This is a genomic window from Vibrio sp. HI00D65 (genome assembly GCF_001635455.1).
Lineage (GTDB): Bacteria > Pseudomonadota > Gammaproteobacteria > Enterobacterales > Vibrionaceae > Vibrio.
On the sequence record NZ_LWEH01000077.1, the window covers coordinates 1 to 57,261 of the forward strand.

The 57,261-nt window shown below is 43.3% G+C and carries 54 protein-coding genes and 6 pseudogenes (1 of these 60 only partly in view); 42 read left to right on the forward strand and 18 right to left on the reverse strand.

The genetic code is table 11. From position 1 onward, the window contains the following. Both A3712_RS07660 and torT read right to left on the reverse strand, forming a co-directional pair. Positions 1–91 (reverse strand): annotated as a pseudogene (locus A3712_RS07660) (methylglyoxal synthase); the annotation flags it as partial. Positions 92–152: 61 nt separating this feature from the next. Next, the gene (torT, locus tag A3712_RS07665) at positions 153–1,181 is read right to left on the reverse strand and encodes a TMAO reductase system periplasmic protein TorT (RefSeq protein WP_063522944.1); all 1,029 of its coding nucleotides are present in this window, start codon (positions 1,179–1,181) and stop codon (positions 153–155) included. A gap of 92 nt (positions 1,182–1,273) precedes the next feature. On the opposite strand from torT, the gene torS reads away from it, so the two are divergent. Continuing rightward, positions 1,274–4,288, forward strand: coding sequence for a TMAO reductase system sensor histidine kinase/response regulator TorS (gene torS / locus A3712_RS07670; protein ID WP_063522945.1), 3,015 nt, complete (start codon positions 1,274–1,276; stop codon positions 4,286–4,288). A gap of 126 nt (positions 4,289–4,414) precedes the next feature. Here torS and A3712_RS07675 read toward each other — a convergent pair whose 3' ends face one another. From A3712_RS07675 to A3712_RS07685, 3 genes are all read right to left on the reverse strand, one after another. Next, on the reverse strand, positions 4,415–6,769 hold the full coding sequence (locus A3712_RS07675; RefSeq protein ID WP_063522946.1) for a fatty acid cis/trans isomerase: 2,355 nt from the start codon (positions 6,767–6,769) through the stop codon (positions 4,415–4,417). 134 nt (positions 6,770–6,903) lie between these two features. Then, positions 6,904–8,568: a VRR-NUC domain-containing protein gene (locus A3712_RS07680; RefSeq protein WP_063522947.1), complete on the reverse strand. Its 1,665-nt coding sequence runs from the start codon at positions 8,566–8,568 to the stop codon at positions 6,904–6,906. Between the two features lie 56 nt (positions 8,569–8,624). Next, on the reverse strand, positions 8,625–9,860 hold the full coding sequence (locus tag A3712_RS07685) for an L-lactate MFS transporter (protein WP_063522948.1): 1,236 nt from the start codon (positions 9,858–9,860) through the stop codon (positions 8,625–8,627). Between the two features lie 595 nt (positions 9,861–10,455). On the opposite strand from A3712_RS07685, the gene A3712_RS07690 reads away from it, so the two are divergent. After that, the gene (locus A3712_RS07690) at positions 10,456–10,836 is read left to right on the forward strand and encodes a hypothetical protein (protein WP_063522949.1); all 381 of its coding nucleotides are present in this window, start codon (positions 10,456–10,458) and stop codon (positions 10,834–10,836) included. Between the two features lie 137 nt (positions 10,837–10,973). On the opposite strand, the gene A3712_RS07695 is transcribed toward A3712_RS07690, so the two are convergent. Then, positions 10,974–11,318: a YajD family HNH nuclease gene (locus tag A3712_RS07695; protein ID WP_004740276.1), complete on the reverse strand. Its 345-nt coding sequence runs from the start codon at positions 11,316–11,318 to the stop codon at positions 10,974–10,976. 273 nt (positions 11,319–11,591) lie between these two features. Here A3712_RS07695 and yghU point away from each other — a divergent pair, with 273 nt between their 5' ends. The 7 genes from yghU to A3712_RS07730 all read left to right on the forward strand — a co-directional run bounded on the left by yghU (position 11,592) and on the right by A3712_RS07730 (position 20,902). Then, positions 11,592–12,449: a glutathione-dependent disulfide-bond oxidoreductase gene (yghU, locus tag A3712_RS07700; RefSeq protein ID WP_063522950.1), complete on the forward strand. Its 858-nt coding sequence runs from the start codon at positions 11,592–11,594 to the stop codon at positions 12,447–12,449. A gap of 200 nt (positions 12,450–12,649) precedes the next feature. Continuing rightward, the gene (locus tag A3712_RS07705) at positions 12,650–13,876 is read left to right on the forward strand and encodes an NAD(P)/FAD-dependent oxidoreductase (RefSeq protein WP_063522993.1); all 1,227 of its coding nucleotides are present in this window, start codon (positions 12,650–12,652) and stop codon (positions 13,874–13,876) included. Positions 13,877–14,085: 209 nt separating this feature from the next. Next, positions 14,086–14,409 (forward strand): DOPA 4,5-dioxygenase family protein, encoded by a 324-nt coding sequence (locus A3712_RS07710; protein ID WP_063522951.1) that lies wholly within the window; start codon positions 14,086–14,088, stop codon positions 14,407–14,409. A gap of 278 nt (positions 14,410–14,687) precedes the next feature. Continuing rightward, positions 14,688–15,575, forward strand: coding sequence for an ABC transporter six-transmembrane domain-containing protein (locus A3712_RS07715; protein WP_063522952.1), 888 nt, complete (start codon positions 14,688–14,690; stop codon positions 15,573–15,575). After that, a complete protein-coding gene (locus A3712_RS07720) occupies positions 15,565–16,740 on the forward strand; it encodes an efflux RND transporter periplasmic adaptor subunit (RefSeq protein ID WP_063522953.1) in 1,176 nt (391 codons plus the stop codon). The genes A3712_RS07715 and A3712_RS07720 overlap by 11 nt, the downstream gene beginning before the upstream one ends. Then, on the forward strand, positions 16,737–19,871 hold the full coding sequence (locus A3712_RS07725) for an efflux RND transporter permease subunit (protein ID WP_063522954.1): 3,135 nt from the start codon (positions 16,737–16,739) through the stop codon (positions 19,869–19,871). The genes A3712_RS07720 and A3712_RS07725 overlap by 4 nt, the downstream gene beginning before the upstream one ends. Then, positions 19,868–20,902 (forward strand): helix-turn-helix transcriptional regulator, encoded by a 1,035-nt coding sequence (locus A3712_RS07730; RefSeq protein WP_063522955.1) that lies wholly within the window; start codon positions 19,868–19,870, stop codon positions 20,900–20,902. Before A3712_RS07725 ends, A3712_RS07730 begins: the two co-directional genes overlap by 4 nt. Before the next feature lie 78 nt (positions 20,903–20,980). On the opposite strand, the gene fruA is transcribed toward A3712_RS07730, so the two are convergent. Genes fruA through fruB form a run of 3 tightly spaced genes read right to left on the reverse strand, consistent with a single transcriptional unit; the run spans position 20,981 to position 24,880 of the window. Beyond that, positions 20,981–22,744, reverse strand: coding sequence for a PTS fructose transporter subunit IIBC (gene fruA, locus A3712_RS07735; RefSeq protein WP_063522956.1), 1,764 nt, complete (start codon positions 22,742–22,744; stop codon positions 20,981–20,983). A gap of 15 nt (positions 22,745–22,759) precedes the next feature. Next, on the reverse strand, positions 22,760–23,737 hold the full coding sequence (gene pfkB, locus A3712_RS07740; RefSeq protein ID WP_063522957.1) for a 1-phosphofructokinase: 978 nt from the start codon (positions 23,735–23,737) through the stop codon (positions 22,760–22,762). Between the two features lie 9 nt (positions 23,738–23,746). Further along, positions 23,747–24,880, reverse strand: a complete 1,134-nt coding sequence (fruB, locus tag A3712_RS07745; protein WP_063522958.1) for a fused PTS fructose transporter subunit IIA/HPr protein — start codon at positions 24,878–24,880, stop codon at positions 23,747–23,749. Positions 24,881–25,241: 361 nt separating this feature from the next. Between fruB and cra the strand changes: the two genes are divergently transcribed. The 3 genes from cra to A3712_RS07760 all read left to right on the forward strand — a co-directional run bounded on the left by cra (position 25,242) and on the right by A3712_RS07760 (position 27,739). Next, a complete protein-coding gene (gene cra, locus A3712_RS07750) occupies positions 25,242–26,246 on the forward strand; it encodes a catabolite repressor/activator (protein ID WP_063522994.1) in 1,005 nt (334 codons plus the stop codon). Positions 26,247–26,560: 314 nt separating this feature from the next. Next, positions 26,561–27,256: a winged helix-turn-helix domain-containing protein gene (locus A3712_RS07755; RefSeq protein ID WP_063522959.1), complete on the forward strand. Its 696-nt coding sequence runs from the start codon at positions 26,561–26,563 to the stop codon at positions 27,254–27,256. Positions 27,257–27,271: 15 nt separating this feature from the next. Then, a complete protein-coding gene (locus A3712_RS07760; RefSeq protein ID WP_231891782.1) occupies positions 27,272–27,739 on the forward strand; it encodes a hypothetical protein in 468 nt (155 codons plus the stop codon). Between the two features lie 91 nt (positions 27,740–27,830). Here the strand turns inward: A3712_RS07760 and A3712_RS07765 are convergent, their stop codons facing one another. The 3 genes and pseudogenes from A3712_RS07765 to A3712_RS07775 form a co-directional block, all read right to left on the reverse strand. After that, positions 27,831–28,457, reverse strand: a complete 627-nt coding sequence (locus A3712_RS07765; RefSeq protein WP_063522960.1) for an outer membrane beta-barrel protein — start codon at positions 28,455–28,457, stop codon at positions 27,831–27,833. Between the two features lie 241 nt (positions 28,458–28,698). After that, positions 28,699–29,184: pseudogene (locus A3712_RS26610) on the reverse strand (protein kinase domain-containing protein); the annotation flags it as partial. 69 nt (positions 29,185–29,253) lie between these two features. After that, positions 29,254–30,174, reverse strand: a complete 921-nt coding sequence (locus A3712_RS07775; RefSeq protein WP_063522962.1) for a LysR family transcriptional regulator — start codon at positions 30,172–30,174, stop codon at positions 29,254–29,256. Between the two features lie 158 nt (positions 30,175–30,332). On the opposite strand from A3712_RS07775, the gene A3712_RS07780 reads away from it, so the two are divergent. From A3712_RS07780 to A3712_RS07815, 8 genes are all read left to right on the forward strand, one after another. Further along, positions 30,333–31,343: a D-cysteine desulfhydrase gene (locus tag A3712_RS07780; RefSeq protein ID WP_063522963.1), complete on the forward strand. Its 1,011-nt coding sequence runs from the start codon at positions 30,333–30,335 to the stop codon at positions 31,341–31,343. Between the two features lie 108 nt (positions 31,344–31,451). Further along, positions 31,452–32,441 carry a TRAP transporter substrate-binding protein gene (locus tag A3712_RS07785; RefSeq protein ID WP_063522964.1) on the forward strand — a complete coding sequence of 330 codons (990 nt, stop codon included), beginning with the start codon at positions 31,452–31,454 and terminating at the stop codon, positions 32,439–32,441. A gap of 11 nt (positions 32,442–32,452) precedes the next feature. Further along, complete coding sequence (locus A3712_RS07790) at positions 32,453–32,986, forward strand: TRAP transporter small permease (RefSeq protein ID WP_063522965.1); 534 nt, start codon at positions 32,453–32,455, stop codon at positions 32,984–32,986. 3 nt (positions 32,987–32,989) lie between these two features. Then, on the forward strand, positions 32,990–34,294 hold the full coding sequence (locus A3712_RS07795) for a TRAP transporter large permease (RefSeq protein ID WP_063522966.1): 1,305 nt from the start codon (positions 32,990–32,992) through the stop codon (positions 34,292–34,294). 5 nt (positions 34,295–34,299) lie between these two features. Further along, positions 34,300–35,037, forward strand: coding sequence for an alpha/beta fold hydrolase (locus A3712_RS07800; protein WP_231891783.1), 738 nt, complete (start codon positions 34,300–34,302; stop codon positions 35,035–35,037). Between the two features lie 434 nt (positions 35,038–35,471). Then, positions 35,472–35,960 (forward strand): GNAT family N-acetyltransferase, encoded by a 489-nt coding sequence (locus tag A3712_RS07805; RefSeq protein ID WP_063522968.1) that lies wholly within the window; start codon positions 35,472–35,474, stop codon positions 35,958–35,960. A 105-nt stretch (positions 35,961–36,065) separates the two neighbouring features. Further along, positions 36,066–36,656, forward strand: coding sequence for a GNAT family N-acetyltransferase (locus A3712_RS07810; protein ID WP_004739384.1), 591 nt, complete (start codon positions 36,066–36,068; stop codon positions 36,654–36,656). A gap of 15 nt (positions 36,657–36,671) precedes the next feature. Further along, entirely contained in the window at positions 36,672–37,100 is a 429-nt protein-coding gene (locus tag A3712_RS07815; RefSeq protein WP_063522969.1) for a bleomycin resistance protein, read from the forward strand. A 164-nt stretch (positions 37,101–37,264) separates the two neighbouring features. Here the strand turns inward: A3712_RS07815 and A3712_RS07820 are convergent, their stop codons facing one another. Further along, on the reverse strand, positions 37,265–37,792 hold the full coding sequence (locus A3712_RS07820) for a hypothetical protein (protein WP_063522970.1): 528 nt from the start codon (positions 37,790–37,792) through the stop codon (positions 37,265–37,267). A gap of 560 nt (positions 37,793–38,352) precedes the next feature. On the opposite strand from A3712_RS07820, the gene A3712_RS07825 reads away from it, so the two are divergent. The 10 genes and pseudogenes from A3712_RS07825 to A3712_RS07870 all read left to right on the forward strand — a co-directional run bounded on the left by A3712_RS07825 (position 38,353) and on the right by A3712_RS07870 (position 44,362). After that, entirely contained in the window at positions 38,353–38,694 is a 342-nt protein-coding gene (locus A3712_RS07825) for a hypothetical protein (protein WP_082856197.1), read from the forward strand. Positions 38,695–38,859: 165 nt separating this feature from the next. Continuing rightward, positions 38,860–39,165, forward strand: a pseudogene (locus tag A3712_RS28210) (DUF6404 family protein); the annotation flags it as partial. A 153-nt stretch (positions 39,166–39,318) separates the two neighbouring features. Next, positions 39,319–39,642 (forward strand): hypothetical protein, encoded by a 324-nt coding sequence (locus A3712_RS07835; protein ID WP_004739387.1) that lies wholly within the window; start codon positions 39,319–39,321, stop codon positions 39,640–39,642. Positions 39,643–39,708: 66 nt separating this feature from the next. Beyond that, positions 39,709–40,047: a DUF952 domain-containing protein gene (locus A3712_RS07840; protein WP_063522971.1), complete on the forward strand. Its 339-nt coding sequence runs from the start codon at positions 39,709–39,711 to the stop codon at positions 40,045–40,047. A gap of 107 nt (positions 40,048–40,154) precedes the next feature. Then, on the forward strand, positions 40,155–40,961 hold the full coding sequence (locus A3712_RS07845; RefSeq protein ID WP_063522972.1) for a GNAT family N-acetyltransferase: 807 nt from the start codon (positions 40,155–40,157) through the stop codon (positions 40,959–40,961). Positions 40,962–40,983: 22 nt separating this feature from the next. Next, on the forward strand, positions 40,984–41,754 hold the full coding sequence (locus A3712_RS07850; RefSeq protein WP_063522973.1) for a GNAT family N-acetyltransferase: 771 nt from the start codon (positions 40,984–40,986) through the stop codon (positions 41,752–41,754). A 21-nt stretch (positions 41,755–41,775) separates the two neighbouring features. Then, a complete protein-coding gene (locus A3712_RS07855; RefSeq protein ID WP_063522974.1) occupies positions 41,776–42,189 on the forward strand; it encodes a nucleotide triphosphate diphosphatase NUDT15 in 414 nt (137 codons plus the stop codon). A gap of 93 nt (positions 42,190–42,282) precedes the next feature. Beyond that, positions 42,283–42,786, forward strand: coding sequence for a peptide deformylase (gene def, locus A3712_RS07860; RefSeq protein ID WP_063522975.1), 504 nt, complete (start codon positions 42,283–42,285; stop codon positions 42,784–42,786). 223 nt (positions 42,787–43,009) lie between these two features. After that, positions 43,010–43,432, forward strand: coding sequence for a GNAT family N-acetyltransferase (locus A3712_RS07865; RefSeq protein WP_063522976.1), 423 nt, complete (start codon positions 43,010–43,012; stop codon positions 43,430–43,432). Positions 43,433–43,597: 165 nt separating this feature from the next. Continuing rightward, positions 43,598–44,362 (forward strand): hypothetical protein, encoded by a 765-nt coding sequence (locus A3712_RS07870; RefSeq protein WP_063522977.1) that lies wholly within the window; start codon positions 43,598–43,600, stop codon positions 44,360–44,362. 62 nt (positions 44,363–44,424) lie between these two features. Here A3712_RS07870 and A3712_RS07875 read toward each other — a convergent pair whose 3' ends face one another. Continuing rightward, complete coding sequence (locus A3712_RS07875) at positions 44,425–44,712, reverse strand: hypothetical protein (protein ID WP_063522978.1); 288 nt, start codon at positions 44,710–44,712, stop codon at positions 44,425–44,427. 746 nt (positions 44,713–45,458) lie between these two features. On the opposite strand from A3712_RS07875, the gene A3712_RS07880 reads away from it, so the two are divergent. The 4 genes and pseudogenes from A3712_RS07880 to A3712_RS07895 all read left to right on the forward strand — a co-directional run bounded on the left by A3712_RS07880 (position 45,459) and on the right by A3712_RS07895 (position 48,357). Beyond that, positions 45,459–45,929, forward strand: coding sequence for a protein-tyrosine phosphatase family protein (locus A3712_RS07880; protein WP_063522979.1), 471 nt, complete (start codon positions 45,459–45,461; stop codon positions 45,927–45,929). A 138-nt stretch (positions 45,930–46,067) separates the two neighbouring features. Then, complete coding sequence (locus A3712_RS07885) at positions 46,068–46,712, forward strand: hypothetical protein (RefSeq protein ID WP_063522980.1); 645 nt, start codon at positions 46,068–46,070, stop codon at positions 46,710–46,712. 583 nt (positions 46,713–47,295) lie between these two features. Further along, a pseudogene (locus A3712_RS07890) lies at positions 47,296–47,549 on the forward strand (MerR family transcriptional regulator); the annotation flags it as partial. 136 nt (positions 47,550–47,685) lie between these two features. After that, a complete protein-coding gene (locus A3712_RS07895) occupies positions 47,686–48,357 on the forward strand; it encodes a hypothetical protein (protein WP_063522981.1) in 672 nt (223 codons plus the stop codon). 169 nt (positions 48,358–48,526) lie between these two features. On the opposite strand, the gene cysS is transcribed toward A3712_RS07895, so the two are convergent. Beyond that, positions 48,527–49,900: a cysteine--tRNA ligase gene (gene cysS, locus A3712_RS07900; protein ID WP_063522982.1), complete on the reverse strand. Its 1,374-nt coding sequence runs from the start codon at positions 49,898–49,900 to the stop codon at positions 48,527–48,529. 601 nt (positions 49,901–50,501) lie between these two features. On the opposite strand from cysS, the gene A3712_RS07905 reads away from it, so the two are divergent. Next, on the forward strand, positions 50,502–51,314 hold the full coding sequence (locus A3712_RS07905; RefSeq protein ID WP_063522983.1) for a protein-tyrosine phosphatase family protein: 813 nt from the start codon (positions 50,502–50,504) through the stop codon (positions 51,312–51,314). Positions 51,315–51,388: 74 nt separating this feature from the next. Here A3712_RS07905 and A3712_RS27330 read toward each other — a convergent pair whose 3' ends face one another. Then, positions 51,389–51,529, reverse strand: coding sequence for a hypothetical protein (locus A3712_RS27330; protein ID WP_157618724.1), 141 nt, complete (start codon positions 51,527–51,529; stop codon positions 51,389–51,391). A gap of 348 nt (positions 51,530–51,877) precedes the next feature. On the opposite strand from A3712_RS27330, the gene A3712_RS07910 reads away from it, so the two are divergent. From A3712_RS07910 to A3712_RS07920, 4 genes are all read left to right on the forward strand, one after another. Further along, positions 51,878–52,267, forward strand: a complete 390-nt coding sequence (locus tag A3712_RS07910) for a hypothetical protein (protein ID WP_063522984.1) — start codon at positions 51,878–51,880, stop codon at positions 52,265–52,267. Between the two features lie 414 nt (positions 52,268–52,681). Beyond that, complete coding sequence (locus A3712_RS27335) at positions 52,682–53,002, forward strand: DUF4156 domain-containing protein (RefSeq protein WP_157618725.1); 321 nt, start codon at positions 52,682–52,684, stop codon at positions 53,000–53,002. Between the two features lie 147 nt (positions 53,003–53,149). After that, positions 53,150–53,455, forward strand: a complete 306-nt coding sequence (locus A3712_RS07915; RefSeq protein ID WP_004739420.1) for a DUF6482 family protein — start codon at positions 53,150–53,152, stop codon at positions 53,453–53,455. A gap of 346 nt (positions 53,456–53,801) precedes the next feature. Continuing rightward, complete coding sequence (locus A3712_RS07920) at positions 53,802–54,434, forward strand: LysE family translocator (RefSeq protein WP_063522985.1); 633 nt, start codon at positions 53,802–53,804, stop codon at positions 54,432–54,434. 36 nt (positions 54,435–54,470) lie between these two features. Here A3712_RS07920 and A3712_RS07925 read toward each other — a convergent pair whose 3' ends face one another. Then, positions 54,471–54,662: a hypothetical protein gene (locus tag A3712_RS07925; protein ID WP_063522986.1), complete on the reverse strand. Its 192-nt coding sequence runs from the start codon at positions 54,660–54,662 to the stop codon at positions 54,471–54,473. Positions 54,663–54,841: 179 nt separating this feature from the next. Between A3712_RS07925 and A3712_RS07930 the strand changes: the two genes are divergently transcribed. Next, positions 54,842–55,213 (forward strand): DUF2237 family protein, encoded by a 372-nt coding sequence (locus A3712_RS07930; protein WP_063522987.1) that lies wholly within the window; start codon positions 54,842–54,844, stop codon positions 55,211–55,213. Between the two features lie 62 nt (positions 55,214–55,275). Here A3712_RS07930 and A3712_RS07935 read toward each other — a convergent pair. Continuing rightward, a pseudogene (locus A3712_RS07935) lies at positions 55,276–56,007 on the reverse strand (GTP-binding protein); the annotation flags it as partial. 216 nt (positions 56,008–56,223) lie between these two features. Between A3712_RS07935 and A3712_RS26625 the strand changes: the two are divergent. Both A3712_RS26625 and A3712_RS07945 read left to right on the forward strand, forming a co-directional pair. Beyond that, positions 56,224–56,447, forward strand: a pseudogene (locus A3712_RS26625) (IS5/IS1182 family transposase); the annotation flags it as partial. Positions 56,448–56,548: 101 nt separating this feature from the next. Then, on the forward strand, positions 56,549–57,261 hold the 5' portion of the coding sequence (locus tag A3712_RS07945) for an IS5 family transposase (RefSeq protein WP_063522989.1). 208 nt of this gene lie beyond the right edge of the window; the window shows 713 of its 921 coding nt (coding positions 1–713); the start codon lies at positions 56,549–56,551; its stop codon lies off the right edge, out of view.

The following is a 57,261-nucleotide window of genomic DNA, read 5'->3' on the forward strand; positions in this document are numbered from 1 at the left end:
TTACCCATCTTAGTAGCTCAGGTTTGAAGTGGTCATGAGCGACTAAAGCGATATGTTTATGCGTTGGCATAGTACGCGTTGTTTTTTGCATGAATTTTCCCTAAATTATCGTTCGTATTTTTATTTTTATGAGTGCTTAGCTCAATATAACACTATGGATTCACACTGAATACCGGCCGAAACTCAGAAGGTGACAATGAATCGGCAATAATTTGGTCTTTGAGTGTTGCTGGGGTCAGAGCTTCAATTCTTGGTGCGGTGTGCATCTCGTAAGGCTGCCCTCGTAAATAACTCACCGCTTGTTTCACCGACAAGCGACCTTGTTCCACCATTTTGTCTGTTGGTGCAAAAAGTACCTTGTTTCGCAGTAAGCCACGGTAAGTACCATGACTCAAATAGCTGGAAATAAGACCAATTTCATCGGTTTTACCCGCCGCTCTTAGCTCACTAATAGCAGCCTCGATGGCAACGGCACTACCAACGATGTATTGAACCTTTGCTTGTTCTATCACTTGTTGTACAAGATTGCGTTGCAGCTCTTTGTCGTTGTCAGCCCAATAGCTCACATCGATTTTTACATCACTATCTTTAATTGCGTCATAGAACCCTAAAGCAACAGGCTTAGTGCCACCGCTTGCTTGAGGGCCAAGCAATAATGCAATAGGGGTTTCGCCTGAGCCTGTTGGATGAAGCTTCGCTAAATACTTACCTACTTGAAAGCCCATCTGATACCAATCAACACCAACTGTACCTTTCAATACTTTTTGCTGCTCTTTGCCTAAAGTCAATTCGTTCACTGTTGCAAACACAGGTGTCGAGCCAACCCAGTCAGTAAGGTTATCGTGATAGGCGTCTGGTGATACTGTGCCTAAAATAATGGCATCGGCACCCCATTTAGTACACAGGACGAGTTGTGAGGCTTGTTTGCTGATGTTTGGATAGCCGCCAGCTTCTAGTACTCGTAGTTCTACCTGCAATTTTTCGGCTTCGGAAATCATGCCGTAATTTACAGATAACCAATAGGAATCCTTTAGGTGTGGGTAGATGGCGCAAATCTTCTCTTTTTGTGACGTCGCAGTCGCCGGTTTGATAGGGCTTAATAGCTCATCAGCACTAGCTGAAGATGCAACTAATGCAATTAAAGATAAAAGAAGTTTTGACGCGAAGGATTTAGTGCGCATGAATTGCCGTTTTATTGGTTTTAGATAAGAAACACTGCAAAATATAGCGTATTCTGCAGGGGTAAAGAAGAACGTTTTAAGGTTTAGGTTTTATGTTGTTAGCTTCAGCGAGTATTGGACGCAAGCTGCTGGCCTCATTTTTAGTGATGGCGATGCTCGTTCTTTTGTCTGCATTAATCGGGGTATCTGGATTTAGCTTTGTTGCAAAAACAGAGAGAAACGTTGTTGATTCAGCGCTACCAGCGATGATTGAAGCTCGTCAAGTTTCTGAGTTAAGCAATCGCATTATTTCGTCTGTACAAACTCTCTCTAATGCGAGAAATGAAGCTGAGCGAAAAGGGGCTGGCACACTGTTGTTCGGCCAACTAGAAGCCTTGTTACAACACATCAAAGGTTTGGGTGTCGATAGCTTTGATTCAGAACTGCTGCATAAACTTGAAAACAATGTACAGAGCGTAATTAATACGCTGGCGGAGCTGGGCGTTTCAGTAGAACGTAAACTCTGGTTAACCAAAGAGCTGTCGTCTCGTGTTGAGGAGATGCGTTTGTTGGCTGAAGAGCTAGAACAGCTGACTCGAACTCAAGTGCTGAATACCGCAACCATAGCCGTTGCCAACGTTACCCATATCTATGATCTGCTAGAAACCAAAGAAACCGATAAAGCCTACCAAGCCTTAGATGTGCTGGTGGAAGTCGACCTTGACCTCTCAGAACGTCTACATGAATTGCACCTGCTGGCGTTCAAAATGCTCAACCAAATTGAGGAAACTCAAACGGTAACCAATTTTGAGCGTATCCATCAAATCCAAACTGAGTTTGAGTCCAATCTTAGGATCATGGTTCGCCGCGTCAAAGCGGTAGAAGATCCAACACGTTCAGAGCAGATGTCCCAGCTTCTCCATGAGTTACAAAAGCGCCAAGTGGTGTTTGATATCTCTCTGGAACAGTATGAGAACAACAAAAAATCTGAGCTGTTGATGCAGAATACGTTGAAGTTGTTTTCACAGCTGAATACGACGGTCAACCAACTGATTGATGACTCCAACCTGGGTACGAAAAAAGCGGTAGATGAACTGACTTCTACGTTAAGCCTCGCGCAATGGTCGCTCTCTGTTATCTCAATTATTGGTTTGATGATAGTGGCGTTTATTGTATGGCGCGTGGTGTATGTGTCGGTCGTAAAACGCCTTGCTGAATATTCGGCAGCTCTGATGTCGATTGCACAAGGGCGCCTTAATATTGATATCTCAGTAAAAGGTAATGATGAGCTTGCACATATGGGGGAAGCAATCATCACAGCAAGAAACACTGCGCAGGCATTACAAGTGGTGGCTGTCGGTGAGGCTAAAGCGAAACGAGAGCTAGAAGAACATAAAGAGCACCTTGAAGAGCTGATTACTGAGCGAACCTACCAACTTCAAAAGACCAATGAAAAGTTGAATGTTGAGGTAATCAACCATGCGAAGGCGCGCAGTGCTGCTGAACAGGCGAGCCGTGCTAAATCTGCCTTCTTGGCGACCATGAGTCACGAAATCAGAACACCGATGAATGGGGTATTGGGTACAGCTCGTTTGCTAAAAGATACCGGATTGAACCCTCTACAATCTGGCTATGCTGACATCATCAATCGCAGTGGTAAGAACTTATTAGCCATCCTCAACGATGTATTGGACTACTCTAAAATTGAAGCTGGCCATCTTGAGATAAGGATTGCGTCTTTCGACTTGCATCAAATGGTTCAAGACACCTATCAATTGATGGAAGGGCGCGCAGCCGAGAAGAGGCTTGGTTTTAGCTACCATATTGAAAGCGATGTACAGCGCTACTGGCGCGGAGACGTCACTCGTATTAGCCAAATATTGAATAACCTGGTTGGTAACGCGATTAAGTTCACTGAAAAGGGCGATATCGATATCTTCATCAGCTTAGATCTCGAAGATGAAAACCGCGTCATGTTTGAAGTATCCGATACGGGTGTTGGGATACATGAAAGCGAACAAAAATGTTTGTTTGATGCGTTTAGCCAAACCAACAGTGGTCGAAACACAACGGGTGGCACAGGGTTAGGTCTGGCGATTAGTAAGCGCATTATGTTGGCAATGGACGGTGATATTGGCGTTCATTCAGAAGAAGGGGAAGGCAGTCAGTTCTGGTTCTCTTTACCGCTTAAGGCTGGGGAAAAAATTGAAACTAAAACCGTAGTGGTTGAAACTTGCATTCGAGCTAAAGTGCTGTTGATTGAAGACAACCCAGTTAACTGCATTGTTGCTGAAGGCTTCTTAAACAACCTGGGGCATGAGGTCGTGATTGCCACAACCGGACAAGAAGCTCGTGAGATATACAGTGAACAATTCTTTGATATTGCACTGGTTGATATCAACCTTCCAGACTGCGATGGTGTTGATCTCATCCAACAACTTAAAGAGATTGAGGTTCAAGTGTCCGCTTTATATTGTTTACCAGATAGCTCTGTGCAGTATGAGCCTCCTATGGTGGCAGTATCGGCTCATGTGTTTAATGAAGAAGTAGAAAGTTATTTGGCGAATGGGTTTGATGGCTTCTTGCCAAAACCTTTGGAGAAAGAGGCGCTTGCAAGGCTGATAGTGACTCAGCTAGATGGGAAGACTTTATTATTGCCACAGCCAGATCCTAACGACTCGATCTGCAAGATTAACGAGCATGGGTTCTGTGAAAAACGTATTGAGAGCGACCTTATAGTCGAAAGCGAAGTTGAACAGCCAGACCTAGAGGAAAGTCCTGTGACCATTTCTGACAGCAAATTGATAATTGATAGCAAAGTAATCGAAGGCGACTTGTCTATTCTTGGTTTGGACAAGATGAAGCAGATTGTCGGGCTATTTGAACAAAGCAGCCTTGAAACGTTAAAAGAAATGGCTGACGCTAGTGAAGCGGAGAATGCCCGTGAGGTGAAATCGCTCGCTCATAAGCTCAAAGGGTCAGCGGGCAGCTTAGGACTATTAGCCCTGTTTGATGTATGCAAGAACATTGAGATTAGCAGTGAGCCTTTAACGCAATATAGAGAGAGCTCTGAAGAGTTAACGGTGCTCGCTAAAGACTCTCTAGCGGCACTGCAACAACATGTCTGATATTGAATGTTCTCTGCCACATAATGTGCTTCTCAGGCTAATCTGAGCTCGGTCTAACTGAGCATCTAGAAACAAAAAAATCCTCTACCAAGACAGAGGATTTTTGTTTTTAAGCGATGCTTCGGCCTAACGGTTTTCGAAGCGGTTGTAGTCCAACAGGCCAAATTCTATCGGTTGTTCTTGTTGGTACCAACGATGTACTCGGTCACTGAATGGCCAGAACTCACTAGAGCTGCGTCGGATAGCAAACTTATCGAGTAGCGCTACGTAATCTTCTTCAGTCTGTAAGTTTTGTAGAGACTGCACTAGAGTTGGAATTTCCTTCTCTGTCAGTGATAGGTAAGCGGCTGGATAGCTGCCTACAATGCCTCGGACGAGCGTTAAGTCGTCATTAGCGTAGTCTCTGTTACCTTCTTCGTTAAACAGGCTAGAAATGTTGCTGTGAGCGTTGTTGTGAATCATGGTGAACAGTTGATCTTCACCGTTTTCGCCTTCAATCATGATCATCACGAGTTGAGGCACATGGCGTAGGCCTTCACCTTTCACCAAGCTTACCTGTTTAAGCAGTGCTTCATTTTTACGGCTAAAGCCAGTATCAACAATCTCATAACGGTCATTGAGTATCGGGCTTAGCTTATCTTTCAGCTTATCGAGTAGCTCGCGTTTTGGATCGGCCGTTTTGTACACCACGCTAGTTGGCTGATCAAAAGGTGCGATATTACGTTGCAAGAAGTCGCTCAACTGAACGCTTTGGTTTTGGTACCAGCTTGAGTGCTCGAGGTGTCGTACATCTTTTGGTAACAGTGTTAAGAAGTTACTTTCACCTTCAAGACGTAAGAAGTCCATAAACATACGAGTGATGAGCTGGTGGCCGAAGTTTCCGTAAACATCGAAGCCAGCTACAAGTAAGTAATGAATTCTCTCTAAAAGTGCATAATCCAGAATCCACGCCGTTTTAGGTTGAGGACCCACTAAGCCTTGCACGACCGATGCACTGTCAAAGTGACGGAAAACAGTAAGGGCAGCGTTCGGATTAGTACCATTGCCATCCCAGATAACGTCTGTCGTTAAGTTCTCACCGTCCTTAAACCACTTGTTAGTAAAGTCTGATTTACCTTCTAGGTAGCGTGCTTGCTGTTTTGAATATCTAACCCAGTTCGTTGCAGGAACCGTGTTACTTTCAAGTTCACTTGGAAGCTTAAGGTTGTCACGTTGGCTTGCATAGAAGGCGTTGATCTCTGGAAGATTGGCCTTGTCTGGGTCTATAAAAAATACCCAGAACCGGTCGTTAATCACGTTCAATGCCAACTGACCACGACATACCGGGCCTTTGATGTAAGCCATGATGGTGTTCTGAGCGTTGTCGAGCATAAACTTAAAGCGAGAGTTTACAGGCAAGGCTTCAAACGAGGTCATTGGGTTCGCGGCAACATCAATATCGTAACTTGGCAGCTTATCTACGGTGTAATCTGCATCAACAAACCAAGTGCTCCAGTTTTGCAGGCGCTCTTCATTGAATGCGAAAGGCATGTGTGTCTTGTCGACAATTGTGCCTTGCTCAGGGATAAGACGGTAGTACACGCGTGGGACTTTTGGATCGTCATAAGGACGACGAGTGGTGATGCGCTTGACTGGTTCGCCAGGGGGCGTAGCAGAACGAACGATCGAGAAGAAGCGTGTCGGTTGTCCTAACTCAGAAAAATAAACGTGTGATAAAAACAGGTGCTCATATATGTAACGTGCTGAAAGTTGGCTCTTTCGTGAGCTCTTGTTGAGGAATTTTTCGTAAGTATTAACCAGCTCTTGCTCAGCTTCACTTAGCGGAATATGTTCGTTCATCAAAGCGCCATTTTCTAGCCAGCTCATCAGAGTCGCGTATTCTGTCTTGTTTAAGTTAGGCATACCATAAGGCATCCCCCACGTAGGGTAATCTCTCTCATATTGAGCGTACTCTTCGATAGTCGGACACTGCTGGTCACGATCAATTGAAAAGTCGAAGCCTTCTAACTGTGTTTGCTCTGGAAGTGGGTGATTCTCTTTCTGTATCAACATACGAGAGACAAGCCCGGCATCTAAGTTAGCCGTCGAGTTCTGCATACGTTCGTTGAGTACAGGGTGGAAGTCAGCATCGCGCCACTCTTGTGTAGTTAACGCATCTTCAAACAAGCGCGTGGGAGCCGATGCTGTTAAACGCGTACCTTGATAAACCAGTGCTTTACTTGCACCTCGGTCGATACCTTCCACAGAAGACATTTTAAGTTGGCAAGGGGCATCGTAGCAGGCGTGACAAACCACACATCGGTTATCAATGATCGGTTTAACTTCGTTGAGAAAGTGTTGCGATTGAGCTGAAAGGATAGGAGTTTGGCGATCACGAACTTGTGGTTCGCCAAACAGTTCATCGAAGTTTAGACCCGCGTACACGGCACAACCTGAGAACACGCTGACAAGAGACAAAATGAAGAGTTTTTTCAAATTCATACGTACTTAGATATTTGGCATTTGTTCTAATTATATCGAAAATGCTCATGTTCTGACAATTTTGTAGACAAGAACTCTATAGGGGTGAGTGATTCGCTAGGCTTGGCTGCAGGCATAGAGCTCAGTATTTAGATCTACTGGTTAACATAACAAACAGAAAAGGGGACTGAGAGTCGCTCAAACTCTTTTATCCAACGCCATTGGTTATCTTGTAATTTGTCTCCTGGGCCTTTGACTTCTATCCAGTGAAATTGGTCACCTTTAAAGGCGATCAGGTCAGGCATTCCGGTTCTAAACAGTTTTAGGTCACTCAATATGATTTTGAAGAGCTCGATCAGCAAGGCTCGTGGTACTGAGTGGATGCTACATTCGACGAGTGCTTTAGGGAAGTGATTCCAATGCACAAATGGATTAGCAATGCCAAACTTTTCATCGTAGACATCGAGCAAGTGATCAATGCCTTGGTTCGAGATGGTTTGGAATACGGCATTGATTTGCAATTCACGCTTTTGTTGAAAGTCTGAATAATAGAGATCCAATGGTCGATGTTGGTAGCGGTTGATAAACGCCCCCTCCACATCTGAGAAAATCACATCCCAAAAAGCTAAGCCGAATAACCCACACAGAAAGCTGTTCTCGGAAAAATAGACTTCCCAACCTTGAGCTTCAAAATGTTGCTTAACGGCAAGTTCAACTCTGATTTGGCTTAGGTCTAATTCCAATCTAATTTGTTCGCAAATTGGCTTTGAAGCGCGTGGAACCTTTTGTCCCTGCTTGCGTAGCAACCTCTGCTCAAGCTTAACGGCGACTTCCAGTTCTGATACGTCAGATGGATTTTTTTGCATTTTTGTGACAGTGTCACTCATGCGGTCTAGTTCATCTTGCTTGTCGTAGATGCGAGCAAGCCGCTCTCTGCTCGGTGGAATTGATGATTGTTTAAACCAATGAACCGCTTTTTCGTTCTGATTGAGTCTCTCTAGATCTCGAGCAATGTCATTGATCAGGCGTGAGCGCTTTCTCGCGATGGAGCGATGTTCTGATTCGCACGGCAAGGATTGCAAAAGGTGCTCAAGAACGTCGCAGTCCTTACGGTCGCCTTCATAATATTGGCGCTGAACGTCGCGCATTGAGAGCAGTTGATTGAGCTGCTCTCTGGAGTTGAAGAAGCGACGCTGCTTACTCAATGGGTAGTTTTCAAAAGTGTTGAGGCCAAGATCGCTTAACACGAACTGACTGAGATCTTGGTATGTATTGGCGAAGAAGAGTAGCAGCAATACATCGATAACTTCGGCTTCAACAACATGGATACAGTTAAATGTTAACGCTTCATAGTTATCAAAAGGTTGTTGAGTCAGCAATCCTAATAGCACATCTTTTTTTGCCGACTTACTGCTTTTGAGGGAAGGGAATACGTTGGCTAGCTCGGGCTTGGTGAGCAAGTGTAAGCCTAGCTCATGTTCTGTGATAACAAGGTTGTGCGAAGCTTTAGGATCACTCAGCGCAATAAAACATGATGCACTTAGCTCTTGTAGCGCGTCGGGGAGGTTGGGTATTTCATCGTAGTCGAGTTTATCACTGCGAAACCAGCAGCCCTTACGAGACAGCAAACGAACCATTAAACACTGGCTAGGTGTAGAAAGGCGTTTGTAATTTTGCAGCCAACGAGTTTCATCGGTGCTTAGAAGATCCGGGTAGTACGTTTGAGCGTGTTCAATCAGTCGATTGAAGTTGTCGAGATAGTAAGTTGGGTGTAGCTGAAGAGTGGATTCTAATGTCACTTGATACGTCGCTTGATACAAAAAGAGCCTAACCCTAAGGTTAAGCTCTTTCTTTTCAAATTCAATCTTTTATCAGATTAAGCTTGAGATGCTTTTAGCTCAGCAACTTTCGCTTCAGACATTGGTTTAGTGATGATTGCTAGAACAATACATACTGCCATCATTGCAGCAGAGATAGTGTAAGCAAGACCGTAGCTGTCGCCGTTAGTCATCGAGTAACCAACAACCGCTGTACCGATTGCACCACCGATACCCCATGCCGTGTAAAGCACGCCGTAGTTAGTACCGTAGTTTTTAAGGCCGTAGAACTCAGCTGTAAGCGTTGGGAATACTGCTAGTAGAGTACCGTAACCAACCGCTGCAACCGCTGTACCGATGATTAGCGTGAACTCAGTGTTAAACGTAGCGAATAGAGCCATGTTTGCGCCTTGCAGGATGAATGCAAGTAGAAGAGTACGAACGCCACCGATCTTGTCAGCAAGCATACCAGCAGCAACACGACCGCCTGAGTTAAATACAGCAAGGATAGAAGCAAGGTAAACCGCGTTTGGTAGGTTTGCTTGAGCGCTTGCGATACTTGTGATGTTACCGATGATCATGAGGCCAACAGAAGCTGCGAGTGCGTACATGATCCATAGAGAGTAGAACTGAGGGGTCTTCAGCATTACTTTCCAAGATAGGTCTTCGCTCTTCTTAACAGCTTTTGGACCTTGGCCAGCTTTTACTTTTGGTTCAGCTGGAGCGTAACCCGCTGGTGGGTTGTTGATTGTTGCTGCTAGAGGTACAGCGACGGCTAGTACACCAACACCAAGAATCTTAAAGCTTGTTTGAATGCCCATGCTCTCAATAAGAGCAGCAGTGACTGGAGCAAGGTAAATTGCCGCTAGACCGAAGCCTGCTGCGATAAGACCGTTAACCATACCTTTCTTAGAAGGGTGGAACCACTTCATTGCAGAAGGGGAAAGACATGCGTAACCGAAGCCGATACCAGCACCTGCCATCACACCGAATGTGATGTTTAGCATTAGCGGAGAAGTCGCAAAACCTGATGCGATCATGCCAAGACCAGTAAGAGCTGTACCAAGAATTAGGATCTTACGTGGCCCCATGCGGTCTTGTAGGATACCAGCAACAAGAAGACAGATAGAGAATGTGATTGTTGCTGTCGCGTATGGTGCTGATGCTTCAGCTGCAGACCAGCCTTCACCTTGTAGGGCTTTGTTAAATACACTCCAAGCATACAGGATGCCAAGACAAAGGTTGATACAGAAGCCTGCTAGCAGGATACGTGTAGCTTTATCAATCTTGCTCATTTTTATTCTCAGTTTTGTCTTTGGTCTAGTGAGAGCCACAGGACTAAAGACGGGTTATTGTGATTATTTCTTCAAAATTAGTTTGCGTTTATCAACAGATAGCGCAAAAGAGCGCGGATTATAACCAATAAAAATGTGATTGGAATCTCTTTTTCCATTTTTATCAAAATTAAACTTGAGTTGTTAAAGAACTGTTTTTTATGCGTGTTGCAGTTGTTGTTAACACCTTTCTTTTTTGTACACTCTGCTGGTTTAGGCTCCAGTATTCATGCTTTTCCCAATCTTTTCCTGCTAGTACTCCTACAAAAAGTGCTGTCATCACATCATTGCAATTAATTTTAAATTATTTCTTTGGTTAATTTTGTGTAACAAAATAAATCAAATTAGACATTAATCGCCTTAACCCTAGAGGGGACTTAGTTTGTTGAATTTACAAATGTTAACTGATTGTTAATGTGGGGCTTTGTGTTTCTTGTTGGTTACAATTTGTGCGCTTTTTGGGCTTGTTTTGTCTGTAAAAAGTGGGAAAATAGCACGCAAACTGAGATTTCAAATTTGAAAATATGCGTTTCTAGTCTACTAAGAGGCAAGTGTTATGAAACTATTTTTAATTCTACTGATGTCGATTACTGGTGGTGTAGCAGCCGCTGATCATATTCATTCTTTCTTATTCGGTTTCTACATTGCAGCGCTTGCAGTGGGAAGCTGCTATTGGCTTGCATTCCGCAGCACACGTTTCCCTCAGTTGGCTTTAGTGCTTCTACTATGTGGCTTCTTTGCTAAAATCGCGGTAACAGTGGTAGGCGTGTCTTGGGGTATCTCTAACGATATTATCCAGTCACCTTTCATCTTCTCATTGTCGTACTTATTCTTCTTAGTAGTTGTGTCTTATGTGTGGTTCTCTTACCGGGAGAAGCTGACACTAAAGAAACGTGAGAAACAGATTGAAGAATCTCGTAAGCAAGCTGCAGCATAATTAAAAACAGATTTTCAAAAGCCTTCTTCGGAAGGCTTTTTTGATCCTGTGAGATTTTATTTGGCCGCAGATAGACGTAACCCCAGTATGGCGACATGCTGGGGTTTCTTGTTATCAAGCCTGTAATGAAGAGCGTTTTACTTTTTCATCATCTTCGCTAGGTCAGCAAACGGGTTATGTGTCGCCGTTTGGTGGTCATCTAAACGTGCTGTGGCATCGACGCCATAGCGTTCGTGGTCTGTGTATTTAGAATGTTCATGATCGTGACAGTAAAGGCACAATAGTTCCCAGTTACTGCCGTCTTCAGGGTTATTTGTGTGGTCATGGTCGACGTGGTGAACCGTCAGCTCTCTTAGGTTTGAGTAAACAAATTCACGAGCGCACTTACCACAAACCCAAGGGTAAAGTTTGAGTGCTTTCTCACGGTAACCTTGCTCTTGGCGAGCGTATGCCGCGCTTGAGCCATTGTAATCTGAAGACATTGCCAAATTCCTATTTGTTGTAATGAGTCAATATTATCACACCTTTATTGAAGCTCTAGAGGTGTTGTCACTAAATGATACTTTGCTTTACCAACATCATTTTTGCGCTTGACTGGTTTGTGAACGCTTATACAAAGCGGGTTGTAAGTTGGATATGTCGCTCTGGAATAAGGCATGCTTAACAGTTTGAAAAGAAAAAGCATTGAGGGGTTTTAACCAAGAAGATGTGACCTAATATCTGTTGGTAAGACCCTATACTAATAAGGAAATATCATGTCAGAACAATACACACCACCTAAAGTGTGGGTTAATGATGCTGCCGGTGGTAACAAGTGGGCAAATATTAATAGCCCTGAATCTGGCGCTCGATTCGACAAAGATCTGGCTGTTGGTGAACATGCTCTGCAACTCTACTCTCTTGGCACACCGAATGGCCAAAAAGTGACAATCATGCTCGAAGAGCTACTAGCCGCGGGCGTGAAAGAAGCTGAATATGATGCGTACTTGATCAACATTGGAGAGTCGGATCAATTCTCTTCTGGCTTTGTTGGTGTAAACCCTAACTCGAAAATTCCTGCTTTGGTCGATAAATCTGGCAATGAAGACGTGAACGTTTTTGAATCGGCTTCCATCCTGGTTCATTTAGCTGAAAAGTTTGGTCACTTCTTACCGAAAGACGGCGCAGCTCGCACTCAAACGTTTAACTGGCTATTTTGGGCACAAGGCTCAGCCCCATTCCTAGGTGGCGGTTTTGGTCACTTCTACGCTTACGCAGATGAAAAGCAAGAGTACCCAATTAACCGCTTCGCAATGGAAGCGAAGCGTCAACTAGACGTATTGGATAAGCAGCTAGCAAACAGTACCTTTGTCGCTGGAGAAGAGCTGACTATCGCCGATATGGCGATTTGGCCTTGGTATGGCAACCTTGTACTCGGTAACCTTTATGATGCTGCTGAGTTCTTACAAGTGGAGTCTTACACCAATGTCGTTCGCTGGGCGAAGTTACTAGAAGCGCGTGAAGGCTTCCAACGCGGTCGTATTATTAACCGCTCATGGGGTGAAGAGTGGGAACAAGTACCAGAGCGCCACTCGGCTGAAGACATTGCTAACGTATTGAAACTAAAACCTTAGTTTTTATCTGAGATAGACAAAAGCGCCACATATTCTTAGGGAATGTGGCGCTTTTTTGATCCTGCTATGAATCAATCTTAATTTTATTATTACAAATTAGTAAAGGTGATTTAATTTAAATTTGGATTATCATTAATTTTGTTATAAATATAATGCACTCCATCAGAAAGATTTTGCCTCTAGGTATGGTGGGTAAGCGAATGTTGAAACAGAAAGAAAAGATTGTTGTGGTTGGCGGCGGCGCTGCTGGCCTTGAATTGGTTACGCGTTTAGGTCGTGATAAACGTTATGATGTGACACTTGTAGAGCCATCGTCACACCACTATTGGAAACCGCGCTTACACGAAATTGCAGCGGGAACATTCGACGAAGAACTCGACGCTGTCAGCTACTTCCAGCATGCATCTTGTAATGGCTATACCTATGTTCAAGCTTCAATGAGTGGCTTAGAGCGTGCTAATAAAGTCATCAAGCTGAATCATTTTAGCGGTATGACACAAGAACTAGAATACGACTATCTTGTTATTGCAGTCGGCGCCATCAGCAATGACTTTAAAACAGAAGGCGTGAGTGAACACTGTTTATTCCTTGATTCAGCAGGGCAAGCCCAAAAAGCTTGGCAGAAGATCAACCCTCTACTGAGAGCAAGCAGTCAGCGTAAAATTTCAATTGTTGGCGCAGGTGCAACGGGTGTTGAACTGGCGGCAGAGCTCGCAAAAGTGAGCGCCAAGCTACAGCGCTATCGTCAGGAAGGCAGTCTTGAAATCACTTTGATTGAAGCGGCTGATCGCGTGTTGCCTGCTGGGCCTGAATGCATGTCGAAACGAGTTCATGAAGCTTTGGTAAAGCAAGGCATTAACGTTAGAACTGGGACTCGAATTCAAAGAGCTGAAGAGGCGAAATTAGTCACTTCAGAAGACGAAGTTATTTCATCAGATCTGCAAGTATGGGCTGCTGGTATTAAATGTGCGGATTGGCTAAGTGAATTAGACGGTTTAGAGACAAATCGAATCAATCAATTAGTTGTAGATCAGACACTAAGAACAACCAATGACAACGATATCTTTGTCATTGGCGACAGTGCAGAGTGTCCACAACCTGATGGTTCTTTTGTTCCACCAAGAGCTCAAGCTGCTAATCAAGCCGCGGGTCACTTGGCTCAGCAGTTTAAGCGTTTAGCGAAAGGTAAGGCATTCCAACCCTTTTTGTTCCACGATGGAGGCATGTTAGTAGCGGTTGGGCATGACTATGCGGTCGGCGCGCTGATGAATGACAGAGTACTTTTGCGTGGTAGATTTGTAAGAAACCTTTACGACACTATTTTCCGTTTACATCAAAGAGTGTTGTTTAGTTGGGGACGTGTGACAGCATTGGTCGTATTAAAGAGACTTAAATGCGCGCTAAACCCATACAGTAAAAAGATCTAACGTACATAGGTTCGAGGCTAACTCTCAGGTTAATACGTCAATGAGCGCCATGCATAAGGTTATGTATGGCGCTTTTCTTTTGTGCAAAAGACAGCTTACAACTGAGATACGGCGTGAAAGCGTGAGTGCTGACTTAACATATTTAGCTTTAGCTATTGATGGTGGTTTAGGTATAAACTTGCGACATCATAATTCTAAAGGATGGTGCCATGTACCACGGTCATGTTTATTTCCCTCTGCGATTTGCAGAGCAAGCAGAAACACTTCGTCAAAAGATTCTATCTGAGCGTAAAGATGTATTAGAGGTTTTTCCTTTGGTACAACGTTTAGTTGGCCCACATAAAATGCCGATGTTTGAGATTCATTTTGCCAACAAAGAGTCGGGCATCGTGGAATGGCTTGAACAAGAGCGTGGTGATATGTCGGTGCTTATTCACCCTGTAACTGGTGGTGAAGAAACATTAGACCATACAGTACGAGCGACCTGGCTGGGTCGTGAGCTAGGTGTATTTGAAGACACACTAAGCAGCTAATTTAATTTACGCCCGACATTACGTACCTAATAAACAATACGTTTGTACTAAACATAAGCGAATCAATGTTTTCTGATGTCGGGTGAGTTATCCCAGTTCTCACTTCGATAAATTCCACCTTTCTGTCCTAACCTCCTTCTAACCAATGTAATTCAGCTCGTCGCTTATAGAGTTTGCTCCCCTTGAATTGCATGTGATTTCCCAATACAGCAATCTGGGACACTTTTTCCCATGCCGAATTGGTAATACTGACGCCATATTCATTTATGGGCTCAATAATGCTATTCAAACATCCCATCTCTCTGCTAACGATTATTCGGCTTAACCCATTAAAGGTTGCCGCGACTTGGTCAATGGTTTTGGCTGAAAACGTGATACTTATTCTGTTGCCATTGTTTATTGGTTACGCCATCGACGGCGTGTTAAACCAAAGCTTTCAGCCGTTGAAGATGCTGGCACTGCTCCTCTTTGTACTGGTCATTTTCAGCGTGGTTCGCCGTTTCTACGATACCCATGTTTATGGGGCTATTCGTGTCAAACTGGCGAATATCGTGGAGCGAAACCTACGTGGCTTATCGGTATCAACCAAAGACGCTCGACTTACCATGTCTCGTGAGCTGGTTGATTTCTTAGAAGACGATTTACCCGCTTTGATGACGGCAATGGTACAGCTTGTTGCGACTGTGGTGATTTTCTCTACATTCCACTTCTCATTGGCGCTTTGCATGTTGTTTGCTGGGTTGTCGATGCTTGCGATTTATGGCGTGTTCCATCGAACCTTTACCCAACTTAATGGCCAATACAACGATCAGGTCGAACAGCAGGTTCAACTGTTGAGCGGTGTTCGTTTGTCTGCGTTTCGTTGGCACTTTGAGCGACTAAAACAGTGTGAAATCAAGCTTTCAGACACTGAGGCGATTGTCTACGGGTTGATCTTTACTGTCCTGTTTGGCGCTGTCGTAGGCAATTTGTGGATGGTAAGCCAGCTTATTCAGCCAACTGCAGGGCAAGTGTTTTCTATCGTTACCTACTCATTGGAGTTTGTTGAAACTGCAGTGATGTTGCCAATTACGCTGCAAACCCTTTCTCGTCTTACTGAAATCAGTCGGCGACTAAATCCTACCTCTGTCCAACAGGCTACCAAGGAGATGCCTTATGAAGTTTAAAAAGCCACTGTCTGTATTAGTCGGTTGTGCGGCTATCTTTGTTGCCTTGATTGTTGTCTATGAATTGGAACCCGAAGCAGCGGAACCTGTAAAGAAGCAAACAGTATTGGCTCCGGTTTCTATATTGGAGGTGACACCTACGCAGCACCAATCGACGTTAACGATACTTGGCTTAACCGCTGCTCGCTGGCCAATTCAACTTAAAGCGTCGAGTAGTGCGCAACTAAAATGGCTGAATGAAACTATCGAGCCGGGACAATTAGTTAACAAGGGCGATGTGCTAGCGAGACTAGATAACAGCGCCGTTGATGCGAACTTGGCGCAAGCGTTGAGTGCGTTAAAGCAAGCGGAGTTGGAATTGAAACAGGCTAAGCATGAACAAACCGTCGCGCTCAAGATGCTCAACCCAAAAACAAGTTCGTCCTTTGCGCGCAGGGAACCCCAAGTACTTGCTGCGAAAGCCAACCTGCAACAAGCACAACAAGCTTATGTCAGTGCGAAGAAGCTAGTGGAAGAGTCAGTGATCACGGCGCCGTTTGATGCGGTCGTTATGAAACGCCACATTAGCCCAAGAGAGTGGGTAGAGGCGGGGCAAGTGACCTTTGAGTTAGCCGCCAGTGATTCGATTGATATCGAGCTTCCAATATCTGAATTGCATTGGCAACAAGTACAAACTGCCTTGGTTAAGCCGAGCATTCGTATCTTGAGTCGTTCTGGGAACCAATGGCCAGCGAAGGTGCGCTATGTGTCGCCTGAAGTGGATTCGGTGACCCGTCAAAGGCAAGTGGTGCTATCGGTCGAAAACCCTTACCACGATAAGCCTAGGCTTTTCCCTAATCAGCAGGTTCAAGCTGTGGTTAACCTCGGTCTACAAGATGATGTGGTAAGCATACCTCTGAGTGCGATGACCCGAGACGGGTATGTGTGGACGTTGGACACAGAAGATCGCCTACGAAAAGAGTCGGTAACGCTTATTGGGCAAGGCAGTCAAGAGCTTGAAATTCGCTTCAATGATCGAAGTGACAAGGCTCGTCGTGTGGTGCAGTATCCGCTTTCTTCCATGCTTATCGGTAAACAAGTCACGCCTAGGTTCAATGGTAGCCATTCTGAAGCCATGCTCGCGGGTAAATCTGATGTCACACAGATTAAGGAATCAAACCAATGAGTTGGATGACAAGATGGTTCATTAATAACCCAGTCGCTGCCAATCTGTTGATGATGGCGATTGTTATCAGTGGCGTACTGGCATTTGGACAACTTCGTGTTGAGTCGTTTCCACAAATCGCACCATCATCAATCAGTATTACTGTGGCTTATCCTGGCGGAACTGCACAACAGATCGATGAGAGCGTGACGCAACGAATCGAAGAGTCGATAAGCGGTATTGCTGGCATCAAACAGATCACCAGCCAATCGAGTGCTGGAATATCACGAGTCGTGGTACGTAAAACCAGCAGCACAGATTTAGACAAGCTGCTGGATGACATTCGTAATCAAGTTAACGCCATCAACGGCTTTCCCGTGCAAGCAGAGAAACCGCAAGTGGTGCGTAATGAATTTACCAACTTAGCCGCGTTTGTTGTGGTGTCAGGTCCAAGAACCGATGACGAATTACAACCTATCGCCAAGCAACTTGAACAAGCGCTGAAGAAGAACCCTCAAATTTCCAAGGTATCAAACTGGGGGACTCGAACGCCTCAGTTGGTGATTGAGCCAGATCCAGACCAACTCAAGGCGCTGGGATTGAGCTTGGAAGATCTCGCAGGTTTAGTTGAGCAGCGCTCGCTAGAGTCTCGCAGTGGTGAACTAATTAGTGACAAAGGCCGAATGGTGATTCGTGGTGACGGTTATGCCGATGATTTACAGAAGCTGAATCAGCTTGTCGTGATTTCGGGAGGTAATGGAGAAATACGCTTGGGAGACATTGCCAAGCTAACGCGTGGCTACCAATACAGCGGCTCTATCGTGCGTAACAACGGCGCTAACGCCATCGCTTTATTGGTCAGCACTAGCCAAACCGATAACCTACTTAAAGTCAGTGAAGCGATCAGCGAAACACTGGATGCACAACGTGCGATTCTGCCGTCGGATATTGAGCTGAATACCATGGCCGATATGGCGCCTTACATTGAAGATCAGCTGTTTCGTTTGAGCGAAAATGCATGGCAAGGCTTGTTAATCGTGCTGATTTTGCTTGGGATCTTCCTTGAGATCAGGCTCGCGTTTTGGGTCGCGATGGGGATCCCGATTGCACTCACTGGAACACTCGCCGCAATGCAGTGGTTTAACTACAGCATCAACGACATCACCTTGTTTGGCTTTATCTTGGTGCTCGGTGTGCTGGTGGATGACGCTGTGGTTGTGGGTGAAGCGATACATGACAAACGGACGCGTAACGCCGGCTATTCTTCTAATATAAACGGCAAAACAGCCGCTTGGCAGGGCGTGCATTCTGTGTCGGTGGCAACCGTGTTTGGTGTGCTAACGACCATTGCTGCATTCTCTCCAATGCTCTGGATTAACAATGAGCTAGCCGAGGTGCTTGCTGGGTTTTCGGCCGTGGTGATCTTCGCTTTGATCTTCTCGCTGATTGAAAGCAAATTTATTCTACCGTCACACTTGGCTCAGCTCTCTGTGAAAAAGCCATCTACCAGTAATTTTGCCAAAGTTCAGAATACGGCTCAAGGCGGCTTGCAATGGTTCAATCTCAACGTTTACAAACCAGTATTGGAGTTTGCACTTAGCTACAAGGTGGCGTCTTTGCTTGGGTTTGTCGCGGTTATCTCATTGGCTTATGGCATGTGGTCGAATGGGGCGATTCGCAGTGCGCTGTTCCCTGAAATTCCAGGGCGATACATTACAGCGGTGATTGAGTTAGAAGACGGTGCACCATTGCCACTGCAGAGCCAAGCCTTGCTGCAAGTAGAACAAGCGATGGCAGAGGTAGAAAAAGGCTTAATGGAAGATTACCCATTACAAGAGAAGCCTGTGGTGAACCTGCTTGCATGGTCTGATGGCTATGGCGAAATTGAAGTCACTGCCGAACTTACCAATGAATCTTTAAGCTTATTGCCGGGTAACTTACTGCTGAAGCGATGGCGAGAAAGCACTGGGCAAATCGAAGGGGCTTACTCGGTGAAATTAAGCGCAGCGGAGGAGCCTGCTGGCGGCACATTCTTAACGATCTCTTCCAACGATCGTGAGTTGGCATCTCGTGTCAGTGAACAGCTAGCAGATACCTTAGCGTCCTTAAAAGGTGTCTCAGATGTTTACGATGATAGTCAGGATGGCTTACCGCAAGTTCGTTTGGTGTTGAATCAATACGGACAACAGCTTGGCTTAACTCAAGCCACGCTAGCTCAACTTGCAGGCGAAGCATTTGGCGAAAGGGAAGTTCATCGTCTTTTGGAAAACGGACAAGAAACCAAGGTGCTGCTGCAATATTCAAGAGATGAGCGAAGAACCTTAGCTCAGCTAAAACAAGCCATCATTATGTTGCAGAACGGTGGCAGCGTAATGATTGGAGATATCGCTGAGCTCCGTCACGAGCAAGAGCCGCAAGTGGTTTACCGTCGTGATCGAGAGCAAGTGATCAATCTGTATTGGAAGCAAAACCGAGATCTGCAATCACCAGAGAAAACACGTGAGCAGCTTGAAAATACCATTGAGTCTCTGCACCTACAATATCCAAGCGTAAGCATTAAAGCGGGTGGTGAGTTTGAAGAGATAGGGGAAGTGTCGGATGGTTTTAAATCCGCGATGATCCTGACGCTGCTGATGATCTATATCTTGTTGGCGGTGCCTTTGAAGTCATACTGGCAACCAATGATCATCATGGCAGTCATCCCGTTTGGATTCGCAGGCGCGATTTTTGGTCACTACTTGATGGACTTGCCGATCAGCATTCTTTCGATGCTCGGAATGATGGCCATGACGGGGGTCGTGATTAACGACTCGTTGGTGCTGATCACGCGTTTTAATGCAGAATATCGCCAAGGGGTTCCATTACAGACAGCGCTAGTGATTGCTGGCACCAGCCGATTGAGAGCGATCTTCTTAACCACGATTACCACTGTGTGTGGCTTGTTACCATTGCTAAGTGAAACTGCGGAACAAGCACAGTACTTAAAGCCTGCGGCGGTGTCCTTGGTGTTTGGTGAACTGTTCGCCACTTCAGTAACGTTGATTTTGATACCTGTGTTGCTTGGTTTGTTTTGCCGAAAAGTGCCTCAAACTGAAGATCTAGTTGAAAATGAACCACATGTACCGGCACAGCTCACTTCGGAACGATCATGATTGATTTTATAAAGGACAAAGACGATAGTGAAGCCAAGCGATCGAATTTGATCAAGTCGACAGAGACAAGAGCTTCTATGCCTGAGAACAAAGACCGTATGACGCAACAGAGTAAAGCTGACTATCAATCAGTACCTGGTTTTAAGCTGGTGCCTGAGATTGCTTTGGTTGAATCTTTACCTGAGCACCTTCAAAAACGCTTTAGCCATGCACTTAATTTAATGCATGAAGAGTGGGGGGAGCGTCGTACTTGGGAACAGATAGCAACCGAGAGCGCGATCTCGCCATATCATTTTCATCGCCAGTTTACTGAGCTGTTTAATGAAACGCCAGGTCAGTATTTGAGCCGAGTACGCCTACAGATTGCGGTTAGTTTGTTGATCAAAGACGAGCCATGGAGTCTTATTGAGGTTGCTCAGTATTGTGGGTTCTCGTCGTCACAATCGTTAGGCAAGGCGCTCAAGCGTGAGCTGGGCGTGACAGCAAAGCACATTAGAGAAATGGGTTACAACGCGACACCAAAAGAGACGGCCGACTTTATCCAGAAGTTGTCACATCCCGGTGTGCAGTCTTCCATCGAAAAAGAGTTGGTTAAGTCGATGCCGACAGAGTTGGTTTGGTATCCAGAGCGCGGCATGCAGAAGCTCAAACTAGACGATCCAGACTGGGATACTGCGTTTGAAATGTATGGTCTGAAATCAACACAACTCATGGGCACAACACCAATTAAGCAGATGAGAAACAAGTGGGACGACATAGAAGCTAAAATCGGTAACTGGCAAGTGGCTAAAGAGCGTTACGATGTGACCATTCCAGAAGGATACTACTTGTGCAGCGATGTTTATCTGGTTTCTGATGTTGCCTACAGCACGGCTTTAGAGGCACTGTTTAACACGGTTAAGCAACAAGACTTACAGTTAGACGTGAACGGCTATTTGGTGGAGAAGATTCGCCATATAGATTGTGATGATGTGGAAGGGGTGACTTTCTCTTTCCAGCTGCCGGTTTTAACCACACAAGATAGCGAATAATAAAAAAGGCTCCTCATATGAGGAGCCTTTGTTCAATGATAAGCCAATTTATAGAAGGAGCTTAACAGAATAGGGGGATTAAGCCTCTGCCGTTACTTTAGAGCTGCTCATCTTTTTAAGTGCTGCGTAGCCAAAGCCTGTTACTAGCGTACCAGCTGCAATCGCTACTAGGTACATAAGTACTGGAGAGATAGCGCCAGGAATCAGTAGTACGAATAGACCGCCGTGTGGAGCCATCAGCTGTGCACCAAACATCATTGATAGAGCACCCGTTAGTGCACCACCTGCCATACATGCTGGGATAACACGCATCGGGTCTTTCGCTGCGAATGGAATCGCGCCTTCAGAGATGAAGCATAGGCCAAGAACGAATGATGCTTTACCCGCTTCACGCTCGCCTGCTTCAAACTTGTCTTTCACAAGGAAAGTCGCAAGGCCCATACCTAGAGCTGGAACCATACCTGCGGCCATGATAGCTGCCATTGGAGCGTAAGTTTGCGAAGCCAGTAGACCCACACCGAATGTGTAAGCGGCTTTGTTTACCGGACCACCAAGGTCGAAACACATCATTGCGCCTAGAATCACACCTAGAAGAATCGCATTAGACGTCCCCATGTTATTTAGGAAGTTTGTCATTGCGCTCATTACGCCAGAAACAGGACCGCCCACGATGTAAACCATCACAAGGCCAGTGAACAAACTCGAGATAAACGGAATGATCAGGATTGGTTTAAGCGCTTCCATAGATTGTGGAAGCTGAACTTTGTCGGCAATGAACTTCGCAGAGTAACCCGCAATGAAACCAGCTGCGATACCACCTAGGAAGCCTGCGCCTGTAGAGCTAGCCAGCATACCGCCGATTAGACCAGGAGCCAGACCCGGACGGTCAGCAATCGAGAATGCAATGAAACCAGCAAGAACAGGAATCATTAGTGCGAATGCAGAGCCACCACCGATAGTCATCAGCGCCGCTGCTAGTGTGCCTTCTTCTTTAAACGCTTCGATACCAAATACGAAAGAAAGAGCGATGATCAAACCACCAGCAACAACTACTGGAAGCATGTGAGATACACCTGTCATAAGGTGCTTGTACACGCCTTTGTTCTCATCAGCAGGTGCTGCTTGTGAAGAAGAGGCTGTGTGTTGGTATGGCTTAGCTTCAGCGAACGCTTTCTCAACTTCTTGCTGAGTCTTCTTAAGAGCAGGGCCAGTTGCTGTTTTGTAGAGAGGCTTACCGTTGAAACGATCCAGTGGAACGTCGATGTCGGCAGCGATGATAACTAGGTCAGCGTCTGCGATTTCTTGGGCTGTAAGTTGGTTTTTCGCACCTACAGAGCCGCGAGTTTCCACTTTGATTTGGTGACCTAGGCGTTTACCTTCTGCTTCAAGCGCTTCTGCTGCCATAAAGGTATGTGCAACACCCGTTGGACAAGCAGTAATCGCAACGATCTTTTTGCTGCCTGTGCCTGCTGTTTTCGAAGAGTTTACTGACGTACCGGTTACGTCAACAGTGCTTTCAACTTGAGAAGCGTCTAATACCGTTGCTTCTGCTGCCGCTTTCTCTAGAAATGCTTTTGCATCTGCAGTGCACTCAGAGATAGCTGCTTGGTAAACCTTTTTGCCCACGAAACGTGTTTTATCAACGTCTGTGTTAGCTGCAATAACTACAACGTCGCTGCTGTCGATAGCGTCTTGTGATACTGGAGATTCAGGTAATACGCTTGATTGGCATTCAATAGCGGCGTTCCAACCCAGTGCTTTTGTTGCTTGCTCTAACAAGCCTGCTGCGATGATGCTGTTTGCTACGCCACTTGGGCAAGCTGTGATAATGGTAATATTCATAATAAACCTTTTGTCCTATTTGCTTGTGTCTAACTGGTTGGTTGGAGCACCAAGCACCTGTAATTGGATATTTTGTAGTACTGAATCCAGCTCTTGTTGGCTGGTTACGCCCACACCTACCTGCGAAACGGCTAGTGCAGATAGGGCGGTTGCGAATTTGATAAGTTCTGGTTTTGGCATTTGCTGCATGTGACCCCAACATAGGCCAGCAACTAAGGTGTCGCCTGCGCCTACAGTGCTCACTACTTGCATACGCGGTGGTTGAGCATGTAACCATTCACCTTGGTTAAGCCACATCACGCCTTCAGCGCCAAGTGATACCACGATGTTGTCGATGCCTTTTTCGCTTAGGGCTTGGCCTGCATGTTGGCATTGGTCACGTGTTGTCAGTTCAGCATTGAATAGCTGAGATAGCTCTTCATCGTTTGGCTTAATCAACCAAGGCTGTACATTGATACCTGCTTTCAGTGCATCACGGCTGCTGTCGAAAAGAACCTTTTTGCCTAGGTCACGTAAGCGTTGAACCCAAGAAGCGCAAAGCTGTGGTGATACGCCTTGTGGCAAGCTGCCTGCAATCACGAAGTAATCGTGCGTTTCAGCCAGTTCTAGTAAGGTTTCTTCAAACGCTATAATTGCGTCAGCATTAACAGGAACACCAGGGAAGTTGATGTCGCTTACTTGGCCAGAGTTCTCGACCAGTTTCACGTTGATGCGAGTCGCGCCGTCAACACGGATGAAGCGGTCAGTTGCGCCCATCTTTTCGAACAGTTGGCAGAAGGCTTCTTCGTTATTGCGACCAAGGAAACCTGTTACGGTCACTTTCGCACCAAGCTCTGAAAGTACTTTTGCTACGTTTACGCCTTTTCCTGCTGCGTGGAGAGAACCTTGATTCACTAGGCTAACCGAGCCAACATTCAGTGCGTCGATAGCGCCTGTTAGGTCTAGTGCTGGGTTTAGCGTAACGGTAACGGCTTTGATTTGTTTATCAGACATATCGATTACCTAACCTTCACCAAGGCCTGAAGCGATAGCTTTACCAATCGATTCAAGCGCTTGTGCTGCATCATCACCTTCAACAACAAACTGAAGCTGGTGGCCGTGTTTAACGCCAAGAGCGATTACTTTCATCAAGCTCTTCGCGTTTACTTCTTTTCCATCACCGTCTAAGTTTGAAACGCGGATAGAAGATTCGAATTTCTTCGCTTCAGCAACCAGCATTGCGCCCGGGCGAGCGTGTAGGCCGTGTGCGTTTTTAATTTTGAATACTGCGCAGTTGTCATCGCTTTCAGACGCTGTAGAAACCGCTTCACCTTTAAGAAGGCCAATTACTTTTGCAACGTCAGCAGATAACAGTTGTTGCTGTTTACCTTCGAAAACCATTTTGCTTAGGTTTGCCAGAATAGATTGGTGCGCGCTGTTACAAGCCGCGAATGCCACAAGAGCTTTCACTGGTGTGCCTTCGAATTCACAATCGTTCGCTGTAGAAACAAAAGATACGCCAGTGCGAGTTACGCCTTTATCGCTACCTAGTAACCAAACGCCTTGGCCTAGATGAGTCGGTGTTTTTGTTACTAGGTCAGCAACGAATGCGTTGTCAGTGCAACCTGTGTTCTTTAGAAGACCGCCCGCTACAGCAGACATTTGAACCATGTCGCTTGCTGGGAACAATAGTTGAACTAGAGATGCGTCTAGGTCAGCTTCTAACTGAACTTCACCGTTCAGTAGGGCAATGATTTCGCCTTCTGATTTCGCTTGTTTTAGTTTCTCTTCAACGCCTTCTGCCGCTAACACTTTGGTTAGCTGCTTAAGGATGCCTAAGTGCTCGTCAGATTTCGCTGCAATACCAATCGCAACGTAAACACGATTGCCGTCTGCCCAGTCAATACCTTCAGGGAAGTGGTGTACCGCAACGCCTGTTTCTATTACAAGGCCGCGAGTGTCTGTGGTGCCGTGAGGAATCGCGATGCCGTTACCAAGAAACGTAGAGTTCTGGTTTTCACGGTTTAGCATTCCTTCTACGTAGCCTGAGTCCACTAAGCCTTTCGCAGTTAGGTCGCCAGCAATGTTCTGGATAGCTTTGAATTTGTCATCGGCCGTTTGACCAAGAGTGATGTCAGATTTTGATAATTTAAGCATGGTGCCTCTTTAGCGTATCGCTTGAGAATTTGTGTAGCGCTACGATTCAGTCTAGAGCTACTTGCTCTTAGTTTTATCTAAGCTGAATCGGTTCAGCATTTAATGTAAAAAAATTCAGCAAAGCCGATTTTGGTTTTCAAAATAGTTTTGCTGCGGGTCGTAATTTCAGTTTCATTCATAACGTAAAGTTGAATCACGACAAATGACGCTCAATCCATACAAAAGGATGATTGAAGTCACTTTTCAGATTTTGCTGAATCCTTTCAGCTTTTATACTGAATCGATTCAGCATATAATTCAACTAATCCAAGGATCAGAAGATTGGTTATATGATCCTACGCACAAAATACAGGTCACCCATATGACACTAGATGAGATTGCCAAACTAGCCGGTGTGTCGAAAACGACAGCCAGTTATGTGATTAACGGCAAGGCGCAGAAATACAGAATCAGTGAGAAGACTCAGCAGAAAGTAATGGCGGTGGTAGACGAGTATAACTATCGTCCAGACCATGCTGCTTCGTCGCTACGTGCTGGTAATAGCCGTTCATTTGGTTTGATTATTCCTGATCTGGAGAACAGCAGTTACGCGCGTTTAGCAAAACTGATAGAGCAGAACTCACGTAAAGTGGGCTATCAAATTCTGATTGGCTGCTCTGATGATGACGCCGAAACCGAACGTAAAGTAGCGGAAGCGTTGGTGAGCCGTCGTATTGATGCTTTGCTAGTCGCAAGCTCTATGCCAGACGCTAACGAGTTTTACTTGAAGCTGCAAAACTCGGGTACGCCAGTCATCGCGATTGACCGTCCGTTAGATGATGAGCACTTTGCCTGCGTGATCAGTGAAGACTTCGAAGCCGCCTTTGAACTGACACATTCAATTCTTGATGATAACATTCACAGTATTGGTTTAATCGGTGCACTGCCTGATCTGAATATTTCACACGAGCGTCACTTAGGTTTTGAAGCTGCGAATAAAGCCCACGCACAGCAAACTGGGCTCGATGAAAATAAGCCAACGGTTGTAGGTTATGGTGAGCACTTTGATCGTGAATCCGGTCGAAAAGTGTTTGAAGAGTGGATTGCTAAAGGCACAGTTCCTGATGCGATTGTCACTATGTCTTACACCTTACTAGAAGGTGTGCTTGATGTGATGGTCGAAAAGCCAGAGCTAATCAGTCAATTGAAGTTGGCGACTTTTGGTGATAACCGATTATTGGATTTCTTACCCTTTAAAGTTCACTCACTACCGCAGCAATTTGAGGTCATCGCAGATAGCGCGTTTGCTTTGGCATTGAACGCTTCAGCAAAACGTTACCAGTCGGGTATTGAATTGGTGCCAAGAAGTTTAGTGAGACGAACTTAACGCGCCAACGATTCAAGTTGAAGAGAGCCTCAGTGATTCTGGGATACTGAGGCTTTTTGGTTTTCTATTGAAACCTGTTACTTGTTTGTTTCTTCATATTTACCAGTTTTCCGTAATACCTGTCTGTGTTTGCTTAATACTTATTCATTTTTATCGGCATCTATAGGTAGTAGTTATCGGTTGTGTGCAGGATGGGTCAGTTTCGGAAATGAATATGCCTTGGTCTGATCAGTGCACTTAATCTAATGTATATTCGTCACTTTTCAACTACAATAAACAGTTATTTAGACAATATTTTGGTGGGAAAACTCAACGTGGATAAGCAGTACTCTTGTGGTGATTTGGTTTTCGATATCGAAAAGATGACCATCACAAAAGATCGTGCAGAACGGGCATTGAATTACACTGAATATCTTTTGTTTAAAGCATTCTTAGACAGTTCAAATCAAGTCCTGAGTAAAGAGACGCTAAAGCAAGCGGGATGGCCTGAAACCATCGTCACGGATTCCTCCTTACAAAAGTCAGTACAAAAGCTTAGACTTGCCATCGCTATGTCTGAATCGGTTGAGTTACGCACGATTGCAGGTGTTGGTTACATGCTTTACTGCGATAACGCTCCCCTCGAATCAAAACCATCAGGTGCTCGACGTTTCAACGCGACTAAACTAGCAAAGATACTGTTGGCGTCCTTTTCTATTGTGCTCATTGTCTTATCTTGCTTGAACTTCTTGCGGGTGACGAACACTCACTTAACGCCTTATTTACATGAAGATTATGAAGTGGTGGATATTGGTTCTCATGAGCTGTTGAAGCGCAAAGACATGATTATTTCGCCTGACATAGAAGCGGTGATTAAACGCTTCGAATGTGATTGTTTTTATTTCATTGGTGAAAAAGCGGGACTCTATAATCTCTCTGTTTATGACAAAAAACGTCATCATAGCGAGAACTACTTTTTCGAAATTGAGGCTCTGCCAGAAATAACGGAGGGGTTGTTTAATGATGAATAGCCTGATGAATCTAGTTTGATTAAATCTAGCTTAAAACCTTGGATCGCTCTTTTGATTGCTTCCGCTGCTCTATATGGTGCGTCACTTTACGTGCTCAGTAAAAAGCTTTTTCTAAATGGAAGGTACATTGCAGAGGTACAACAATATTCTGATGATATGCATGTTTGGAGAGAAAGAATCGAAGTTGATTTGTACCGAAGCCATATAGAGTCAATGATATCGATAGAAGGGGATGGTTTAGAGGGCGTAGCACTGTTCTCAGTGGAAGGCAAGATAATCAAATCTTTCGATGGCGAATTTGAGTTTTCTTACAATACTGAAGCCATTCAAACTACTGAGGTATTAGATGGTTACCAAGCCGCGAGTTATACCACAATGTTCCTGTCGGGCACGTCGAAAAACGAATTGATTTATCATAGTCAAGGAGTCGATGTTTTTTCGAGAGAGCGGAATTACTTGATGCTAAGCCGAGTTCGGCAATAGCAAGCTATAGATTTACTTCATTAAAGGCAAAGCTAAAACCAACGATACCTCCCGGCTGACCGGGAGATAATGGAATAAATTCCTATCTGTGTTAGAAGTGGTATTTCACGTTTGCCATTAATAACCACTCGTCACCCACCTTTGAGGTTTCTTTGTAGGTCTTACCGTCTTCTTCTATCCATTTAGCTTCTAGTTCATTGGTGTGGTAAACGTAGTTTACTTCTGTACCTATGCTCCAACTATGAAAACGGTAGTCGAGTCCTGTTTGAGCACCAAGGACGATTCCATTTAGGTCATCTGCATCATAGTCTCCGTCGAACATCTCATAACCAAGTTTGCCACCCACTGTCCAAGCGAGTTCTTGTGTAATAGGCACGATGTAGTTGTATTTAGTAAATAGTGTGCCTACATCAAGAACATCGCTGTTTTCGTAATTTTCAACATTTTCGATACTGATACCACGTAAATCATAACCAATACTAAATTGGTGAGTTTGATTGATTGTCATACCACCTTCGACGCCTAATACCATTGATGAAGTAAGGTCTTCCTCACTTTTAGTCCCGTCATAAGTGGACTCTGATTCAAGTTGTCCACTTAAACGTATACCAACATCAATACCGATAAACGGTTCGTAGTTCGCAGCGGCGTTAGCGTTGAACGTTGTCGCTGTGGTTAGAATGGCAAAAGCAAAAAGTGGTGTTGTCTTATTAAGCATCATTGGTTCCTATTAAAAAGGCTGAGAGTGAACTTTGTTGTTATTGTTTTTCACGTAGTGGTGAATTGATTTTCAAGTTAGAGGCTAGGGTAGGAAAGGAGAAGCGAATTGTGCGGAATAGGGCAGAAAAAAGCTAAAGTACTTGTCTTGATAAGCCTTTAGCTTTTTTACCTTATTAAGTGATTGAAAATATTTAACTTTTAATTTTTCGCTATTTTTTATCAATTGGTAATAGATATTGTTACTGAATCAATATTCCAAACTCAACAAGCGCCACTAAGCCTAAGAGTAGGGCAAGTACCTTCCAAAACTGGATTGGGTGACGGTCGAGCAGTGACTGTTTGGTTTTACGTGCTACTAATTTTGAATTCGGTATGTATAGATCTGAGATAAAATCGCTAAGCACATCGTATCGTTAGGTTGGATGTTCGGCGCAGGCTTTGTTTAGTACCAGATCAAACCAGGCTGGAATATCGGAACGGTGTTGAGCTATCGGGCGATATTGCCACTGGTGATGGCGCGATTGCATGAGTGAGCGTGGTGTCATTTCTGGATAAGGCAGTTGCCCTGTCAGCATTTCATAGCCGATGACACCAACAGAGAATAGATCCGAGCGTGTTGTCGCAATATTCTGCTTGATACTCTCTGGTGCGATGTAGTTTACCTCTCCAAGTGGCACAGCATCCTCTTCAAAAGGCATTCCTTCTTCAATTCCGCGAATGAGTACTTCTTAGAAGATAAGCCACTTTGGTGGCTTATCTAATCGCATCGGGTATAAAAAGACCTAACAGTAAGCCTATGGCGCTTTTGGGGTTTCACCATTAGTGTCCTTGAAATGTTGCCAAAGCTTACTCATGCCCGGTGTCATCTCCTCCGTGGAGAAGCGGTATAGCTTTATTTCTGCTGTTATTGGAGAGATCGTTTCTGAAAATCTTATCAACGAACCTTGATCGAGTTCTTCTTGGACAAATCCTTCCGGCAACCAAGCTACACCGTGGCCAGATAACACCATTGATTTAAGGGAGTGTGTAACAGCATTCTCGTATACGACATCAAAGGTACATAGGCTTTGAGCTATCGAGCCGTGTTTTTCTAATACTTGTGCAAAGAAGGTGTTTGATGGGTAACTAAGCAGAGGAACGTTGGAGTTTTTGCAATCTCTAAACAGAGCAGAGCCATCAGTTTTAGTGGCAACAACAGGTATGAGGCACTCATGCCCAATTGTCACTGACTCGACTTCTGGATTGGGTACGTAAAGTCGACTCCCTTTAAAAGATAGGCCTATTAGGAAGTCAGAACGGTTGTCAATAAATGCTTGTACAGAGTCATGTAAGTTGTTTGGGCTGACATAAACCAAGGTCGTTTTAAACGCATCGGTGTATTCATTGATCATCTTATTGACGACATATTCGGACAAAGAGTGCTGAGTATGAAATGTGACTTTTGTTTCATTATTGTTAATTTTCCTCGCTGTCTCTAGCCGAGCGAAGTCGATCTGCTGTTTGAGGTCATTTGCGTGTTTGAGAAACCGAAAGCCCGCTTTAGTGAATGTCGCAGGGTAAGTATTTCTATTAACAAGATCAACTCCTATCCATCCCTCTAAAAGCTTGATTCTTCTTCCAAAAGCTGGCTGGGTGATGTTTCTTGCTTTGGCTGCTTTTGCAAAACTTCCGTATTGAGAAAGGTAAAGAAAGTCTTCGATCCATTTTAGATCCATGTAAATGATCCTTGTCAAGAATTATAAATATCAACATTTTTGTTAAACAAAAATTAACACCCCTATTAGTAAAAAGCATTATCTTTCGAGCGATATCACAGGCTACTGTAATTGTGTGTTTAATAAATCGTTAACTAAACAATGTCAGGAGAATTGAAATGCATTTAGCGCGCTATCCTCGTTTGAACTTCGCTCACTTAAATACACCATTAGAATTGATGGAAAACCTTAGCAAGGAACTCGATGGACCAAATATTTGGATTAAGAGAGATGATTGTACTGGGCTTGCTGGAGGCGGAAACAAGACAAGAAAGCTTGAGTTTCTTATGGCTGATGCGGTTGAGCAAGGGGCGGACACCATCATTACCCAGGGGGCGATGCAATCGAATCATGCTCGTCAAACCGCGGCTATCGCAACAAGACTGAATATGGACTGTTACGTTTTACTTGAAGACCGCACTTCAAGTGAAGACCCAGACTACAAGTTCAACGGCAACGTAATGCTTGATCAGATGTTCAACGCAAAATTATCTAAGTACCCAGGCGGTACAGATATGAATACCGCAATGGAAGATGTCGCTGCAACGTTACGTGCAGAGGGCAAGAAGCCATACATCGTCCCAGGCGGAGGCTCAAACCACATTGGGGCACTTGGTTACGTGAACTGCGCTCTCGAAATGCTAAAACAGAGCAATGACCAAAACCTTAAAGTTGACCATGTTGTTCATGCAACTGGTAGTGCAGGTACTCAAGCTGGCTTAGTGGTGGGTTTCGCCTTAACGAATAGCCAAATTCCTGTGCTTGGTGTTGGCGTTCGTGTCGACAAGTCAACACAAGAGGGCAACGTTTTTAAACTAGCTGAACGCACAGCAGAACATTTGGGCGCGTTACATGCAGTTAAGCGCGAAGATGTGGTCGCGAATTGTGACTACGTTGGCGAAGGCTATGGGATTCCTGCTCCTTCAACAATCGAAGCTATCAACATGTTCTCACGCTATGAAGGCATTTTGCTAGACCCTGTGTATTCAGGTAAAGGCGCTGCTGGGTTGATTGACTTAGTGCGAAAAGGTCACTTCAAGAAAGGTGAGAACATCGTTTTTGTTCACACTGGTGGTGCACAAGCATTGTTTGGTTACCGAGATAGCTTTGACTTCCCTAATTACGAGTAACGTTTATGTGTGAGGCTTTTCAATCATACCTCACTCGTTGGTCGTGACTGTTAGTAATCAATGCTGATAGTAATAAAGATTTAATGAAATGCAGTAAATGGAGATTACATGAAAAATTCAATCAAACTAGCCAGTTTAGTTATTGGTGGATTACTTTCTTTTAATGCAATGGGCAAAGAAGTAATTAGGCTTTCTACTTATGTGAATGAATCCGATATTAGGTACGAAGGATTTAAAAAGTTTGCAGAAATAGCGAAAGAAAAGTCTAACGGAAACCTAAAAGTCAGAATCTATCCTTCGTCAACATTGCATGGTTGGAGTGAAGGCGTAGATGCGGTTCAAGGTGGAGTCGCTGATATAAGTTGGATTAGCGCTGACAATCGCCTTTCATGTTATCGAACTACTTCATTATATCCATCGGCTGTTGATTTGAGCGGGCAGTTAGCGATGGACTCGAAATATCGTGAACTTATTACTCCTGAAGCGAACAAGAATGGTTTAGTTCCACTTATGAATTCGAATTATTCTTATGACCAAGAGTGGTGGTTCAACAAGCAGGTCAATTCTGTTGAAGAGTTTTCGAATCTAAACGGAAAATTGGTTCGCTCTGTTGGCCCATTAGTGAGTCAAATGATTGAAGGTTGGGGAGGAAAACCCGTCTTTATTTCTCCTAAAGAAGTGTTCCAATCTGCGGAACGTGGTGTGGTCGATGGCATCAACATGGGCGTAGCAACTTACAGCTCATGGAAGCTTTGGAATGTAATGCCGTATATGGTCGATGCTGGGATTTTTTACGGCAACATCATGTATATGATGAACAAAGATCGGTTTGACTCACTTTCAAAAGCAGATCAGAAAGCGCTCATGGAGGCAGCTCAAGAGACTGAAGCTTGGCTAAAGCCTAAATATGAACAGTGGGTAGATGAGCGTATTGCCGAAGCCAAACAGGCAGGTGGTACCGTTCTAGAACTTACCTCAGAGCAGAAGTTGAAATTAGTTTCCGATATTTCTTCATCTTGGGAAGGTGAACTCACGAAAGATTGTGGCGCGCCGCTTTCAGTCAAGATGAAAGACCTCTTTGCTGCGAACTCAATCTAGGGGACGACACTATGAAAGGTAAATTCAGAAAGGCTTTGGATACGTCTACGAATGTCTTGCTCTACTGCGGCGGTGCAATCGTGATTGTTCAAGCTTTCTGGATTACCTATGGCGTGTTCATGAGATACGTAGTAGGTAGTCCTGATGGAATGGTTACGGAAGCGACTGCTCTGATGTTAGTGCCATTGGCTTTTGTTGGCCTCTCATACGCACTTAAAGCGGATGCATTTCCAAAGGTAACGATCTTTATCGACCAATTATCAACAGGGAAAAGGGAGAGCTTGGAGATAGCGAACAACTTCTTGATGATGGCGATTTCAGTTTTCTTCGCTCTGGCAGCATTCAAAGGGCTTTCTAAGTCCTATGTGTCGCTTACCGCCTCAGAGATATTACTGTGGCCTAAATATTACTTTTGGGCTGGAGTCTTCGTTTCTTTATTCAATTTATCTTTGGTTTCAATTTTAAAACTCTATGACTCAATCATACATAAGCTTGAGTCGGTTCGTGGTGCAACTCCTGTGCCCCAAGTAAAGCTCGGAGAATAATATATGCTTGAGTGGTATGAAGTTGGTTTCGGCTTAATGGGGCTATTAATTCTATTTATTGTCATGGGGCTACCAATCCCATTCGCACTTGCGGGTGCGTCTGTTCCGTTCCTGCTTTCAATTCAGTCTTTCTCTACAACGCTGGTTACGGCTGAGCTAAAAATGTGGGGAGTATGGGTCGACTATGTTCTGTTGTCAGTCCCTCTTTTTGTTCTTATTGGGGAATTAATAGGGCGTTCAAATATAGGGCACAACCTCTATTGGTTTATGCATAGTAAGGTACCGATCACGGGCTCAGCGGCTTACGGAAGTGTAGGGGCGTGTGCTGGGTTTGGTGCTGTATGTGGCTCTAGCATGGTGGGTTCGTTGACTATTGGTGGTGTTGCGCTTCCTGCAATGTTAGACCTTGGCTACGACAAAAAGCTAGCCAGTGGTGTACTTGCGGCTGGTGGTACGCTCAGCGTTTTACTGCCGCCAAGCTTGATACTTCTGTTTTATGGCATTGTTACAGACCAATCCATCGGGCAACTATTTATTGCTGGCGTAGTTCCTGGGTTAATTTTGGTTTCTTTCTTTTTCCTTATCATTAAAGGTTGGAGCGTATTACAAAAAGGTTCTGTTCCAGGAGCGGACGATAGCGAGAGTATTCCGTGGGGTTTAGCACTAAGTGCTGTCATTCCTGTTATTGTTATTGGCCTTATCATTACCGTTTCTATCTATGCTGGGATAGCAACGCCTACCGAAGCCGCTGGTGTATCTTGTGTCATCACTTTGTTACTTGCGATGACTATCGGTGGCATGGGCATGAAAGGGTTCTTTGAGTCAATCAAAGCTACCATGAAGACAATGGGATACTTGGGCTTATTGCTTTCTTCTGGCGTGCTGTTTGGATTTGTGATGACTTATTATCAAGTGCCACAAGAGTTCACTAGTCTGTTTACCTCATTAGAGCTATCTCCATACACAACGCTGGCTTTGATTATCCTGTTCTACATTATTCTGGGGATGTTCTTAGAACCGGTCTCAATGACTTTCATTACACTGCCAACCTTATTCCCATTGATTCAAGCATCTGGCTTTGATCTGATTTGGTTCGGTGTCATTTACACAATCACGATGGAAGTCGCTGTATTGACGCCTCCGGTAGGTTTGAACCTGTATGTGATTCAATCTATTGAGAAAGATCGTTTGACGATTATCGACGTTATCAAAGGATGCTTACCGTTCATTGGTGCTCTTATATTCTTGATAGTACTTATGGTCGTTTTCCCTGAGTTAGCTGTTTGGCTACCAAATGTGATGGGGTAATGACGATGAACGCTAACGTACCATTGGTTATGATTCACGGCTTTCTAAGTGGTCCTGAATATTGGACTTTTCAACTCTCATATTTGGAAAAGAACATTCAAGTTGTACCGATTTGTCTTAAAGGTTTTGGAGAACGTTCCAGCGAGACTGCTTTTGATAACATTCAAGAGATGGCGGAAGATGTGATGTCACAAGTTGCACTTCTTGGCATCAAGCGTTTTCACCTAATCGGACATTCAATGGGAGGAATGGTCGCTCAGCAAATTGGACACCACTGGGCTGAGCAGGTTGTCAGTTTAACCTTGTACGGAACAGGGCCAAAAGGAGAGCTGCCAGGGAGATTTGAGCCTTTGCAAGAAAGCATCAAAAATGCATCCGCCGTTTCATTTGGTGGCAGTAAACAGCGAGCGGTATCTAGCTGGTTTAAAAATCAGATTGAACCTCAAGTACTCAAGCAGTCGATGCAATTGGCAGAAAAGGTTTCGTTTCAATCTTACTTGAATGGTCTTATCGCAATGGATGGTTGGAACGGTGAAGCTTATATGCCTCAGTACCGAATGCCTGTGTTAATCATCTGGGCAGATTCAGATAGAACTTATCCTTGGGGGGAGCAGGTATCAGTGCTGTGGGAAGGGATTGAACATAGTTCTTTGTGTGTCATCAATAATTGCGCTCACAATGCCCATATAGAAAAGCCATTGCACTTTAATGTTGCTTATGGAGAGTTTCTACAAAGTTTGTAGTAGTTATCTGACGAGGGTTAATCGCAAATTAGATACCTGAAGAACGAAAGTTTCAATGCTTTACCATCATTTCCCATTGAAAAAACGCCGATTGCTCACTTCGGCGTTTTTATCTCGCAGATTTACGTTAGTCCTTATTGGTGTTTAAGTCATTAATTGTTTGTGAAGTCACATAGAGCCTTGAAGAAACTATTGATGCGGAGGTAAGGAAGTGGATTGATAAATGATAAGTAGTACACACATTTAAACTGTTTATGATTTTTGTCGTGGTTATTAGAAATACTTCTTATTTTCGTCATGTATGATGCTTTACTTTGATTGAAATTCTCTTATTAAATAGTGGCTTAGCTAAGCATTAGTTGGGGGGGTTACTAAAGTATGTTACTAACAAACTCATGATTACTTTTGGTCTAATCGTGAGTCAGGGAGGGTACATGGTTAGGGAAGCAACAAAAGACGATTGTGCAAAATTAGCGCTACTGTCTATTAGAGTCTGGCTAGATACATACGCTCAAGAAGGGATAAAAACCGAATATGCAGACTATGTCCTGTCTACGTTCACGGCAGACTATTTCCTTGAAATACTGAATAACACTAAATATCGCGTTTTGGTTAGTGAAGAGAATGAGGTTCTACATGGTTATGTAATGGTTAATCTCGAATCGAATTATCAAACGCCTAACAGTGGTTTTGAAGTTGAAAAGCTCTATGTAGATAATCTTTTTAAAGGCAAAGGTGTAGGCAAAAAGCTGTTAAAAAGCATGGAGGACCAGTTTGGTCGCCAATATTGGTTGTACACGTGGGTTAAAAATGAATCCAATGGCTTTTATGAGCATTTAGGTTTTAGTCGAATAGGCTATCTTACTTTTGAGTTTTTCGGAGCGTTGATCGAAAACAACGTCTATCAATCAGCCTCTGATTAGGTTTCAAATTAAGTACTGTTTTCGTTCCCTAAGCAGTAGGGCAAAGCACAAAAAGCAATAAATCACCTCTCACACAGGTTAACGATTAAAGGAGAATTGAGCGTTATGTGGATAGAGCAAAGCCGGATTGAAGGAGACAATGTTGTTCTTGAGCCACTGAATCTAGGGCATGTACCTGAACTAATCGAGGCCGTGAAAGACGGAGAGCATTGGAAGCTATGGTTCGCTAATGTCCCGAGTCCAGAAAAAATGGAGCAATACGTTGTTGATGCTATCGCTCAAATGGTACTCGGTAATATAGCTTATGCGGTGCGAGTGAAAGCCACCAATCAAGTCGTAGGGACTACCCGTTACTATGGCGTTGATAGGCCAAACAGACGAGCGTTAATTGGTTATACCTGGTATTCAAATTCGGCTAGGGGAACATTGATAAATAAAGAGTGTAAATACCTTTTGCTACGGCAATTGTTTGAGCACTATGAAGCTATTGCTGTCGAGTTTCGCACTCATATTGGGAATACCGTCTCTCGAAAAGCGATTGAAGGACTTGGAGCAAACCTCGACGGTATCTTGCGTAATCATCAGATCTTAAAGGATGGCTCGATAAGAGATACGGTAGTGTATTCAATTATTGACTCAGAGTGGCCAGAGGTTAAGCAAGGCTTTCTGAAAAAACTCAGTCAACAAGAGCCTTAAAACAAGGAAGTACGTATGGAAAACTATTGGAATCCGATGGTTCCTGAACTATCTGTTAGCAACTTTGAGCGCTCACTTGCCTTCTATGTTGATGTACTTGGTTTTTCTATTCGCATAAAGCGTGAAAATCCTGATTTTGTGTATCTCGAACAAGAGCATGTGCACATGATGTTAGAGCAAACCAATGATGAAGGATGGATTACTGGTGAGCTTGAGGCTCCCTTGGGGCGAGGTGTGAACTTTCAGATTGAATTAAGTGACTTAGAACCTCTAGTAAAACGTCTCCAAACCCACAAAGTGCCCCTGTTTCGTGAGCTGAAAGAAACTTGGTATGACATTGGTGAAAAGTTGTCTGGGGAGCGTGAGCTTCTTCTTCAAGATCCGGATGGTTATTTGTTAAGGTTCACTCAACACCTCGGAGAAAAACCGAAGAGCTTGGAGTGAGTTCATTCATTGTTTTTAAGACTAGTCAGATCGATCATTAAACGCCGACAGCTCTGTCGGCGTTTTTAATTAATTCGCGAATACTCTAACCACTATGTCAGTCGATGATAAAACAGAGAGGGTAATAGGGTGGGTGTCACGAATATCTGGTTGGATCAAGGCAATTACCAAGTGGCGGTAAAGCTCACTTCGTCTAGTTGCTTGAATTTACCTGAATTGCACTTAACTTTGCCTGCAATATGGTTTCTAGATACATAGGTCAATGTAATCTTTCCGCTACTAGAATCGGCAACGATAGTGCCATTTTGTAGCGCCATTCTAGCTTTGCATCGTGTATTTATACCGTCTAGTAGGCTTAGATAGCCACTATTTGCTTTTACTACCGTGTTTTTGTAGTTATCTCCATTTAATGAGATGTTCATTTTATAAGATTTTCCTTGTTCTCTTCGTATTTGGTCGTAATCGCTAGAGTCTAAAAAGCCATTCCCAAGGCTAATTAACTGAGAGTACTTTAGCTCACCGTTTGCAGTCACGAAGACTAATTCTTGAACACCATCGCCATTCAGGTCGGCCATTGAGAAGCTTTGTACGTTTTCATTTGGAAGAAGAGTCTTTGGATCACTGACAACCAGATCCGATGCACTGGCATTCGCCATAATAGCCATAGACAACATTAGCACTGACTTTTTCATTAAATATCCCTTGTTTAATTTTTATTGTACATGATGCATGTATTCATGTGCGATTGCGCATGGTTGCATATTGACTTTGTGATTTCAAATGGATAAGTATTTTTAGCCATAGATATCAGGTGCTTATTCCAAAGTGACCATCATTCTCGACAGAGAATCTTACGGCTTTCCGGCATACACAGACTTAAAATCAACTATCCCGTCTGAACAAGGATGTGTATGGATAAAATGATAAGTAATACACATATTCATACAATTTCTGCATTTAATTAGAGCTATTAGGGATACTTCTAGTTTTCGTCATGTATGATGCGACTTTCTTGCTAAGGTATTGTTATTAAATGACTTAATTGTCAATTTAATGGCTATTACTGTTAGTAGGCGAACTATTTTAATTATAAACAGCGTCAATGTTCGGTATCGGAACCGTCATCAGTAAAAGGGCTAGGTATGTATTTTTTGAACATCAGAGACTTAAAGGCGGACATCAAAGCCGATAAGTTATCCGAGAAAGATCGTTTTCGGTATGTATTTATATATATCGCGTTGGTACGCTCGCGATGTATGGGTACGCGAATGGCTTTTCAAATATTTGGGAGGTTATCGAATCAATCAGTTTCAGCGCAATCGTACTTCTAGGGACCTATTTTGCTTATAGAGCCAATGGTGCAGAAAATGGGCGAGACTTCTTAGGTCGCTATTTTGGTATCAGCTTTGTTGTGGGTTTGAGGTTTCTCATTTTTATGTTGCCTCTCTATATTCTGTTATTTTTCTATTACTTTTCAGTGATATCTGATGATGGCGATATTGCTACCACAGGCGTCGATGTAGCAATATCGATGAGTTTAAACATCTTACTGTATGCGCGTATTGTTAAGCATATGGGCGATGTAAGATATTAATAATAGATAGTGTAATCAGGCGAGTAACGTGCGGCGTGCGCTTAGGTTTACATTTCTCTGCAACTCAGTTGTCTTTAGGTTTCTTTGCATAAAAGGCAGAGCTTTAGGGGTTAGCCCATGGATTACGAAACGAAAATACAACTTGCTCTGTAAGAATTAAGTGACAAAGGTGTTTGGAAGTCGAACTATAACCCACCAATAGATAGATTGTTGCGTAAACTTGGGTTTCGTACACGGCCGCCTTACTATCAAGGTTTATTCTTGAATTTTGTGTTTTGTTTGGCCTATTTCGCTCCTTTATGGTGGGGGTTTGAATGGTTTTTTGGGGGGAATGAGGCTGAGATATCTATGCTAGAAGCTGCCTATAAATCATTGCAATGCGGGGCTGTGTTTGGCTTGCTTATGTCAATCTTCTACGTCATAAGAAGTAAGCAGTTAAACCTAAAAGATTGGGATTCATTAGGTGAATGACCGCAAACCTGTTAACAAGGTTCAGAGCTTAGCTCAACACCTGACATTTTAGGCTTTGTGGCTAGAATAGTTTCGCTGTGGTCGAAAGCTGTAAAACATCTCGCGAGGTCTCGTGGCGATTCAAAACACACGGTATTTTGGAGTTTAAATTAGATGTACAAACTTGAAATTTTCTGTACGCCTGAACAACAAGAGCGAGTTCTTAGCACTTTACATGAGTCCGGTGTCGACAGAATTGGAAACTATGACCACTGTTGGGCTATTGGCTCCGTTACCGGATCACATCGAGCGCTTGATGGATCTACGCCTGTGTTTGGGAGCAAAGGAAAAGTCGAAAATTACCCGTTATTAAAAATTGAAATCAACGTGGCAAAGAGCCAAGTGAAACCAATTGTTGATCAGCTTAGAGAGTCCCTCGGCTGGGAGGAACCTTTAGTCAATGTTTTCAAAATCTATAACTCTGAGTTCGATCTTTGAAGGTACTTTGGTGGCCGCTAAACGGCTTAAATAGACTCAAAGTCTTAGAAAGTAGGATAAATAAAAATGCTATACCATTTACTGACCGAAAGTGATTACAAAGAGTACCAAAGCGCAGAAACCTATGAACCCGCCTCCTTGAAGGACGAAGGCTTTATCCACCTTGCTTATGAAGAGCAATTGCAAAAAATTGTAGATTGTTTCTTTGTGGGAGTGACGCAAGCATATCTTCTAGAAATCGACAAAAGTGCGGTTGCTAGAGACTTAAGAGATGAGCCGCCGGTAGGGACTGAAGATGATGGGGCACTCTACCCACATTTATACAGTCCACTTTCTAAGCAATCCGTGATTAGAACAATAAAGTTAGTCGCGGATTCGTCAGGTGCGCTAAAAGTAAACCTGTAACAATCGAGTATTCCTATCGGCTCTGTACCATTCAAAACACGCAGCTCTTACTCGTGTGTTGTTTTGGCTCTACAGAGATTTTTGTTTCCATCAAGTTAAGGAAAACAATGCAAGTGAAAGCAGTTAAAGACGCATATAACGCATACTTCTATTTTAATAACGAGCGAACCCTTTCAACCGATTTAGCCAGTGAACTGATTTCAATTGAAGATGATGGCTTCACTGTTTTTATCGATAAAACACGTAAGTACGACAACCAGATCCTCATTGATGGGGCTTGCAATTACGAGAGCTTAGAGGCAGACCTCAAGCTATTTGCAGATGGTATCTCACCTGAGATTTCTATTGCGCCTAACGCTCTAACAACAGATCTGAAATCATGGTTATCGAAACATCAGTTTGTGCCCGCTTTTGAGCATGAGTTTCTTGAGCTATCGGCAGAGGGCTATGTAGAAAAGCCGAGTTCTAAAAAATCCAGTGCAGAACCATTGAGAGATACAGGTAAAGTCACGGTTGAGCGATGGACGCAAGATAATGCCGATGAGTTTTTGGCTTTGCTCAAAACATCCGGTTTAGAGTGTTCAGACCAGATTTGGCAGCAGAAACGTGCGCTCTATTGCACGGATACTTTCCGTTGTTACGTTGCGAAAATAGAGGGTCAACCGTGCGCTTGGGCGACGAGTTTTATCAACAACGAACACGCAATACTTGCTAATGCGTTTACACAAGAGAGCTATCGTTCAAAGGGATGCCAAACGGCTCTATTAAGATCTCGAATCGAAGATGCTATCGCCTCAGGGGCAAAGGTACTTTTAACCGACGTAATGCCAAACAGCACCAGTAGCAAAAATTGTAAATCGATCGGTTTTCGCTCTGGTGGCGTACGAAGTGTATGGTGCAAAGACGAGACATAGTGCTATCTACCAAGAGAAAATTATGAATACAACGGATGTAATGCAAGAGTACAACGAGTTCGAGCGAAAGCGTTTTAACTCATTCAATGGTATTAAAGTAACAGAGAACAACCTAACTAAGTTCGTATCTAACGATCGTCATGGTAGCTATATCTCCTTTTTCGACTTCGATGAAAGCCTCACAGACTCCATCGTCAAAGAGCAACTCGCGTACTTTAAGCAGCGTAACCTATGTTTTGAGTGGAAGACCTACAGTACCGATACTCCAACGAACATCAGTGCAGTATTGCTCGAGAATGGTTTTGAGCAGGATGAGCACGAGTCATTCATGGTGTTGGACTTGTCTAAGGCCATCTGCGAGCCCTTTGATGAAGGCAAAATCACCGAGGTGACGGATAGCAAAGGCATTCGCGATGCAATCAAAGTTCAAGAGCAAGTTTGGGGTGGCGATTTCGAATGGCATTACAATCATTTAGTCAGCCTTAAACAGCACGCGCCAGATTCGGTGTCTATCTATGTCGTGTATGTCGACGACCAGCCTGTGACCTCGGCGTGGATCATATTTAATGGAATTAGCCCGTTTGCAGGTATTTGGGGCGGTAGCACCATTGAAGCATTTAGAGGTAATGGCTATTACGGTTTGCTACTGAACAAACGGATTGAGGAAGCCAAGTCGAGAGGGGCTAAATACCTCACCATCGATGCTTCTGATATGAGTAAACCCATTGTATCCAAACGTGGTTTTGAAGTGATAGCGACAACCACAGGGTATACCTCACCAAGTAGTGAGTAGTGTGTCTCAAAGGAGTAAAGAGTGAACAATCAAGTACGTGTAGGTGTGGCTGCGGTCATTTTCCGAGAAGGGCGCATCCTACTTGGCGAGCGCATTGGCTCACATGGTGCGAATACGTGGGCGACGCCTGGCGGGCATCTTGAACTGGGTGAAAGCATTGAAGAGTGCGCGCAGCGAGAAACCCTTGAAGAGACAGGGTTAGAGGTCGGCGCTTTTAAGAAGCTCGGCTTTACCAACGATATCTTCGAAAAAGAAGACAAGCACTACGTCACCTTGTATGTTGTCGCCACGAGTTCTAGTGGTGAGCCTCATGTCATGGAGCCTCATCAGTGTAAGCAGTGGCAATGGTTCGACTTAGATGAACTGCCAGAACCTCTGTTCTTACCTTTGGTGAACTTGTTGAAGGAGCCGGTAAACTTCAAGAATTTTGACTAGTCTGTGTGCCCATACTTGGTACTGAAAGCACATTGGGTTATCTTGTTCACTCTTTTATAACATAATGATTCAATTGAAAATTCAAAGGAAAGTATGGCAGTTTTAGACATTCTTACCGCGCCAGATCCAAGGCTTAAAGTCAAAGCGGAAGAGGTGCAAGATGTATCGACGGTACAAACACTCATCGACGATATGTTAGAAACACTCTATGCCACTGATAATGGTATCGGTTTGGCATCCACTCAAATCGGTCATAAAGAGGCCGTGGTAGTTATCGATATTTCAGACAGCCGAGACCAACCGTTAATCTTGGTGAACCCGGTAGTCGCAAGTGGCTCCAACAAAGCTTTTGGCCAAGAAGGCTGCTTATCAGTGCCTGACTATTATGCGGATGTCGAGCGTTTTACGTCTGTGGTTGTTTCTGCTCTCGACCGAGAAGGGAAGCCAATCACCATTGAAAGCGATGATTTTCTCGCTATCGTAATGCAGCATGAAATTGACCATTTATCGGGTAACCTATTTATTGATTACCTGTCGCCACTAAAGCGTCAAATGGCGATGAAAAAAGTTAAAAAGTACCTAAAAGCGCACGCTTAATCCGGTTTATAAACCATTACCTCTTCAAACCCAACGAGTGAATTTCAACGCATCAGCGTTGGGTTTTGTCGCTATCCTTCTCAATTTAGCGCTTTATTCCTTTAATGTTATACGGCTTTTCAATAGGTTGTTCCGTTCCACTTGTTGTGTTGCATATGCAAGCGGGTGCTTTGGGTTTGGCGCTCGTGATTCATTCAGTTTTTACGTTCACAAAAGGTTAATGATGATCAAAGTAAAAAATGTAGCTTTTGATAGTGAATATGAACAAGCAATTTGTTCTATTCGTGAGAGCGTTTTTATCAACGAGCAATCTATTGCACCTGAAATAGAGTTCGATGGGCTAGACAGTTCGGCCATTCATGCCGTGGTGACTGTTGATGGAAAGCATGTCGGCACAGGCCGTATTTTAAGCGACGGTCACATTGGTCGTATTGCCATCATGAGAGATTTTAGAGGGCAGGGGCTTGGCTCGAAGATTGTTTTATCGCTAATCGATGAAGCGAAGCAGAGTGGTTACAAGCGCGTGTATCTTGGCTCTCAAAAGCAAGCCATCGACTTCTATACCAAGCTGGGATTCACACCATTTGGAGAAGAGTTCATGGAAGCGGGCATTGTGCACATGTTTATGGAAAAAACGTTAGCTTAACGGATTCATGCAACCAGCATAACTAAGACACTGATGGCAGCAGCGAAACACTGTTGCCCTCATCAAAACATGGTTTGATAAAGCACTAAGCACTAAGCACTAAGCACTAAGCACTAAGCACTAACTTAGTGAAGCTACAAAGCGATAAGGTAATAAAGGAATACAATGAAGAAAAACTTCGTGGTTGGCGGCGCCTTACTGGGCGTAGTGGCACTCTTTTTTGTTGGTAAGCACAGAGGCGAAGAACTGACCTTTGCCCCTTGTGAGATGGGTGAAAAAGTCGAAACTCCCGTCCACTTCTTTACCGACGCATCGATGAGCGAGTCAAAAATTCAGAAGATGATAGGCTACTCTAATCTCGTTCTTCAAAACTCATGTGTGCCGATGGAGCGAACATTATCAGGCATCACTAGAATCGATCTGTCCGGTTTCCAAGATGCGGAAAGTAGTAAGCTACACAAACAGCTAGTCAAGCTGGTTGGCGACGAGGTGTTGGAACCCATGCAGCGAGAGGGGAGTTACTACGCTCTGATTCTTCCTGAAGACCACGAGTTCTCAGACGAAGGAAGCGTGGGTTTGGCTGATGTGAATTTTAGTCGTAGCTTTTTGGTGCTGTCATCTGCCGCAGAGATAGAGCTACTTGAACATGAGCTGGGCCATTTGGCCTGGGCGTGGCACAACGATACCCCTGACTATTGGCTCAAAGGTGTGTTGCTACAAGAAAACCATGATTACATAAAACCTTACTCTTTCGGCGCCTTATGCCGTGAAGCGGGCACCGTGATGACCTATGCTGAAAAAGTATTACCTGTGTATTCCTCGCCAAACATTCAATACTACGGAAAAGCATGTGGTGATGTAGAAAAAGCAGATAACGCAAGGCACATGCGAGAGTTTGCTCAGTCACTTGCTTTAAATGGCACAACATAGGCATCTAAGATAATAAATGGATAAATACCGACCCCAGAGGTCGGTATTTTTATGCGTTAGTTCTAATTAGAGCCACACTCCAACATAAAGCCATCTTCAGTACGGCGTAAAGTGATCGTCGTGCTGGCCTCTAATTCCCCTTCCGGTAAATAAATCGCGCAGTTTTCGAACCCAGCAGAGTTCTTTGAATTGATCGTTTCATATACCTCTTCCAAGCTGTCTACATTTTCATCTGCGTAAACAACAACGCTATCGATTTGGGCAAGCATCTGGTCTGAATTTTGTGTTGCTTTAGCGTGAGCGAAAACAGAAAGAGAACCAAGAGCAAGAAACAGTAAAGCCTTTTTCATTTTATACCTCGTAAGAGTTTAGAAGTGGTGTTGAGGGGCTAATATACATCTAAATTTTTGCTGATCAACAAAAAATTATCGAATAACAGTAATTTTTTATTGTTCTAATTGTATTGTATCATGCGCAAAAACGGTTAAAGCCTCCGGTTTTATTGGGCTGTTCGCTCCTAACTTACCTTTTGTTAGGATGTAAAATTTTTTAGCGCCTGCGTTCACGCTCCGTAATTTTTACGCAGCTAAACCTGCTGATGACTCTTGATGTATCCGTTGTTTGGGGGAGTTCGCTGATGGTGAGGGGGTATTGGTTAAACGTGCGGGGTATTCGATCAAGATAGATTTACAACACATTGTAATTAGTACTGAATCGGTGTGGGCTCATAACACGAACAGTTGAGTGGATTATTTGAATGATGTTCTGTAAATTTATCAGTATAGAGACTCGTCGATACCGCGGCTTAATCATCATGCTACCGACTGTTCTGGAACCAAAATGCTAAGACGGCGGGGAAGAAATCAGTCAACAAGATGACGACTCACTCACACATTGCGCCATTTTCAGTATTTTGCCGAAACTACATAGAAAATTTCTGTGTTTCATCATGTTTGCGCCAGAAGCAAGCAGGTAAGCTGTTGCTATTAAATTAGTTATTAGACGGAGCCTTAGCGGTTTAGATTACTAGACATAATGGTCTCAGGGGCAAAATGCAGAATTATTCTGTCTACTATAGCTGTTATGGAGAACAATTTTGAATCAGTTATTTTTTATCGAACAATCAGTAGCTGGTAGGTGTGGTCCCGATCATTGTATGTGGGATCTCAATGAATTATACAATAACAACGTAGTTGCCATCCTATCTGTGAATGACGGTGAAATGGTTCATGTTTCTCTTCTGGAATCATTAGGTATTGCCTATATAAATCTTCCGCTTTCGAGTAATGCTCCACCTCTTGATGGTGATCTAAATCTTTGCATAAAGACTCTCCCACAAATAATTGATTTCATTGAGAACCACGAGCGTAACGGTGTAGTTGTTATTCATTGCAAATCAGGTAAGGATCGTACTGGTCTAGCTTTGGCAGCATATTTAATGAGCAATAAAAACCTGTCCCCTAAAGAAGCTATTCACGTAGTTAAAGAGGCAAGGAGTATTGCTTTTACTGCGCCAGGTTGGTACGAATTTGCGCTCAAGGTACTGGGCGCGTTGAAAAACACCTAACAAATTTTTCAAGAGTGATTCGGCACGCGTGGCATTTTTACTGTGCGTTAGTTTTAGTGGTTAAGATGGTATGCAGAGGCTTTGGTATTGCTTGCCTCACACCTTTACAAGTCGTTATGAGTACTATTGGAGATGTGTATGCATGAGACAAAATGGCGAGAACTAATATGTGATTGGATGAGTTCGGCATGGCCCGAAGATATATACATTGAAGAAGCGTATACACCTTATGGCACAGATGTCATTCATGATAAGTTAGCCAGACCTGATATCCTCAGAATATCTCCTGAGGGCGGTATAAGCATAATAGAAGTCAAAAAGTGGGGAAGCTCTGAGTTCAATAAATGGGCTGTTTTGGGGCAACTTCAGTTATATACATTTTTGACCGAAACGCAGTATTTTCAAGACAATGAAAACTACTTTTGGATGCAAAACTTAATCAAGAAAGGTCTGTTTAACCAGTCAGTTATCGACAATATAGAGAGTAGATTCAAAGAATTGGACTACATCGTTGATGAATGGTGTGTAGTAATTGTTGGCGGTGACAAAGAAGAGATTGAGCAATCAGAAATTCTTTGGCACATGTATGATTTCGTTAATCTAAACGTGGATAGTAACTCCAACTTTCGACCGTTAACTCTGTTATATGCCACAGAGAAAAACGGAGAATATCGTTGCGATAATCTAGAATGTTGGTTTAGAAAAATAGCAGTTTCGAGAACCCGTACTCATAACAAAGCATTTAAGACTGATTCGCAACGCGTGGTATTTTTTTATGCGTAAGTCTTTTTGTTTAAGGTAGCATGCGGGGGCTTCAGTATTGTGTTGCTCAAACCTTAATTGGACGTGAATAACGCAATTTGTGGGTTGTGTCATAGGTTGCATAATCTAATTAAGTGTATGCTTATCATAATGTTAAAGTAACTCGTATATATCAAACTACGGACAACCTTATTATGAAAAAAGTTCTATTAGCACTTACCTTTGCTTTATCCGCAATATCATTTAATTCATCTGCTGCATTTGGGCTAAGTGATTTAAAGTAAGATAAAATCTGTCATTTTGCTAACGGTGATGAAGCGAATGCTAAATGTAAAGACGGTGATGTAGCTATGTGGACACCAAATTCATTTGGTAACTAACAGCTACCAATTTTGTATATCTCACTGTTTTGTGATTTTGAAGCTCCAATTACTCATACCGTGGGCGCTGTTTCTTGTATTTTTACCACCAAGCGTAAGGCTCAATGGAGCGATTTTGGTATCACAGTTAAGTAACAAAGCGTTATAACCAGCATTTTAAAGTAGAGCCCAACGGCAGCAAGCTATCGTTGGGTTTTTGGGTTTTTAGCGTAACGCGTTTTTGGATGATAGTTTCTGGCTTGGTGGGTTTGTTGGCTCATACGTTTAGATACTATGAAGAAATCGGTTTACTTAATAATGTTCAGCGTAATAGCACTCGGCACCGAGTGTATAGCGTGAAAGACGTAAAGTGGCTTGAGTTTGTCATACGCCTAAAAGAAACGGCCATGACACTCGAAGAGACATCGGAATACGCTCGATTAAGGGAGCAGGGCAGCAGCACGGTACTTGAACGTCAGCTCTGCTAGAACAGCACCAATAGAGTTTAGAGTTACTGTTTTGATGTTCAGAGGTGTCGCACTTCGTATTTTCCCCTCAAGGATGTTATCGAAGTGATGAGGGAACTTATAAGAATTAGGCGTCGTAAGCTATAGAGGGAGGTAAGCTTAAAAGGTATGAAAAAATATATTTTTGGTTCGTTATTTTTACTGATCGTTGCTGTTGGTGCCTACTTATCGTTTGGCGTTTATCGGAACTCTACTTTCTCAACCAATATTGAAAATGGCAGCTATGGTGAGTGTTTGAATGACTCTGCGATAAAGAAATACAGTATTGATCTGTGGAATCGAGAGGATGCTTTTGATGTTCGTTTTGTCGAATCAGGTAATTCTCATTGCTTTGCAGCAAAGTTTCCAGCAATTGAGGTTTCGTCCTCAAAAGTGACACACTGGCTACATATTGTGGAAACATCGAGCGGCGCGCAGTTTTCAGGTAAACATGCGTCCTTGGGAAACTTTGGTCCCAATTGGGTTTTTGTTGATGTTGGTAGCCAAGAGAAGCGTGATAGTAGTTACCCATTTTATAGTTTGGGAAAGGTTTTTCGAGATAATCCAGGTTGGACTTCGGCTCCCCATATCACTTTAACTTGGAATGGAAAGTTGTTTGGGTTATCTGAAATAGGAGGGGTATTCTATCCAGTTGGCGCGGTGTCTTGGGGTTTTAATCTAAAAAGTTGGTCTTTAGATCCGGAAGCTCTTTCCCCTAAATTACTCGATAAAAGTGCGTGGTTGGAAGTGGTGGAAACACTCAATGATGAGTATCCGGGCTATGTATTCAGTGCTGAATAGGCCATGTATATAACAAAGCGTTGAAGATAATCGCAACACTTGGCATACACGCCTGGTGATAGGCAATGGCCTGGTACTCCGTCACTAAGGTGGCATCTCAAACTTGCCTTGACCGAGAATAAGAGGCTATTGATGGCCTCTTATTCTGTGAGACGGGTACTTTAACTGATCAAAGTAACTTGGTTACGCTCGAGTGGTTAGCACTGTCGTTGACTTGATACCCCAAGGCGCGAATTTGCTCTCGGATTGTATCTGCCTCATCAAATCGCCCCTGTTGTTTCATGGATTGACGTTGTTCAGCGAGCTGTTGAACTTCCTTCGGAATGGTGACCTGTTCAACTTTTTCAAGATCAAGGCCAAATACTTGATCAAAATAAAGTAGTGTCGCTTTTTTATTGGCAGGCTCTATTGAGCTATCGGTGACCTCCCATAGTAAAGCGAGTGCTTGTGGCATGTTCAAATCACGGCTGATATGTGCAAGAAATTCAGCTTTGAACTGGTTGTCAACGCGACCACCGTCAGGCATACCAGTGATTTTTTTTCTTAATCTACGCAGTGCCTTTCGTGCGCCATTCAATCCTTCCCAAGTAAAGCTGAGCTGGCTACGATAGTGACTGGTTAGGGTTAAATAGCGATAAGCTAGAGGGTCATAACCTTTGTCGATTAGGCTTTCTAAACGCAGTGTAGAGCCCGACTTAGATATTTTCTCATTGTTCATATTTAAGAAGTAACCATGCAACCAAAAGTTTGCTTGTACATGTCCGTTTTTCGCTTGGCATTGCGCAATTTCATTGGTGTGGTGGACAGGGATGTGATCCTCACCACCGATATGTATATCGAAGGTCTCTCCCAAGTACTTTTCTGCCATCGCTGAACATTCAATATGCCACCCTGGGAAGCCATTTCCCCATGGGCTTGCCCACTCCATTTGCCTTTTCTGTTCGCCAGTGAATTTCCAAAGTGCAAAATCTGTCGGATGCTTTTTCTCCGCCATATCAACGCGAATGCCAGCTTCTAGACCTTCCTTATCTAATCGAGCAAGCTTGCCGTAGTCGGGTAGTTTGTCTGTATTAAAATAAATACCATCGCTTGTTCGATAGGTATAGCCTTTAACTTCGAGTGACTGAATAAACGAAATTTGTTCTTGAATATGGTCGGTTGCTCTGCAAGTGATAGAAGGTTTGAGAATGTTGAGCCTTTCAAGATCAGTAAAAAATGCCTTTTCAAAATATGTAGCAATATCCCAAGCTGATTTAGCTTGTTTACGTGCGCCTTTCTCCATTTTGTCTTCTCCAGTGTCACCATCAGACACCAGATGCCCAACATCGGTGATGTTCATGACATGACTAACATGATACCCATTGAGCTGTAGTACGCGTTTTAGAAGGTCTACGAACAAATAGGTACGCAGGTTACCGACATGTGCATAGTCATAAACGGTTGGGCCACACGCATAGAGGCCAACCTCACGAGGTTTAATCGTATAAAACGGGCTAAGTGCTCTATCAAGGGTATTAAAGAGCTGGAGTGTAGGTTGGTTCATAAATCATATCCTTATAAATACAAAAAGGCCGTGGATGAAAACATCAACGGCCTAGGAAAGAGAGCGATAGGTTTGCTATATAATAGGTACACTAAAGCGGCCGTAAATGAGGTATTTACAGCAACAACATAGAATTTGAGTGGAAGTAATTATTAGCGTCATTTTTTCAAACTAAAATAGATGATTTAAAAAAGCAATACATTTATTCGATGTTCATGTTTGAGCGTCATCGACGTTAGTATAGGCGCGGCCCGCGCTCCCAATATTAGGAATCAACTAAATACTGCTCAAATCTTTAGTGGTTCCTTATTTGCTAATTTAGGAAGGTCTATCAGAGGCTTTTATTCAAGAGCTTCTTTGGCTGGATTCCTATCTGAGGCACTTGCTAAGTAGAGGGTGCCTCATTGTTGGTTAGACCTTTACCCATTCCAATCCTGTTCATGGGCGTTTGCTATACTCAATTTTATCCGAAATAATTGATTTTTAATTGGTCAACCATAAAATCCCTTAGTGATTAAAATTTGAAACACGACCATTTAGCGCCTAACAAGTACTATATATCCGTATAGAAAAAAGATTTAACGACAGGGAAAAGAAGAGTATGAGAGTTCGTATTTCTGGAAGTAGTTCTGATACCGCCGAGCTACTGATGGGGATCAAAGGGGCTGCTAGACGCATTCGGTTTGACTCAAAGAGGGACCGATTTAATATCCCTCACAGTCTAAAAACTAGTATTCGTAGAGACCTAAATGCCAACTATATTAAGGTCAATGGTGAGAATATCGCTATTGCAACTCAGTACCCTTACCATCATCAGCTTGAAGCACATTTACAGCTATTGGTAGATAATAGAACCCCGGTATTAGTGGTGCTAGCAAGTATTAAAGATATTGTAGGACATCAAATGCCTGACTACTTTTCTGTTTCGGGTATCTATGGGGCTATAACGGTGACTTCAACTTTAACTGGTAAAGTGGGTCTTACCGATTCGATTGAAGCTAAAACTTACAACCTCGATATTGAAGGTTATCAAACAAACTTAACAGTACCAGTGATACACGTTCATAATTGGCCAGATCACCACACAATTACCTCAGAGAATACAGAAAAGCTGATTAGCATGATTGAGTCGGTATTGCTGGAAAGGATAAGTTTTTATACTAAGCGAAAGAGTCGTGCGGTCAGTGACCCAGATAAACTACTACCAGTAGTACATTGTAGAGCTGGTGTTGGAAGAACAGGGCAAACAATTGCTGCAATGGCAATGCGTAAACACCCTAAGCTAAGTTTGGCTTCGATCACCAAAGATTTGAGAGCGTCACGCAACGACTACATGATACAAACTACTATTCAGATGGAAACACTTGTGCAAATTGATCTTAAAACTAAAAACAAGGACTTTGGTGTTGAGTAGATCGCACTATATATCGAGTGGTCTACGCCATTGATACTGGACATAAAGTTAACGATTTTCCACACCTGTCTTTATTAATGAATTTTTAATAACGCCGTTTCAACAGTCACCTTGGTTAACATCTTTCGGAAGACATCAAGATCAGATTCAGTGTTAATTGACTTTGCTGCTTCACGAGCAAAAGCTTCGAGTACCTTTTTATCAATATTGTTCATCCTTAGCCTTTAAGGCTTAAGTTTAGACAGTTACACAGAATTTGGGACACTCTCAAAATTGGAGGGAAGGGTTAGGCAAATTAGTTTGGGGTTTTCTCTTCTAGTTTAGATAGCCATTTTCTTTCCAACCAATAAAGTGTGCTTGCAAACCGCTAACTTTAAATTGTACGTGTCGATACCCACTCTTATTGCTTATAAACTTACATATATCATTAAAATCACAAAAAAATATGCGCTTCATTGTATTTACTTTTTAAATGCCTTTAATTAACACGTAATAATTAGGTCAATAATTATTGTTTATGATAAATATTGACTGGTTATTATGCATATATTAAGAAGGTTATTATGAAAAAGACAATATTATCGTTATTTCCAGTGTTTTCATTGCTTATATCCGCATATGCAACATCTGCTGAGGAAGGGAACTTATCTTACAATGACAACACGGATAGTTGGGGCTATCCATATGTAACCGTTGCTAATTCCACTCAGTTTCACGTATCGGGAAGAGTTGATTTTGCTGTTTGTTTACAAAGTACATATGTTGCAAACAGTGGCCAACAATGGACCGATGATGAAAGAGGTGTTTGCTTAGTTACTAAAGTAACTGCAACTGTTGCTACGCCTGACGGAAACGTTGCCGCTAAACCTTACACTTCAACAGGAACATCATTCAGTAACTTTGCTGTTATTTACCGAAATGGTAATTATGAAGTCACACGTATCATAAACTAAAGTCTTTCTCTTCTAGATTATTTGCCAATTTCTTGCTAATCGATAGAAATGATAAGCACCTAGTGTATTGAATCATGTGAGTTACATTTTGCAGCACTGCAAATTAGCTCTTTTCCAATACTTGATAGTTGAAATAGGGTAAAAAGCCTAAGTGCTTTCTGTCCAGATGCTTCTCAGACAAAATTTTAACGCATTGCACATTATCAATATGATGGCTCTAAAAAGCTTTGGCCGGAAAATGCCTTGCGATTATCCGATAACGACTCCCTTATCGTTCGTGTCCGGGAACGCTCTAATGGATGTACGATGCCTTGCTTATAATTGGAATATCTCCTAACCGTTGTTATTTTTTCGGAGGTATAAGACAAGCGAAAAATGTTCATATAATACTATAGGTTATTAATAAGGTTTTAAATGAAAGTATTATTATTTGCAGCTTGTGCAGGATTGCTAGTAGGATGTACTGGCTCACAAATGGTTTCTGGTTCTGAACAAGTAAGGATTAGTAAAACAAGTCCAGATGAAAATAAATATGAATTTGTATCTGAAGTATCGTGTGAATTCGGTATGAATTTTGTCACAGTGTCAACTAACTTGCAAAATTGTCGTAATGACCTTAGAAATAAGGCTGTGCAAATAAGTGCATCATTAGTCGTTGTCGAGAATGAATCAGTCGGAAATTCAGGGTGTTCAAATTGTGTTTCAATGTTTGGTTCAGCTTATACAAAACGATAGATGATATTAAACCCAAGTTAGTATCCGATTGTTTGCACAGGAGTTCTCACTAGTTTTCCGATTGCTACGAATGAGAGAGGCAAATTTCTCACTCTGTGATCGATTTTATCACGACAGACGTAAAGCCACGGGTCAAGGAGGTGCTTAATGTCTATGCCACTCAGTAAACTGGAAAAATTTTTCTATTTCGACAAGCTTGTCATCCACTCTCTCGATCTCGCTTTGTATCAAGTCTCGGTTGTAGTCGATGGAAAAGAACACTTTGTTACTGACGATAAAGGGAATTTTTTAAGGGCGCATTCGATATTGGAGTTGCAAAAACAATGTCGTAACTTGAAAGCGAACAAACAGGTGCTTCGCCAGCAAAGTGCCTATGATGAAATGGTTGGGCAGCCAAGTAGGAATAACACTAACGAACTGGAAGTGTTGTTGATAGATAACGAGCTCTATTGAATTTAGATTGAAAGGGTAGAAAGTGCGAGTTAGGTTTGTTAGCTCGCACCTCATTAATTAACTTGAGATCGGTTTAAGTCATCGCCATCAATCCTGTTTTTTCAGTGTTTGTGGTGATGCGTGATGGCTTTTCTGGTTTCATGATCTTTTTCAGCAATAATGGACAATTCACTAAGTCATTTTTTCACGATGAAAAGTTATCCGTGTGAAGCTAAATTAGTGCATTACCAAACACGGAAATCTCTAAGAACTTCTTCGGTTGAATTTTTACCTGTGGCATTCATTCAGCTTTCATCTCAAATGATTAATCGGTAAAGTCTGGCAAACAGAAAGGAGCCAGTAAAAAATGATTGATACCACGATATTGCCACTATTCTTTGTTACCACTATATTCTTAGCAATTTCTCCCGGCCCAGATTTAGTACTCATATCAACATATTCTTCGACTCGTGGCTTTAAAGCTGGAGTAATGGTGTCAGTTGGTATTTTCATTGCGGGATTAATTCAAACACTGTTAGTAGCATTTGGCTTAGGAAAACTGATGCAAGCGATGCCACCTTTGGTATTGGTAATCAAAATTGTTGGAGCAATTTATCTATCTTGGCTTGGAGTAAATTTATTACTTACATGGCTAAAAAACAAAGGGGACGTATCTGCAAGTCAGACGATTCAGTCTTTGGGTAATAAAGATCTAGTCTACCGTGGCTTACTTAACAATATTATGAACCCCAAAGCGTTAATCTTCTTTAGTATGTTCTTGCCTCAGTTTACGCATTCTGGTGGTTCTTTGACCAGTCAGATGCTCATACTTGGAATCATTCTTAGTAGTATTGTTTTATGTATCAATATTATTTTCTCATTTTCTTTTAGTAAGCTGGGTTCTTTGCTAGGTTGTCACTTTAGTTTAAACCGTCATATCGATGGTGTATTGGGTGTGGTATTTTTGGGACTTGCTGCACGTTTAGCTACAAGTAAGTAATGTACGCATACAGCATTGGGGCTTCAGATACTTTTCTTACCCGAATGAAACGAGTTGGAGTCCAGCCCTAACTCGGAAATGCCCAAAGCCTTCATCGGTTGAATTTTTATCCGTGGCATTCTCTAGCTCGAAAATGTCCAAAGACGTGTAGACGCCGATCTCGGCAAACACATCTTTGCCACGTTCTGTGCTGGAACCAACTGTTTGCTTCAAACCTTTTTGGCTCATTTGACTAAGTTTTCGTTATGAAACTATATGGCCCCAATGAATAGCCGTTGATTTAGTGATGAAAGTATGAGGGTACCTGAAGCGGCTTGACTGGCATTTTAGTTATCGCACGTAAGCTCAAAATAATTTCGACTTCTCGACTACACTTTTATCCGAGTAACCTAATACTAGGAGTCATAATGAAAAGCACAAACAATGTACTCGGTGGGCCACTAGAGCTTTGCAGCTGCCAACCCAACACTGGATATTTTAGAGATGGCTACTGTCGCACTGCTGGCAGCGACATCGGGCAACACACTATCTGTGCCGTCATGACCGAAGACTTCCTCGCCTTCACCAAGGCTCACGGTAATGATCTTTCTACTCCCAGGCCAGAGTTTGATTTCCCAGGATTAAAACCGGGTGATCGCTGGTGTCTATGTGCACTGCGATGGAAAGAAGCTTGGCAGGCCGGGTGGGCCCCACTAGTAGTACTTGAAAGTTGTGAGGAGAGCGCCCTTGAGATTGTGCCACTTAAGGTATTGAAGATGTACGCCACCACCTCAGAGTAAGTTGAAAGACATAGCGCTTCTAACGCGAAAGCTCAAGAGCGGCAATGACGTTCCAGACGTCATTCTTCGGTTTCAGGGACACGCTCAGCTCGCATCTCTTTCAACCAGCCAGGAGCCTGCAGGGCCCAAGAGAAATCAAACGACCCAGTGTTGAGCACATAATCAAGCTCACTCTCCCCATTGGCGATTGGAATAACCTTGGCGTATGTATTGAGAGTTTTCGGTATCGCCACTAATCTGTCTAACTCTTCTTGGGGTGCTAGATCTGTCTTGCTTATTAAGATCACATCTGCAAATTCCACCTGATCAACTAGAAGATCGGTAACACAGCGATCATCGCCCTCTCCTAAAGGTTCTCCCGTATCAGTAAGCTGTTTTGCCTCATCATAGTCTCGTAAAAAGTTTACTGAATCGACCACGGTCACAATGGTATCGAGTCTAGCTAAATCATTAAGAGAAATACTACCGTCATCAGTAAAGATGAAGGCTTCTGCAACGTGTAATGGCTCTGAGATACCGGTCGACTCTATGAGGAGGTAGTCAAAGTTTCCGTCTCTTGCTAACTTAGTTACTTCTACCAACAAGTCTTCTCGCAAAGTGCAGCAAATACAGCCGTTACTTACCTCAATAAGATTTTCCTCGCTGCTGTTAAGCGAGACCTCATTCTGAACTATCGCAGAATCTATGTTGATCTCACTCATGTCGTTCACTATCAATGCAACCTTTTTGTCTTGCCGATTATTCAATATATGACTGAGTACAGTAGTCTTTCCTGCCCCAGAATCTGAATACATGAATGATGATCAGTTGCGCTTCTTTGAGCACAAGCTAGAAGAGTTGTACGATGCAACTTGTGCTCAAAGAAGCAAAGGAGAGCATTGTATCTCCAATGGAGTTTAGTGATGATAGCCACAGGGCCTCCAGCGAAGAGCAATCGCCGAATACTGTGCGGAAGTGAAAGTACAGAAGGAGCTCAAAGAGCATCAGTTCAGAGGATAGTTAAACCGCACCGTAACTTAGCAGTAGGTTGCCAGAAGTCTATGGAACCCAGAAGAATTGGAAAAAGCGGTATGGCTATCACAAGCGCTCTCTATCAGAGACAGAAATGTGCCGAGTAAAACAGCTGCTAGGTAGGAAATTAAACTTGAGAAACTACAACGCTCAAGTTGGTGAGACTTACGCTATGATTAAAGTCCAGAATAAGCTTATGAGACTTGGTATGCCTGAAACATAGTATGTCGATTAAGAATTAATCACGATGGGGCAGGCATACCTTCTTTCTGAATTAAGCAACAAAGCTTCTGATCGACTACATTCATTAATCGTCGTAGCCTTATGCCTAAACCTCGTTACAAAACAACTAACTGGAAGCAGTACAACAAAGCCTTAATCAACCGTGGTTCTCTGACCTTTTGGATTGATGAGGAAACGATAGCTGAGTGGAAACAAAACAAACAAGGCAAGCGTGGTAGACCTCGCCGATTCAGCGACTTTGCCATTACTACCGCACTGATGGTGAAACGCATTTTCTCTATGCCATTGAGAGCGTTACAAGGTTTTTTAGACTCTGTATTTAAGCTGGCTAACATCCCGCTTGTTTGCCCGCACTACACCTGTATAAGTCGTCGAGCTAAGGAAGTTGAGGTTTCATTTAAAACCAAAACCAGAGGAGCAATACAACACCTGGCAATTGATGCCACTGGCCTCAAGGTTTATGGCGAAGGTGAATGGAAGGTTAAGAAGCATGGTACTGACGGAAAGCGTAGGGTTTGGCGTAAACTGCATATTGCAGTAGATACAAGCACTCACGAAATAGTCGCAGCAGAGCTGAGTTTATCTAACGTAACCGATGCCGAAGTGCTCCCCAACTTACTCAAGCAGACGCGTCGTAAAATCATTGAAATATCAGGTGATGGTGCTTATGACACAAGGAGTTGTCATGATGCGATACGGATTAAGCGAGCGGTTGCGCTTATCCCACCACGAGAAGGGTCTGCATTCTGGGAACAAGGACACCCTCGCAATTTAGCAGTAGGTTGTCAAAAGCT

What these genes read in the sequence shown, in the direction of transcription:
- torS (WP_063522945.1), top strand. Translation starts at nt 1,274, where the DNA reads ATGTTGTTAGCTTCAGCGAGTATTGGACGCAAGCTGCTGGCCTCATTT.
- A3712_RS07865 (WP_063522976.1), top strand. Translation starts at nt 43,010, where the DNA reads ATGATCAAAGTAAAAAATGTAGCTTTTGATAGTGAATATGAACAAGCA.
- A3712_RS07895 (WP_063522981.1), top strand. Translation starts at nt 47,686, where the DNA reads ATGAAAAAATATATTTTTGGTTCGTTATTTTTACTGATCGTTGCTGTT.
- A3712_RS07785 (WP_063522964.1), top strand. Translation starts at nt 31,452, where the DNA reads ATGAAAAATTCAATCAAACTAGCCAGTTTAGTTATTGGTGGATTACTT.
- A3712_RS07685 (WP_063522948.1), bottom strand. Translation starts at nt 9,860, where the DNA reads ATGAGCAAGATTGATAAAGCTACACGTATCCTGCTAGCAGGCTTCTGT.
- A3712_RS07705 (WP_063522993.1), top strand. Translation starts at nt 12,650, where the DNA reads ATGTTGAAACAGAAAGAAAAGATTGTTGTGGTTGGCGGCGGCGCTGCT.
- A3712_RS07920 (WP_063522985.1), top strand. Translation starts at nt 53,802, where the DNA reads ATGATTGATACCACGATATTGCCACTATTCTTTGTTACCACTATATTC.
- A3712_RS07725 (WP_063522954.1), top strand. Translation starts at nt 16,737, where the DNA reads ATGAGTTGGATGACAAGATGGTTCATTAATAACCCAGTCGCTGCCAAT.
- A3712_RS07815 (WP_063522969.1), top strand. Translation starts at nt 36,672, where the DNA reads ATGGAAAACTATTGGAATCCGATGGTTCCTGAACTATCTGTTAGCAAC.
- fruA (WP_063522956.1), bottom strand. Translation starts at nt 22,744, where the DNA reads ATGAATATTACCATTATCACAGCTTGCCCAAGTGGCGTAGCAAACAGC.
- A3712_RS07925 (WP_063522986.1), bottom strand. Translation starts at nt 54,662, where the DNA reads ATGAGCCAAAAAGGTTTGAAGCAAACAGTTGGTTCCAGCACAGAACGT.
- pfkB (WP_063522957.1), bottom strand. Translation starts at nt 23,737, where the DNA reads ATGTCTGATAAACAAATCAAAGCCGTTACCGTTACGCTAAACCCAGCA.
- A3712_RS07720 (WP_063522953.1), top strand. Translation starts at nt 15,565, where the DNA reads ATGAAGTTTAAAAAGCCACTGTCTGTATTAGTCGGTTGTGCGGCTATC.
- A3712_RS07790 (WP_063522965.1), top strand. Translation starts at nt 32,453, where the DNA reads ATGAAAGGTAAATTCAGAAAGGCTTTGGATACGTCTACGAATGTCTTG.
- A3712_RS07905 (WP_063522983.1), top strand. Translation starts at nt 50,502, where the DNA reads ATGAGAGTTCGTATTTCTGGAAGTAGTTCTGATACCGCCGAGCTACTG.
- A3712_RS07835 (WP_004739387.1), top strand. Translation starts at nt 39,319, where the DNA reads ATGTACAAACTTGAAATTTTCTGTACGCCTGAACAACAAGAGCGAGTT.
- A3712_RS07775 (WP_063522962.1), bottom strand. Translation starts at nt 30,174, where the DNA reads ATGGATCTAAAATGGATCGAAGACTTTCTTTACCTTTCTCAATACGGA.
- A3712_RS07730 (WP_063522955.1), top strand. Translation starts at nt 19,868, where the DNA reads ATGATTGATTTTATAAAGGACAAAGACGATAGTGAAGCCAAGCGATCG.
- A3712_RS07850 (WP_063522973.1), top strand. Translation starts at nt 40,984, where the DNA reads ATGAATACAACGGATGTAATGCAAGAGTACAACGAGTTCGAGCGAAAG.
- A3712_RS07805 (WP_063522968.1), top strand. Translation starts at nt 35,472, where the DNA reads ATGGTTAGGGAAGCAACAAAAGACGATTGTGCAAAATTAGCGCTACTG.
- A3712_RS07800 (WP_231891783.1), top strand. Translation starts at nt 34,300, where the DNA reads ATGAACGCTAACGTACCATTGGTTATGATTCACGGCTTTCTAAGTGGT.
- A3712_RS07930 (WP_063522987.1), top strand. Translation starts at nt 54,842, where the DNA reads ATGAAAAGCACAAACAATGTACTCGGTGGGCCACTAGAGCTTTGCAGC.
- A3712_RS07885 (WP_063522980.1), top strand. Translation starts at nt 46,068, where the DNA reads ATGCATGAGACAAAATGGCGAGAACTAATATGTGATTGGATGAGTTCG.
- A3712_RS07765 (WP_063522960.1), bottom strand. Translation starts at nt 28,457, where the DNA reads ATGCTTAATAAGACAACACCACTTTTTGCTTTTGCCATTCTAACCACA.
- cysS (WP_063522982.1), bottom strand. Translation starts at nt 49,900, where the DNA reads ATGAACCAACCTACACTCCAGCTCTTTAATACCCTTGATAGAGCACTT.
- def (WP_063522975.1), top strand. Translation starts at nt 42,283, where the DNA reads ATGGCAGTTTTAGACATTCTTACCGCGCCAGATCCAAGGCTTAAAGTC.
- yghU (WP_063522950.1), top strand. Translation starts at nt 11,592, where the DNA reads ATGTCAGAACAATACACACCACCTAAAGTGTGGGTTAATGATGCTGCC.
- torT (WP_063522944.1), bottom strand. Translation starts at nt 1,181, where the DNA reads ATGCGCACTAAATCCTTCGCGTCAAAACTTCTTTTATCTTTAATTGCA.
- A3712_RS07780 (WP_063522963.1), top strand. Translation starts at nt 30,333, where the DNA reads ATGCATTTAGCGCGCTATCCTCGTTTGAACTTCGCTCACTTAAATACA.
- A3712_RS07695 (WP_004740276.1), bottom strand. Translation starts at nt 11,318, where the DNA reads ATGTCTTCAGATTACAATGGCTCAAGCGCGGCATACGCTCGCCAAGAG.
- A3712_RS07875 (WP_063522978.1), bottom strand. Translation starts at nt 44,712, where the DNA reads ATGAAAAAGGCTTTACTGTTTCTTGCTCTTGGTTCTCTTTCTGTTTTC.
- A3712_RS07710 (WP_063522951.1), top strand. Translation starts at nt 14,086, where the DNA reads ATGTACCACGGTCATGTTTATTTCCCTCTGCGATTTGCAGAGCAAGCA.
- A3712_RS07915 (WP_004739420.1), top strand. Translation starts at nt 53,150, where the DNA reads ATGTCTATGCCACTCAGTAAACTGGAAAAATTTTTCTATTTCGACAAG.
- A3712_RS07810 (WP_004739384.1), top strand. Translation starts at nt 36,066, where the DNA reads ATGTGGATAGAGCAAAGCCGGATTGAAGGAGACAATGTTGTTCTTGAG.
- A3712_RS07825 (WP_082856197.1), top strand. Translation starts at nt 38,353, where the DNA reads ATGTATGGGTACGCGAATGGCTTTTCAAATATTTGGGAGGTTATCGAA.
- fruB (WP_063522958.1), bottom strand. Translation starts at nt 24,880, where the DNA reads ATGCTTAAATTATCAAAATCTGACATCACTCTTGGTCAAACGGCCGAT.
- A3712_RS07845 (WP_063522972.1), top strand. Translation starts at nt 40,155, where the DNA reads ATGCAAGTGAAAGCAGTTAAAGACGCATATAACGCATACTTCTATTTT.
- A3712_RS07910 (WP_063522984.1), top strand. Translation starts at nt 51,878, where the DNA reads ATGAAAAAGACAATATTATCGTTATTTCCAGTGTTTTCATTGCTTATA.
- A3712_RS07870 (WP_063522977.1), top strand. Translation starts at nt 43,598, where the DNA reads ATGAAGAAAAACTTCGTGGTTGGCGGCGCCTTACTGGGCGTAGTGGCA.
- A3712_RS07840 (WP_063522971.1), top strand. Translation starts at nt 39,709, where the DNA reads ATGCTATACCATTTACTGACCGAAAGTGATTACAAAGAGTACCAAAGC.
- A3712_RS07675 (WP_063522946.1), bottom strand. Translation starts at nt 6,769, where the DNA reads ATGAATTTGAAAAAACTCTTCATTTTGTCTCTTGTCAGCGTGTTCTCA.
- A3712_RS27335 (WP_157618725.1), top strand. Translation starts at nt 52,682, where the DNA reads ATGAAAGTATTATTATTTGCAGCTTGTGCAGGATTGCTAGTAGGATGT.
- A3712_RS07690 (WP_063522949.1), top strand. Translation starts at nt 10,456, where the DNA reads ATGAAACTATTTTTAATTCTACTGATGTCGATTACTGGTGGTGTAGCA.
- A3712_RS27330 (WP_157618724.1), bottom strand. Translation starts at nt 51,529, where the DNA reads ATGAACAATATTGATAAAAAGGTACTCGAAGCTTTTGCTCGTGAAGCA.
- A3712_RS07820 (WP_063522970.1), bottom strand. Translation starts at nt 37,792, where the DNA reads ATGAAAAAGTCAGTGCTAATGTTGTCTATGGCTATTATGGCGAATGCC.
- cra (WP_063522994.1), top strand. Translation starts at nt 25,242, where the DNA reads ATGACACTAGATGAGATTGCCAAACTAGCCGGTGTGTCGAAAACGACA.
- A3712_RS07715 (WP_063522952.1), top strand. Translation starts at nt 14,688, where the DNA reads ATGCTATTCAAACATCCCATCTCTCTGCTAACGATTATTCGGCTTAAC.
- A3712_RS07795 (WP_063522966.1), top strand. Translation starts at nt 32,990, where the DNA reads ATGCTTGAGTGGTATGAAGTTGGTTTCGGCTTAATGGGGCTATTAATT.